The sequence below is a fragment of the Arthrobacter sp. YAF34 genome (assembly GCF_052113245.1).
In the GTDB taxonomy this organism is placed as follows: domain Bacteria; phylum Actinomycetota; class Actinomycetes; order Actinomycetales; family Micrococcaceae; genus Arthrobacter.
Window position 1 is genome coordinate 338,752 of sequence record NZ_JBFRCV010000001.1, and the last position, 55,128, is coordinate 393,879.

Sequence of the window (55,128 nt, forward strand, 5' to 3'; positions counted from 1 at the left end):
CCGTCCATATGGCCGCAATACCGGTGCGGGAATCGGTCATTATGGTTCTCTCTTTCGCAGCTGAAGGGTGCCTGCAAGTCATTCTTCCCGGTTCCTGGCCCGGGACACGACAAGGGCGGCGGGATTGATCCCGCCGCCCTTGTCGTCCGCGCGGCCGTCAGGGGAGCTCAGCGAAACCCGGGCACGCAGCTACGCCCAGTCCAGGGGCTCCGGCCTGGAGTTCTGCCACACGTCATAGAACCGTGCGCGGGCCTCATCGCCGCGCTGCTGCTCCCGGGCATGCAGACGCCCGTAGCTGAACCCATTGCCCCCACCCACGGCGGAATCCGCCGCTAGTTTGAGCAGGGTCTCCCGGATGACGACACTGTCGTGGAAGTCTCCGAGTACTTCCTGGATGGCCTCTGCGGCTCGGGCAAGGGCCGTTGCCTGCTTGCCGAAGACCGGGGACGCCGCCTCGGCGGCATACCGCAACCGCTTGGCGCACTTCCGGACCTCATGCAGCGCGGCGTCCTGCGGCCCCTCTTCGTTGGCGCTGTCCACGGCGCTGTCCACGGAGCGGACCGCTTTCGCGAGTCGTATTTGCTCAGCCGAGACGAGGCGCCCGATCGTCCGTCGCGCTTCCTTCTCGCCCGTGCCGGTGAGTGGAGGGTCCGCGAGGAACGCATCCAGGGAGTCGAGCAGGCGGACGTAGCGGTCGCTGTCCAACGCCTCGAGGCCTGCGGCCCGGGCGGGGCGGTAGATGTCGTTGAGGTGCTGCTCGATGCTTTGCGCGACGGGACCGAGCAACAGCTCGGGTGGTTCGGCGCTGATCATCTCCTTCAACCTCTGCCTGATGATCTCGGTGTCCCGCGCCTGACCCACAGTGCTGGCGAGCCACTGGAGCTCGGACCGGAGGAACTGCGTGGAGGTGACGTCCAGGAGCTTCCGGAAAGTGGCCAGCGCCGACCGTAACCGCCGCGCGGCCACCCGCAGTTGATGCACGGCATCTGGCGCATCAACGCGGACGCCCGGGTCGTGCCTTTTCAGGGCCAGAACCTGTTGAAATATGTACGACAGCACGACGTCGGAGGCCGGCCCGTGCCGCTTCGGCTTGGGCGCCTGCAGGGGATCGCCCGGGTAGTTTGAACCAAGCGCCCTGGCCAGTTTGGAGGGCAGGGAGGCGAGCGGGACTCCGGCGGCGGCGAACTGCGCGTCAGCGTCCTTGAGCAACTTCTTGTGGCCCTCCACGAGCTCAAGTTCCCATTCCCGCCACTGCTGCGGTTCGGCCGGGGTCAAGAGGCTTTGCGCCTCCACGCGGTCGTCGCTGAACTGGGCCAGGACCGCGCCGTCGGCGTCGTACAGGGGAATCGAGCTACGGAGGGTCTTGATGCGTGCGACGGGGTGGAGCGGGTGGCGGCGGGCGTGAACCAGGACCTGCTGACGCAGCCGCTCGGGCACTGCCTCCAGACCGCCTTCAAGCGGCTCCCTTATTTCCTGCCGCTCGACTGCTGTGACCGGAAGTTTCAGATGCCAGCCGGCATCCGGGCCTCCGGTCCGCCGGCGCAGAGTAATGCGCTGAGCGGCCAGCGCCAGCGCGTCCGTATCGAAATACACCGCGTCCAGCTGTTCAGTGACAGGCACCCCGACGTGGTCCACCCCCTGGATCGATGCCAGGCGGGGGAGGTCCTCAGCTTCCGCCGGGCTGTACTTGCGTTCCACCTCGATCGCATCGAAACCGGCCATAGCCCATTCTAGGAACTGCCCGGTTGCTCGGGCCTGTGCCCAAAGCCCCTAATCAGGGCGCCTGGCGCGGTTCGCGGCAGGGGTGCCAGCACGCTGGCTGCCGCTCACGCGGATGTCCTGATCCCCGCGACCCGCACCGTGGCGATCTGGGCCCGTGGATGTGGCGAAGCCCCGGTCAAATAGCGGTTGACCGGAGCTTCGAGACCATTATGGGCAGGCCTTCCTGTGCGTTGGCCGGGAGCAGGCGGCCCCTCCGGAACGCCTCACGGTCTGTGGCGCTACCGGTTGAGCATTTCGTTCATCAGGGGCGCGTTGCGGACGTTGTCGGTCAGGGGCGCCAGCCCCCACAGATCCTCGATCGTGTGCAACAGTGAGTAATGCGAATAGGCGGAATGGGACGTAAAGCCCTTCCTGGCCGCCGGGCCCGCGAACACCGTGGCCACCCTGTTGTCGTCGTCGCTGCCCTCGTCCCAGGTAACCACCAGCAGGGAATTCTGCGTGGTGAAGGCCGGCGATGCAAGGATCCGCGGCACTTCCCTCGCCAGCCAGTTGTCTCCGGTGCTGATCGGACAGTTGTGCGTATCGTGGCACATGTTGGGGCTGATGAACGCGTAATCCGGCAGCGAGGACGTCGACTGCAGGTCCTGGTCCAGCCGGTCGAATGGCACAACATGGTCCGCGCAGGACGTCTTGTCGTCCGTAACGGACGGGTAGTACATGAAGGGGTTGTGCTTCACAGCGTATGCACCGAAGTCCCGCGCAACGCAGGGCGCGGGCATACTCTCGGCGTACATTTTCCACGTTCGTCCGGACTGCGTGATCTCATCGGCGATGGACCGCGCATCCGCGGTGCAGGACCTTGGTTTGCAGTCGCTGGTGATCCCCGCGTTCGTTCCGCTGGTCAGGGCCAGATAGTTCGGCAGGCTCGGGTGCATGATCGCCTGGTAGTTGGCGGCCAGCGAGAATTCCGCCGCCAACTGGTTGAAGTAGCCGGCACTGCTGGCGCCGAGGATCTGCGAGGCCGCCTTATTTTCCAGGACGATGACCACAACATGCGCGACGCCGGTGCTGCCCGGTCCCCCGGGTGCAGGGTGCGGGGCGGGCTGCGCAAAATAAGGTGACGACGGCGGCGCGGTGGCCGTGGGAGGCTGGGCCTCCCCACTTGGCGCCGGTGCGGACTTGACGGGCGCAGATTCAGGGGGCGCTGATTCGGAAGGCGTGGACGGCCCCGGTTGCACCGGGGTGCAACCCACCAGCAACAGGGCCAAGGCCAGGCCGCCGGCCAAAGAGCGTCGGCCGATCCGCTTCATCGGACCATGCTAACGGCCCGTGCTCCGGCCACCAAGGGCGCCCGGAGGAACGGATCTGCCGCGGTCTCAGCCCCGTCTCAGCCCCGGCTCAGTCCCGGCGTCGTCCGGTCTCCCGCGGTCTCCGGCCCGCTCAGGTGCCTTTATGTGCGGTCCCGGTTCAGCGCATGGCTCACGGTACCCAGCAGGGAACGGAACCGCTCATTGTCCGGCAAGTCATCGATCAGCACGGCACCCTCGGGACCGGCAAGCGGGATGCGCCAGTTCGGGTACTCGGTGCTGGTGCCGGGCTGGTTCTGGGTCCTGGTCTCCCCCACGGCGTCCACGAGCGCCACGCCTAGCAGCACTGAAGGGGCCAGCGCCGTGTACGCGTACAGCGCCTCGACCGTGGACCGGACGTCTGTGCCGTCGGTGTCCCCCAGCAGACCGCGCGCACGGACTTGGCCGAGCACGGCCTCCTGCTCAGCCGCCGCCTCGGCGCGTTCCTCCCCCACCGGCCGCCGCAGCAGCCCCAACGATTCGCGCAGCGTGACGTGTTCCCCGGCAAGGTAGCCCGCCGTCGGGGGCAGATCGTGGGTGTTGACGCTGGTCAGGCATTGCTCACGGTAGTGTGCCGGCGGAATGGGGCCGTCGGCGTCGTGTTCGAACCAGAGGATGGACGTGCCGAGTATCCCCCGCTCGGCCAGGTAGTCGCGGACCCAGGGCTCGAACACGCCCAGGTCCTCGCCGATCACGACCGCCCCGGCCCGTTGCGCCTCCAGAGCCAGGATGCCGATGAGGGCCTCGTGGTCGTAATAGACGTACGTGCCGTGTTCCGGCCCGGTGCCCTCGGGGATCCACCAGAGCCGGAACAGGCCCAGGATATGGTCCACCCGGATGCCGCCGGCGTGGCGGAGCACGGTCCTGAGCATGTCGCGGTACGCCGCATAGCCGGATTCGGCCAGCCGACCAGGGTGCCACGGCGGCTGGGACCAGTTCTGGCCCTGCTGGTTGAACATGTCCGGCGGTGCGCCGACGGTAACGCCCCTGGCCAGGACGCCAGCCAGGGTCCAGGCATCAGCGCCGCCGGGTTTCACGCCGACCGCAAGATCATGGACCACACCGATGGCCATCCCCGCATCAAGCGATGAACGCTGGGCCGCCTCGAGCTGGACGTCGCATTGCCACTGGAGCCAGCGGTAGAAGCCGATCCGGGCGGAGAGCTTTGACCGCTGGTCAACGCAGTAGGGCGTCGACGGGGTCGCGGCCGACCCGGTCCATTCGGGGGACGACGGCGGCAGCTGTTCGGCGAGCGCGCACCACAAGGCAAAGTCCTCGAGACCCTGCCCCTGCTCCGCGCAGAAGTCGGCGAACTGGCGGTTCCGGGCCGGGCCGCGGCGGACCGCAAACACGAGTTCCAGGGAGGCCAGCTTCGCCGTGTAGCTGGCGTTGCGGTCCAGCAGGTCCGGTGACCGGTTGGCCCCCCTCACGCCCTCCGCCAGGCGCCTGACCTCGGCCTGGCCGGCGGCGTCCAGGTAACCGAATTCCAGGATCTCCTCAACACGCAGGTAGAGCGGGTTGAAAAAACGCCGCGTGGTGGGGAGGTACGGTGAATCCTCCACGGGCGGCGCCGGTTCGGCGGCATGCAGGGGGTTGACCAGCACAAAGCCGGCCCCCTGCTCCCCCGCGACCTCGGCGAGGTCGGTGAGGTCGGCAAAGTCGCCAATTCCCCACGACCGGGAAGAACGCACGGAGTAGAGCTGGGCCGTCAGCCCCCAGCTCCGCCGTCCCGCGAGCCGCGGCGAAGGGCGCAGCCGGCCGGGTGTCACCACCAGCGGACACTGCGCCAGGGTGCCGTCGGCGTCGGCCATCAGGGTGTGCCAACCGAGGCCGAGGTGGGCAGGGACGGCGAACGTCGCACGGCCCGTGAGAACGCCGTCGACGTCGACCGGCTCGTCCCAGTTCTCGCGCTGCACGGCCTCGTGCCGGCTGCCGTCCTCGGCGTCAACCCAGACGCGGACGCTGCTTCCGTGCGGGACATGGACGTCCACGCCGATGTCCTGCCCCTCCCTCACCACAAGGACCGGGGGAAGGACGCGCCGCCACGGCGCCAGCCGGCGATTCGCCAGGGAGCGCTGCTGTTCCTCGGCCTCGGTGGCCGGGACGCCCAGGGCCGCCAATACGGACCGGAGTGTGCCGGCCGCGACGGAGCGCTGCACTCCGTCCCAGCCCCAGTAACTGGTGCCTACACCGTGGGCCGCGGCAAGTTCGCACAGCAGCGCGTCTGCCGGATCGGGGTTCGCGGGGTAGCCGGGGTTCTCGTGCTGCGTGGGGTCCGCCATGCGCCCACTCTAGACGCTGGACCCGCGCCCCGCGCCCCGCGCCCCCTCCGCGGATCTGGGATTCGCCTACGAGTTCCCCGAGTCCTTAGAGTACAAGCGGCGGCCCCGTTTAGACGCGGCCCCAGCCTCCGCGCTAGCCTTGCACCCTATGGTTGACGTCGAACGGTTCCGGATCCTCCTGCAGGAGGAGCGAGACCGGAAGCTTGCCCTCCTGCCGGCCCTCCGCGGGGACATCACCTCGGTGAACGCCGCCCGCCGGGATCCCAACGTCGACGACGAACACGACCCCGAGGGCGCCACGATCGCCTTCGAACTGTCCCAGGCAACGGCGCTCCTGGAGCAGAGCAGGGCCGGCCTGGCACAAATTGACGCCGCACTCGTCCGGATGGACCACGGCACCTACGGAATCTGCGAAGTGTGCGGCGCCCCCATCCCCGAAGGCCGGCTGGAAGCCAGGCCGGCGACGCCATATTGCCTTCAGCACGCCTCGGGCAGGCCGTGACCATGTTCAGTGTGCCGGCGAAGTTCAGTGTGCCGACGGAACCGAACCTCGCGCAGACCTGGTGGGACCGGATCGTTGCCGGATTCACCCACGCCCCCAGCCCGCACGTGACCAGCACGGAACTGGTGGTGGTCATCCTGCTGGCTGTAGCCGTATCGCTGCCACGCCTCACCTGGCGCTACTTTGGCCTGCTCGCCACCGTGACGCACGAACTCGGCCATGCGTTCGCCGCCCTCACCACCGGCCAGCGGATCGGCGGCATTCGGCTGGGCCTGGACCACTCCGGCACCACCACGACGTACAGCAGGAGCCGCCCCGCCGCCGCCTGGTCCACGTTCTGGGGCTACCCGGTGCCAGCGGTCGTTGGCGCGGTGATGGTGTGGTGCGGTTTCAACGGCTGGGGCCCGGCCGCCATGTCGGTGGGCACCCTGATCCTGCTGGGGTCATTTCTCCTCCTTCGCAACGGCGCCGGCATCCTCATTACCGCCGCCGCAGTCCTGGCCGCCGCTCTCCTGGTGCTGTTTGTGCCGCCGGTGTTCAACGGCCACGTCATGATCGTGCTGGGTCTGGCGCTGCTGGTCGCCGCCGTGCGGGACCTCGGCAAACTGGCCAACGTCCATCTCCGGCACCGCGAGAGGCTCTCGACCTCGGACGCCCATCTGCTTGCCCGGGCCACCTCTGTCCCCGCCGCCGTCTGGATCGTGCTCTTCGCCGCCGTGGTGGCCGGCGCCTGGTGGTTCGCCTGGCAGCCGATGTCACTGGTGTTCACGGCCGTATTCGGACAGTTCACCCCCCGGCCTTAGGCTGGGACCATGAGCCAGACGACCCACACCGATGACCCGGCATTCAGCACCAAAGGCGCCTACGTGACCGGCGGCGAGGAATTTACCCGGGACACCAACTACATTGAGGACCGGATCACCCGGGACGGCACCCCCGGCAGCAACGGCGAACCCGGCTGGCCCGTGCAGCCTGGCCGCTACCGCCTTATCGCGGCGCGCGCCTGCCCGTGGGCCAACCGCACGGTCATCGTCCGGCGGCTGCTCGGTCTCGAGGACGTCATCTCGCTGGGCCAGCCCGGCCCCACCCACGACGCCCGGTCCTGGACCTTCGACCTCGATCCGGACGGCCTGGATCCGGTCCTCGGCATCGAACGCATCCAGGACGCCTACTTCCGCCGCTTCCCCGACTACCCCCGCGGGATCACCGTCCCGGCGATCGTGGATGTCCCCAGCGGGCAGGTGGTGACCAACAACTTCCCCCAGATCACGCTCGACTTCGCCACCGAATGGATCCAGTATCACCGCCCCGGCGCGCCCGAACTGTATCCGGAGCACCTGAGGCCGGAAATCGACGCCGTCAACAAGCGCGTCTTCACGGAGGTGAACAACGGCGTCTACCGGTGCGGCTTCGCCGGTTCCCAGGAAGCCTATGACGCCGCCTACGACCGGCTCTGGACGGCCCTGGACTGGCTGGAGAAGCGCCTCACCGGGCAGCGGTACCTCGTGGGCGACACCATCACGGAGGCCGACGTGCGGCTCTTCACCACGCTGGTCCGCTTCGACGCCGTCTACCACGGGCATTTCAAGTGCAACCGGCAAAAGCTCAGCGAAATGCCGGTGCTGTGGGCCTACGCACGGGACCTCTTCCAGACCCCCGGCTTCGGCGACACAATCGACTTTGTGCAGATCAAGCAGCACTACTACATCGTCCACGAGGACATCAACCCCACCGGAATCGTCCCGCGCGGGCCGGAACTGGGCAGCTGGCTCACCGGCCACGGCCGCGAAGCACTCGGCGGCCGGCCGTTCGGCGACGGCACACCCCCGGGACCGGTCCGGGCCGGCGAAGAGGTTGCCCCGGGACACGGCGCAGCCTGAAGCCGCCGGCGCCGGGGACGCCGCTAGGGTGTTGGACATGAACACGGGGTCCATGGAACACACAGCTCAGCACCTCTCGACCGGCTTTGCCACCCGGGAGTTCACCGAAGTGCGCGAGCTGTTCGACTCCTTCCTTTCCGAGGACCAGGACTACAGCGCGCAATTGTCCGTCTACCACCAGGGAACGAAGGTGGTGGACCTTCGCGGCGGCCCGGGGTTCGCTCCCGGCGACATCACGGGCACGTACTCCTGTTCCAAGGGTGCCGCCGCCATGGTCATCGCCCTGCTCGTCCAGGACAACCTTCTCGACCTGGACCGGACCGTCGCGTCGTACTGGCCGGAGTTCGGCGTCCACGGCAAGGACCTGCTCACCGTCCGGCAGGCGCTGTCCCACCAGGCCGGGCTGCCCGGCGCCGCCGGCGGGTTCGCCCTGGCCGACTTCACCACACCGGAGGCTGCCCGGCGTCTCGCGGCCACCGCGCCACTGTGGCGGCCGGGCACGGCTTTCGGCTATCACGCCTTGACCATCGGGATCCTCATGGAGGAACTCTGCCGCCGCACCGCCGGAATGCCGCTCCAGCGGCTCTACGACGAGCGTATCCGCCGGCCCTGGGGCATCGACTTCTTCCTGGGCCTGCCCGAGGACCAGGAGCCCCGGTACCGCGAGGCGCTCTACGACGCGGACCCGGTGCCGCCGTGGCTGGATCCGCTCAGCCTGGACGGGCTCAGCAGCAACGCGCCGGTCAGCACGATCATGGAGTTGCCCAACCACCGCATTGTCCGTGCCGCGGGAATGAGCAGCGCCGGCGGCGTGGGCTCGGCCGACGGACTGGCCCGGTTGTATGCCGCCGCCACGACCGGGGTGGACGGGGGTCCCGCGTTCCTGAGCCCGGTCACCATCGACCTTATGGCGGCTGAGCAGGTGTGGGGGCTGGACCGGTGCTCCGGATCGGACAACGCCTTTGCCGTGGTGTTCATGAAACCCCAACCCGGACGGAACTTCGGCAGCCACCTCGCCTTCGGGCACGAGGGCGCCAACGCGGCCCTCGGCTTCGCGGATCCCGGCTACGGCCTGGGATTCGGGTACGTGCCGCGCCGCAGCGAAGAAGGCCGGACCAGCGGCCGGGCCCACCGGTTGTCCGCGGCAGCGCGCCAGGCCGCCCACGCCGCGTCCTGACCGGGCAACTGCAGGCTCCCGCGGCACCGCACCGGGTTCGTCCATTTGTAGCAGCAACCACCCGGCCCTAGGGTGAGCCGGGATGGCCAATTCAGAAGAGACAACAGAAAAGCCGCCCTCCTGGCTGCGCATACGGGCCCATAGCGCTGCCAGCGGCGTCGCCGCGGCGCTCGTGTGGCCGCGGCTCCAGCTGGCCGTGAAGGCGGCGCTGGCCGCGGGCATCGCCTTCGCGATCGCCCCCTACATGCCGGGCTCCGCCGCCGACTACCCCTACTACGCCCCGCTCGGCGCCCTGGTGGCCATGTACGAGAACGTCGCCGGTTCCATGCGCCAGGGCCTGCAGGCGCTGGTCGGTCTGGCGATCGGGGTGGGACTGGCGTTCATGCTGTTCAGCCTCGGTCATCCGACTCCGCTGACGGTCGCGGTGGTCATGGGCCTGGGCGTAGTCCTGGCCGGGCTGCCGAAGATCGGCTCGGGCCGGGACTGGATCCCGACGGCGGCCCTCCTGGTGCTGCTGGTCGGCGGCCACAACCCGGACTCGTTCTCGTTCGGGTACCTTTTCCAGATGGCGGTCGGCGTCACGGTGGGCATCGTCGTGAATCTGCTGGTCTTCCCGCCGCTGCACTTCCGGGCCGCTGCCCTGAGCATCGTGGAACTGCGCCAGGCGCTAGCCCAGCAGCTCTGGGACATGGGCAAGGCGCTCAAGGAAAGCTGGCCGCCGGAGCATGTTGACTGGTCCCGCCGCTCCGAATCGCTCGCGGCGCACGCCCGCTCAGTGCGGCTCGCCGTCGAGAAAGCTGACGCCAGCCGCCGGGCCAATCCCCGCCGCCGGCTGCATCCGCGCGACATCAACCTCGACTACCGCAACCTCCGGGACCTCGAGCGGCTCACGTTCCACGTCCAGGACGTCACCCAGGTGCTCTCGGACGTCATCTGGGCCGAGGACACCCCGTTCGTGATCCCGGACGAATACGCGGCACCCCTCGGTGACGCCATGTCCGCCGTCGGCGACGTGCTGCGAGCCACGGAGGAGGACAACCCGGACCGCCAGACCGAGCTGGCGCGCACCGCCGACGCGGCGGTCAACGAGCTCACCGCCAGGCTTGGCTCGGAGCCGCACACCACTGACGCCCCCAGTGCGGTGGAATCCATCCTCTTGAGCCTGCACCGCATGCTGCGGGTGGCGAAGCCCGGCCGGCCGGAAGAGGAACCGGCGGACCCGTCCGAAACCCCCTCCGCAACCTAGGCAGCTGGCAGGCACCCGGAAGGCGCATCCCGCTAAGGGTGACCCCACAGCCGGTGCCGCCGTCAGCCGGTGTGGCAACGGCTAGTCCAGCGCCGCGACCGAACCGCTGAAGTGCCGGCGCCCGGACAACGGGTTCCACGCCACGTAGTCCGAACGCTGCCAGCCGCCGCCCTCGGCCTGGACCGTGCTGATGTCCAGCGCCACCCGGGCGGGAAGGAACACAGGCGCCTCAAAGGCCACCTCCCAGCTGAACGCGTCACCTTTGACGGCACCGACGTCCGCCAGTGCCCGCGACGCGAGGTACATGCCGTGCGCAAGGGACCGTCGCATACCCAGGGCCTTGGCCGTCAGGACGCTCAGGTGGATGGGGTTGAAGTCGCCGGACACGGCGGCGTAGGCGCGCCCGGTGTCCACGCCGAGCTGCCAGAGGGCCGTGGGATCCGGAACCGAGAACGGCGGCGGTGTCACCGGCACCGAGGGCTTGTCGATCCCGGGAAGGAAGACTCCCTTGGCAAGGTAGGTCGAGACCCCCCGCCACCGGACTTCTTCTGTCCCGGCGGCATGGACCTCCGTCACGACATCGAGCTGGGTGCCTGTCCGGTGACCGCGCAGGTTCTCCACGCGGGCCCGGATGTCCAAGGCCTCCGTGAACAGGACAGGCCCGGACTGCACCACCTTGTTCGTCAGGTGGATCATGCCCAACAGGGGCAGCGGGAAATCGTCCCGGTTCATCACGCTCATGGCCAGCGGAAACGCCAGGGCGTGAATGAACCCCGCGGGCAGGATATCGCTCGCGGTCTCGCCGATCAGGTGCTGATACGCCGTCAGGTTGGCGACGTCGGCCCGCACGCCACGGACCTCGTGGGTGTAGGCGGGCAGTTCGGTGCCGCCGTGGGTGCCCAGGACCCGGCGCCGTGCCGCGGCGGCGGCCGCGTTGACGTAGAGCTTGGACAGGGCGGGCATCTCTCCCAGGATGACGGTCTGGAAACCGCTCATGCGCCCACCAGGTTTTGCCCGCAGACGCGCAGCACCTCTCCGGTGATCCCGCCAGCGGCGTCGCTGGCCAGGAACGCGATGGCCTCGGCCACATCCCCCGGCTGGCCGCCCTGTTGCAGGGAATTGAGCCGCCGCGCCACCTCGCGGGTGGCGAAAGGGATCCGGGCCGTCATCTCGGTTTCGATGAACCCCGGAGCCACGGCGTTGATGGAGCCGCCGCGCTCGCCGATGAGAGGGGCCGTGGCGCGGACCATGCCGATCACACCGCCCTTGGAGGCCGCGTAGTTGGTCTGGCCGCGGTTACCCGCGATCCCGCTCGTGGACGCCACGGACACGATCCGCGGCGCGTCGCGGAAGTGCTCCGAGGCCAGGAGGGACGCGTTGATCCGCAGCTGCGCGGCGATGTTGACCGCGATCACCGAGTTCCAGCGGCCCGCATCCATGTTGGCAAGCAGCTTGTCACGGGTAATCCCGGCGTTGTGGATCACGATGTCTAGCCGGCCGTGGCGGGCCACGGCGTGGTCGATCATCCGCTGGCCGGCCTCGGCGTGGCTGATGTCCAGCTGCAGGGCCGTCCCGTGGACCTCGTTGGCCACGGCTGCGAGGTGGTCGCCGGCGGCCGGGATGTCGACCAGGATGAGCGTGGCCCCGTCGCGGTGCAGGGTGCGGGCAATGGCGGCGCCGATGCCGCGGGCGGCCCCGGTCACGACGGCGACCTTGCCCGCCAGCGGCTTCTCCACGTCGTCCGGCAGGTGCCCGGCGCCGGAGGTGACGGTCAGGAACTGCCCGTCCACAAACGCCGATCGGCCGGACAGGAAGAACCTCAACGCCCCCAGTGTCGAGGGACTGGTGGTCCCGGCGCCATCAGCGAGCAGGATGCCGTTCCCGGTGGCGCCGGCGCGCAGTTCCTTCGCCACCGACCGCAGGAGACCATCGACGCCGTGCCGGGCCGCCGCCGTCGCCGGGTCGGCCGCGGACCCTGCCGTGCGGGACACGGTGATGATCCGGCCGTTGGGAGCGAGGTCGCGCAGCGAGGCCGCAACTGTGAGGACCGGGTGTTCCAGGTCCTCGGGGCGGGCGAGTTCGTCCAGCACCAGAATCACGGCGCCGAGCTTTTCCTTAGGGATCGCGTGGCGGCGGACGTCGAGGTTCCAGGCCAGGAGGGTCGCGGCGAGGCTGTCGGCGCCGCTGGTGGAACCCTGGACCAGGACCGGTCCCTCGACGATCGGGCGGCCGGGCTGGTGGCGGCGAAGGACCACGGGCTGCGGGAGCCCGAGCCGCTTGGCGATGTCCCGGCCGGGCCCGTGGCTGACGAAGCGAATGTATTTGTCGTTCATCGGGCTCCCCTTACAGTGCTTCGAGGATGGCGACGACGCCCTGGCCGCCGGCGGCGCAGATAGACACGAGCCCGCGCGCCGGGCGCCCGTTGACCTCGCCCTTGGCGTGCAGCATCTTGGCCAGCGATGCCACGATCCGGCCGCCCGTGGCGGCGAACGGATGCCCCGCGGCCAGCGATGAGCCGTTGACGTTCAATTTGGACCGGTCGATGCTCCCCAGTGCACCGTCCAGGCCCAGCCGGGTGCGGCAGAACTCCTCGTCTTCCCACGCGGCCAGCGTGCTCAGGACCGTGCCGGCAAAGGCCTCGTGGATCTCGAAGAAATCGAAGTCGTCAAGGGTGAGGCTGTGCCGGGCGAGCAGCCGCGGCACGGCGAACGCCGGCGCCATGAGCAGGCCGTCCTTGCCGTGGACAAAGTCGACGGCGGCGGCTTCGCCGTCGACCACCGCGGCGAGCTTCGGGAGGTCATGGGCGTCGGCCCACTCCTCGGACGCGAGCAGTACGGTCGAGGCGCCGTCGGTCAGCGGGGTGGAATTGCCCGCGGTCATGGTCGCCTCGGCACCGAGGTTCTTGCCGAAGACCGGTTTGAGCGTGGCCAGCTTCTCCAAGCTCGTATCGGCCCGCAGGTTGGAGTCCCGGCTCAGGCCCCGGTAAGGGGTCAGGAGATCGTCGAAGAAACCGGCGTCGTACGCGGCGGCAAGATTTCGGTGGCTGTTGAAGGCGAGTTCGTCCTGGGCCTGGCGGGTGATCTTCCACTGCGCGGTGGTCAGGGCCTGGTGCTCACCCATCGAGAGCCCGGTGCGCGGCTCCCCCGTGTTGGGAGCATCGGGGGCAAGATCCTTGGGCCGGAGCCGGCTCAGGACCTGCAGCTTCCGGGACACGGTCTCGGCGCGGTTGAGGTCCAGGAGCACCTCGCGGAGCCCTTCGCTGACGGCGATGGGGGCATCCGACGCCGAGTCGACGCCGCCTGCGATCGCCGACTCGATCTGGCCCAGCTTGATCTTGTTTGCCAGTCCCAGGACCGTTTCCAATCCTGTGGCGCAGGCCTGCTGGAGGTCATACGCCGGCGTCTCGGCGGACAGGGCTGATCCGAGAACGGCTTCCCGGGTGAGGTTGAAGTCGCGGGAGTGCTTGAGGACGGCTCCGGCCGCGACTTCCCCGATCCGCTCGTCCTGCAAGCCGAAGCGTGCGATCAGTCCATCCAGGGCGGCGGTGAGCATGTCCTGGTTGGAGGACTTGGTGTAGGCGCCGCCGGTCCGGGCGAAGGGGATGCGGTTGCCGCCTACAACGACGGCCTTCCGGAGCTGCGCCGCGGTGGCGCCGCCCCCTGTTGCCGTCCCTGGTGAGGTCGCTGCTCCGGTCGACGCGGCGGTCGGTTCCTGGGGTCCGGGTACTGACTGTCCGTTGACGGACATGGGCTGTCTCCTTCGATCAAAGCGGTTACCGATACCCAGCGTACCTGATACGCTGGGTATCGTGAACACTTCCCACGCGACTCCGCCGGACGCCACGGCACCCGGCGGACACACCGCCGTCGACGGCCGCGCCTCCCGCTGGCAGTCCCACCGCGAGGAACGGCGCCGGGAACTTATCAAGTCCGCCCGGAAGGCCGTGCACGCCCTGGGGAGCGACGCGTCGATGGAAGACATCGCCGTCGCGTCGGGAACGTCGAAGTCGGTGTTCTACCGCTATTTCGGTGACAAGGCCGGGCTCCAGCAGGCCGTCGGCGAGGTAGTCCTCAGCCAGATGCAGCGCCGCATCCAGGAGGCCGCCCAGAGCGCCCAGACGCCACGCGAGGGACTCTTTGCCATGGTCTCGGCCTATCTGCAGATGGCCGAGACCAGCCCGAACGTCTACACCTTTGTCACCCGCCACGCCCCCGGTGACGCGGAAGCGTCCGGTCCGTCCATCTCCACCGCAGGAGCACTGAGCCACTTCTTCGCCGCAATTAGCGACATGATTGCCCGGCCCATGCGCAGCCAGCTGGGCGGTGGCGGGAACAAGGAAGCTGTGATCGGCTATTGGCCGAATGCCGCGATTGGCCTGGTGCGCAACGCCGGGGAACAGTGGCTCGCCAGTCCGCCCGGGCCCGCCAAGCCGGACCAGGAGGCCATGGCGCGGCAGATCACGGACTGGCTCTGCTTCGGGATCGCACCGGAACTGGAGACCCCTGCTCCGCCTGCCGCGGGCCAGGGCACGTCCCCGCACTCACCTACCGGTCCCACGACTACGAACTGAATTGTCAGAACCAAAGAAGGAATCGACATGACCGAACTCGCCGACCGCACCGCCGCCAACGCGCCGGGCCGCACAACAACGCCGGCTCCAGCCCCGACCGCCACCGCAGCCGGACGCTCCGGCGCCGGGTCCGGCTCCCTTGAGGCACCCGCCGTCGACGTGGCCGCCCTGGGCGAACAGCTGCTCGGCAAATGGGCCGACATCCGCCGGCACGCCCGCGCGGTATCCGGACAGCCGGAACTGCACAAGGTCGAGGGCCTGACGCACACCGAGCACCGCCGGCGCGCCTTCGGGCAGCTGGAGCACCTAGTCCGCAACAAGGCCGTCCACCGGGCGTTCCCGTCCTCGCTTGGGGGCAACGATGACCACGGCGGCAACATCGCGGGCTTCGAGGAACTGGTCACCGCCGATCCTTCCCTGCAGATCAAGGCCGGCGTCCAGTGGGGCCTCTTCGGCTCGGCCGTGATGCACCTGGGCACGGAGGAACACCACAAGAAGTGGCTGCCGGGCATCATGAGCCTGGCGATCCCCGGCTGCTTCGCCATGACCGAGACCGGGCACGGCTCCGACGTCGCCAGCATCGCCACCACGGCCACGTATGAGCCGGGCACCGGCGAATTCGTGATCCATACCCCGTTCCGGGCCGCGTGGAAGGACTACATCGGCAACGCCGCGGTCGACGGCCTGGGCGCGGTCGTCTTCGCCCAGCTCCTGACCAAGGGCGTCAACCACGGCGTGCATGCCTTCTACGTGGATCTGCGCGACCCCGACACCAAGGAATTCCTGCCCGGGATCGGCGGCGAGGACGACGGCGTCAAGGGCGGCCTTAACGGCATCGACAACGGCCGGCTCCACTTCACGAACGTCCGCATCCCGCGCACCAACCTGCTCAACCGTTACGGCGACGTCGACGCCGAGGGCAACTACACCTCCCCCATCGCCAGCCCGGGGCGCCGCTTTTTCACCATGCTCGGCACCCTCGTCCAGGGCAGGGTCTCGCTCGACGGCGCCGCCGTGGCCGCCGCCAAGCTCGCGCTGAAGACCGCCATCCGGTACGCCACCGAGCGCCGGCAGTTCAATGCCTCCTCGCAGACCGACGAGGAGGTCCTGCTGGACTACCAGCGGCACCAGCGCCGGCTCTTCACCCGGCTCGCAACCACGTACGCGGCCAGCTTTGCGCACGAGCAGCTGCTTGAGAAGTTCGACGACGTCTTTTCCGGCCGGCACGACACGGACGAGGACCGGCAGGACCTCGAGACCCTGGCCGCGGCACTCAAGCCGCTCAGCACCTGGCACGCCCTGGACACGCTGCAGGAATGCCGCGAGGCCTGCGGGGGTGCCGGCTTCCTGATCGAGAACCGCTTCGCCTCCCTCCGCGCCGACCTCGATGTCTATGTGACCTTCGAGGGCGACAACACGGTTCTGCTGCAGCTCGTCGCCAAGCGCCTGCTCGCCGACTACGCGAAGGAGTTCCGCAACGCCAACGTCGGGGTCCTGGCCCGCTACGTCGTGTCCCAGGCGACCGGCACTGCACTGCACCGCAGCGGCCTGCGCCAAGTCGCGCAGTTCATGGCCGATTCCGGCTCCGTGCAGAAGGCGGCGATCGCCATCCGCGACGAGTCAAGCCAGCGCGCCCTCCTGACCAACCGGGTCCAGACCATGGTCGCGCAGGTCGGCGCGGCGCTCAAGGGCGCCAACCGGCTTCCGCAGCAGCAGGGCGCGGCCCTGTTCAACGCACACCAGCATGAGCTCATCGAAGCCGCCCAGGCGCACGCTGAGCTGCTGCAGTGGGAGGCCTTTACCGAAGCCCTCGGCAACGTCACGGACCCCGGCACACACAAGGTCCTGACCTGGCTGCGTGATCTCTTCGGCCTGTCGCTCATCGAGAAGAACCTGGCGTGGTATCTGATGAACGGCCGGCTGTCGATGCAGCGCGGACGCACCGTGGGCGAGTACATCAACCGGCTCCTCGTGAAGATCCGGCCGCACGCCGTCGACCTCGTGGACGCCTTCGGTTACGGACCGGAGCACCTGCGCGCGGAGATCTCCACGGGGGCGGAGAAGGTCCGCCAGGACGAGGCCCGGGCCTATTCCCGGGCACAGCGCGCCAGCGGCGATGCCCCGGTGGACGAGAAGATCCTGCTGGCCCGCAAAGGCCACGGCACCAAGAACCACGGCAGCAAGAACCCGGCCACCAAGAACCGCGGCACCAAGACCCGCGGCACCAAGACCCGCGGCGCATAAACGCACGGCCCCCGAGCCCGGCCGGGCACAGCGACGGCGCCGTCCCTGAACGGGGGCGGCGCCGTCGTCGCGCCTTCTTGGCGGGAGCGGTCAGGAGTCCGTCGGGAGCACGGAGCGGTAGACCTCGAGCGTGGTCTCCGTGATGGATTCCCAGGAGAAATGCTCTTCGGCCCGGCGCCGGCCGGCTTCACCCATGGCGCGCGCCCGGTCGGGATCGGACACCACCTCGGTCAGCGCGGCCGCGAACTCGGTGACAAACTTCTCCGGATCGAGCGGGGTGCCCGTGCCGTCGGTGACCTGCTCCAGGTCCACGAGCAGGCCGGTCACGCCGTGATCGACGACCTCCGGAATGCCGCCGGTGGCGCTGGCCACCACGGCGGCGCCGCAGGCCATCGCCTCGAGGTTCACGATGCCGAGCGGCTCGTAAATGGACGGGCAGGCGAACGCCGTCGCGTGGCTGAGAACCTGGATGAGCTCATTGCGGGGCAGCATCCGCTCCACCACGACCACACCGGTGCGCTTGCTCTGCAACTCCTCGATGAGGCGTGTGGTCTCGGCCGCCAGCTCCGGCGTGTCGGCGGCGCCGAGGCACAGGACCAGCTGGACGTCGGCCGGCAGCTTGGCGGCGGCACGGAGCAGGTACGGCACGCCCTTCTGCCGCGTGTTGCGCCCGACGAACACGACGCTCGGCAGCGACGGGTCGATCCCGAGGGCCCGGACGACGTCGTCGCCCTCGTCCCGGTTCCACAGGCTGACGTCAATGCCGTTGTGGACCACCTTGACCTTGGCCGGGTCAACGTCCGGATAGCTGCGCAGAATGTCCTGGCGCATGCCTTCGGAGACGGCGATGATGGCGGCCGCGGACTCGTAGGCGGTCTTTTCCACCCAGGATGACACCGCGTAGCCGCCACCGAGCTGCTCGGCCTTCCACGGGCGCAGCGGCTCCAGGCTGTGGGCGCTCAGCACATGCGGGATGCCGTGGAGCAGCGCCGCGATGTGTCCGGCCATGTTGGCGTACCAGGTGTGGGAGTGCACCAGATCCGCGCCGGCGATGTCCGGGACGATCCTCAGGTCCACCCCGAGGGTCTGGATGGCGGCATTGGCGGAGCCCAGGTCTTCGGGCACGGAGTAGGACGTGACCGTCGCTCCGTGGTATCCGGGCTCGCGGGGCGCGCCGAAGGCACGCACCTGTAGGTCCACACGCTGGGCCAGCACCCTGCTGAGCTCAGCCACATGGACTCCGGCGCCGCCGTAAATTTCCGGCGGGAATTCTTTGGTCACAATATCTATTCGCACATGCACCAAGGTAGTCGTTACGGTGGAACTGATCTAGTGTGAAGACGTTCGGGCATGCCGGACTGTTTTGGGGAGTAACGAAGGCGTTCAGGAGCGATCACCATGCCGCATCAAAAGAAAGTCTTGGCAATTGTCCTCGCAGGTGGCGAGGGAAACCGGCTCATGCCGTTGACGGCAGACCGGGCCAAGCCGGGCGTGCCCTTTGCCGGAAGCTACCGGCTCATTGACTTTGCCCTTTCGAACCTGGTGAATTCCCGGTATCTGCAAATTGTGGTGCTGACGCAATACAAGTCGCACAGCCTTGACCGGCACATTTCCGAAACGTGGCGCTTGTCCACCCAATTGGGCAACTACGTGGCCTCCGTTCCGGCGCAACAGCGCGTCGGCAAGAGCTGGTTCCTGGGCAGCGCCAACGCCATCTACCAGTCCCTGAACCTCATCCACGACGCCAACCCGGACATCGTCGTCGTGGTCGGCGCGGACCACGTCTACCGCATGGACTTCTCCCAGATGGTGGCCCAGCACGTGGCCAGCGGGGCCAAGGCCACGGTCGCCGCCGTCCGCCAGCCGCTGCACATGGCCGACCAGTTCGGCGTGATTGAAACCGACCCGGACAACCCGGACAAGATTGCCGCCTTCGTCGAAAAGCCGTCCTCCACGCCCGGCCTCGCGGCCGACCCGAGCCAGTTCCTGGCCTCCATGGGCAACTACGTGTTCGACGCCGACGCCTTGGTCGACGCCCTGCACGTGGACGCCGAACGGCTGGACACCAAGCACGACATGGGCGGGGACATCATCCCCTACTTCGTCAACAAGGGTGAGGCCGGCGTGTACGACTTCACCCTCAACGACATTCCGGGATCCACGGAACGGGACCGCACCTACTGGCGCGATGTCGGCACCATCGATTCGTTCTACGACGCCCACATGGACCTCATTTCCCCGGTGCCGGTGTTCAACCTTTACAACTCCGAATGGCCGATCTACACCCGCCAGAGCGTCTCCCCGCCGGCCAAATTCGTCCGCGGCAAATCCAACACGGTGGGCACCGCCCTCGATTCCATCGTCGCCAACGGCGTCGTCGTTTCGGGCGGCATCGTGGAGGGCTCCGTACTCTCCAACGACGTCTACGTCGGCACCTCCAGCCGGGTGCTGGATTCGGTGCTCATGGACAAGGTCAACGTCGGCGAGGGTGCCGTGATCAAACGCGCCATCCTCGACAAGAACGTCAAGGTTCCGGCCGGGGCCGCCATCGGACTCGATGCCGATCTGGACCGTGCCCGCGGGTTCAAGGTGACCGAGTCCGGCATCACTGTCCTGTCCAAGGGCCAGGTTGTGCCGGACCCCAGCGACGCGGAACGGGCGCTCTCCGCCGCTAACCTGCGCCTCGTGCCGCATGCCGTCCGCGCCGCCACCGAAAACTGGCCGGAAATGCGGGACTCTGTGGACAAGGTCGCCGATGCGCAGGCCGCCGCCGTCGGCGTGGACTCCGAAGGCAAACGCTCGACCAAGGCCTACTAAGACGGGCGCCCTGCCGGAGGTCCGGCAGGGCACCCGTTGCCTGTAAAATTGGGACAATGAGCTCTCCCGATCTATCCGCCGATCTTTCCGCTGCCGAGTTGACTGCAGCCGAACCGGCCGCTGACGAGCTGTCCCCGGAGGAAATCCGGGCCTGCCTGAAGGTCCTGAACACCATCCACGCGTACGACGAGGAACACCCGGACTACGTCTCGGTCCGCCGCGCCACGGGGAAGATGTTTAAGGCCGTCAAACGCCACCGCCGGGTCAGCAAGCGCGACGAGATCGCAGAAGCGGACCGCGCCGTCATTGCGCAGACGGCGACGGCGGCACCGGACAGGATTGACGACGAGACGAGGGGCAATAAGCTTGCCCCGTCCGCGACCGGAGAGATCGCCGGCCATCTCCTCAAGTCCCGGCCGTGCTACATCTGCAAGCAGCACTACACCCAGGTGGACGCTTTCTATCACCAGCTGTGCCCGGAGTGCGCGCTGTTCAGCCACAGCAAGCGGGACGCGCACACCGACCTGACCGGCCGCAGGGCCCTGCTGACCGGCGGCCGGGCCAAGATCGGCATGTACATCGCGCTCCGGCTCCTCCGGGACGGCGCTCACACCACCATCACCACCCGGTTCCCTAAGGACGCTGCCCGCCGCTTCGCCGCGATGGAGGACAGCGCCGACTGGCTGCACCGGCTTCGGATCGTGGGCATCGACCTCCGCGACCCGTCCCAGGTGATGGCGCTGACCGATTCCCTCGACGCTGCAGGGCCCCTGGACATCATCATTAACAACGCGGCCCAGACGGTGCGGCGCTCCGGGAACGCCTACAAACCGTTGGTCGACGCCGAGGACGAGCCGCTGCCCGCTGCGCTCGAGGCCGCCAACGGGGGCCCCGAGCTCGTCACCTTCGGCCACGCCCATGACAAGCACCCGCTGGCCCTCGCCAGCACCGTGCTCGAGCATCCCGTACTGGCCGGGGACGCGATCACGTCCCTGGCCCTGTCGACCGGTTCGGCTTCCCTGGAGCGCATCGCCTCGGGCACCGCGATCGATGCCGGCGGCCTGGTCCCGGACCTTGCCACGATCAACAGCTGGACCCAGGTGGTGGACGAAGTGGACCCGCTGGAGATGCTCGAAGTCCAGCTGTGCAACGTGACGGCCCCGTTCCTGTTGGTGAGCCGGTTGCGTGGAGCCATGAAGCGGTCCACGGCGCGCCGGAAGTACATCGTCAATGTCAGCGCCATGGAGGGCCAGTTCTCCCGTGCCTACAAGGGCCCCGGGCACCCGCACACGAACATGGCCAAGGCGGCGCTGAACATGATGACGCGCACCAGCGCCCAGGAGATGCTCGACGCCGACGGCATCCTCATGACCGCCGTGGATACCGGCTGGATCACGGACGAGCGCCCGCATTACACGAAGGTCCGCCTCATGGAGGAAGGCTTCCACGCACCCCTTGACCTGGTGGACGGCGCGGCCCGCGTGTACGACCCGATTGTGATGGGCGAGTCCGGTGAGGACCAGTACGGCGTCTTCCTGAAGGATTACAAGCCCAGCCCCTGGTGACAGGTCCGTCGGAGCGGACCCGGCCCCGCGGCGCTTAGGCTCGCGCTGCGGGCCTTATGGCCCTAATCGCGACGCCGGGCGGTAGGTAGTGTGTCTCTTCATGGACACAACCACGCCCTCGCCGGACTACTCGCTCACCATGGACCAGTGCTGGGTTCTGCTCGATACTGAAACCATTGGGCGGGTCGCGCTGATCGTGGACAGCCATCCGGAGATCTTCCCGGTGAATTTTGTTCTGGAGCGGCGCGCGATTGTTTTCCGCACCTCCGGCGGCACGAAACTGTGGGGTGCCATTACGGCCAAGCCGGTCGCCTTCGAGATCGACGGCTATGACGCGCACGACGAGACGGCGTGGAGCGTCATGGCCCGCGGCGAAGCCGAACTCATCGAACGCCAGGACGAAAAGGACGCCGTGGACGCCCTGCTCCTGGAGCCGTGGCAGCCCGGTGAGAAGGCCTACTACGTGCGGGTGGCCCCCAAAGCACTGACCGGGCGGCGCTTCAAGGTCAACAAGCCCGACCTGTGGACCACACGCCTCTCCGATCCACGCCGTTCCACGTTCGAATAAGGTGCGGCTCCGCCGTCAGGCCTTCTCCGCCGAATGCACCACCAGCACGGGGCAGTGCGCATGCGCCACACAGGCGGAGCTCACTGAGCCCATAAGCAGGCCGCCGAACCCGCCATGGCCGCGCCGGCCCAGGACCAGCATGTCCGCGGACTTGCTCTCCTCGATGAGCACATGGCGGGGATGACCCTGGCTGAGCCGGGTCTCGACATTCCCGGGAGTATCCAGACCAAAGGCCTTCGCCACGGCCTCGGCCAGGATTTCCCCGGCCCGGACGTCGAAGTCATTGATTCCGACGGCGACATAGCCGTCATACACCGGCGGGTAGTCCCAGCACGCCAGCGCGACGACGTGAGCGGACAGCGGCACAGCGAGGGCCTGCGCGTGCCGGAGCGCATCCACCGAAGCGTCCGAGCCGTCAACGCCAACCACGATTGTGCGGACGTCCCTGACTTCGCTCATCGATTTCCCTAACCTCGTAACGGCCGGGCATTGCTCCCGGAATGGCGCCGCTCCCATAATTCCGCCCGCACAGCCGAGCGCCTAGGGCCAAAAGACATGAACGCCCGCGGCCAATTTGGACCCTGCGCACCTCGGAGCGGCGGCCGGTGGGCATTATGACCCTTGTCCGCGGCCCCGCAGTGCACAAGAATGGCAGAGGTTGGGGAACCATTTGACTCAACGAATCAACGGTTTAAGCGACCGGACAGGAGAACCATGATCGCGTGGACCGACGCAGGTCTCACTGCACCCGATGGTACGCCGGCGGTGATCCGCGTCTTCATCCTCGACGACCACGAACTCGTCAGGCGGGGGCTCCAGGAACTCCTCGAAGGCGAGGGCTTCGTCGTGGTCGGCAGCTCCGGAACCGCCGTCGAGGCCACCCGCCGCATCCCGGCCCTGCACCCCGATGTCTGCGTGCTGGATGCCCGTCTGCCGGACGGAACCGGCATCGAGGTCTGCCGCGACGTCCGGTCGGTGGACCCGTCCCTGAACTGCATCATCCTGACGAGTTTCGACGACGATCAAGCCTTGCGCGGCGCCGTCCTGGCCGGCGCGCGGGGGTACGTCCTCAAGGAGATCGGCGGCACGGACCTGATCGGCGCCCTGCGGCGGGCCGCCACCGGGGAGTCCCTCTTCGAGGAAGGCGTCGCCGCCGGTGTCGTCGAGAGCCTGGCCGAGACCGAGGAAGTCGACCCGCGGACCTCATCCCTTACGCCCCAGGAGCGGAAGGTATTGGAGCTGGTCGGCGGCGGACTGACCAACCGGCAGATTGCCGCGGAAATGTTCCTGGCGGAAAAGACCGTCAAGAACTATGTGTCATCGCTGCTGGCCAAGCTCGGCTTCGAACGCCGCACCCAGGCTGCTGTCTTCATCGCCAGCCCGACATACCCAGTGGCCTCCGGCGCGGGCGACGCACCACGGCCGCACAGCGTCAGGTAGCCTCCCGGGACGCGCCTGCGTTGTCATGTTTGCGTTGGCATGTTTGCGCTGGCGTGTCTGCAGACGGCAAGTCCGCTAGGTCATCCCGGCGGGTCTAGAGGGGAACCGACCACTCCAGGCTGGTGCCGGCGTCGGGGGCGCTCGTGATAGTGCACTCGCCGTCGAGCATCCGCGCCCGGTCCTCGAGATTTGTCAGTCCATTGCGTTTTCCGGGATGGGCGAATCCGGAGCCGTTATCGCTGATCACCACGGTCACCCGGCCCTTCACTACGGCAACGGAGACCGAGATCGTGTCCGCGCCGGAGTGCCGGATTGCGTTGCTGAGGCCCTCGGAGACCACCGCAACCACGTTGTCGGCCTTGTCCGGTGTCACGGCGTCCACCGGTCCGGTGATGGTCAGGCGCGGCGCAGTGGGCATGGATTTTGACGAACTTCGCGTGACCCGGCGGATCCGCCCGCTCAGCAGTTCAGTGACGCCGGTGTTGCTCTTCAACGAGTAGATGGTGTCGCGGAGGCTTCGAATCGCCTCGTCGAGTTCGCCCGTGATGGTGCGGATCCGCTCCAGCGCCAGCTCATCCTTGGTGAAGCGGGTGAGGCTCTGCACGCTCAGCCCGGCGGCAAAGAGCCGCTGAATGACGAGGTCGTGCAGGTCCCGGGCGATCCTGTCGCGGTCGGTGAAAACCAGGAGTTCTTCACGTAGCCGGTGCACCCGGGACAGCTCCAGGGCGAGGGCCACGTGGGAGCCGAACACCGCCCCCATCTCGACGTCGGTACGGGCATAGGGCGACGAGTCCTTGTTCCGCGCCAGCAGGAGGAGCCCATGGTGGGCGCCCTGGGTACTCAGCGCCACCGCCAGCAGCGGCCCGGTGATTCCGGCGTCAATCTCACCGACCACCTCGGAAGCGTCGTCAATCAGCACCGGCTCGCCGCCCTCAAGAACTCCTTCCAGGAGCTCGGATTCCAGGCGCAGCGACCTACCAGAAAAAGCCGGACCGCGTTCCCCGGCGACGCCGACCACCACGTGGCCCGGGCCGTCGACGGCGGTCGCCACCAGCAGGGCAAGATTGGAAGCGGACTCCTGGAGCGCACGGCCGGCAATCGGATCCAGGCCCTCCGAAGTGTAGTCGCGGTCCAGGCTCAACATCAGCCCGGAGACGTCCATGCTGGCTTCCAGCCAGCGTGCCCTGCGGCGTGCGTCGTCGTACAGCCGGGCGTTCTCAATGGCGACCCCGGCTGCTGCCGCCAAGGCCACGGCCAGGGCCTCGTCTTCGGCGGTGAAGTCCTCCCCGCCTTCTTTTTCCGTGAGGTAAAGGTTCCCGAAGACCACGTCCCGGACGCGCACCGGGACGCCCAGGAAAGACTTCATGGGCGGGTGGTGCGCTGGAAACCCGAACGACTCCGGGTGCTGGCGAAGATCGTGCAGCCGAAGCGGCCGGGGCGCGGAGATCAGCAGGCCAAGCACACCGTGGCCGGTCGGCAGCGGGCCGATCTGGCGGGCGAGTTCGCCGTCGATGCCGACAGTGATGAAGTGGCTCAGTGCGCGGTCAGGGCCGATGACGCCCATGGCCCCAAAGCGGGCATGTAACAGCCTGCAGGCGGACTCGACCACCCGTTCCAGGACAGCGTCCAGGCTCAGGTCCTCCGCCAGGGCCACGACCGCTTCGAGCAGCCCGGCCATGCGTTCCTTGGACTGGAGGAACTCTTCCGTCCGGGCGGCGACCCCCCTGAGTATTTCTTCCACCCCGGGATCTTGCTCGGACACGGTATGGCCTGAACCATCACCGGTTGAATGCATGATGTTGCCCCCAAATCGCTCCGGCGCACGTCAACGCTGACGGCCTGATGCCACAATACCGCGAACAGCCCGAAAGGTCCCTAGAAATCCCAGTTTATCGGCCTGTGGGACCTTTTGCCCTAGCCTGCGGAAAGCCCGCCAACGTAGGCTCGGCCGCATGAGCACTGACGCGAACCCGGGCGGCAACCAGCCCAAAGACCAGACCCACGCTGTGGAAAATCTCGAACCTCACGAATGCTGGCGGCTCCTGCGCAGCGTCACGGTGGGCAGGCTGGCGGTCTGGGTGGACGACCATCCGGATATCTTCCCCATCAACTACAAAGTTGACCACGGGACACTGGTGTTCCGGACCGCGGAGGGCACCAAACTGCAGGCGGCAACCGGAGACACGCCTGTCGCGGTGGAAGCCGACGGCGTTGACCCGGGCACCGGGATCGCCTGGAGCGTGGTGATCAAGGGCCAGGCGGCGCCGGTGAAGAACCCGGAGGAAGTCATGGATACTGTCGGCTTGCTGCTTTTCCCCTGGCAGGCCGGAAAGAAGGAACACTTTGTCCGGATCACGCCGGACACCGTCACCGGCCGGCGCTTCAAAGTCGTTCCCCCGATGACCTGGTGGACGCCCCTGGACGACGCCACCCGGTCCGGCCTCGAGTAATCGCCCCGGCAACGCTGCGTACGCCGTACGGGGCGGCTAGGCGGGGCGGCGGCTAGGCGAGACGGGTGATCTCCACGCTGACGCTCAGCGCCGATCCCCCGCCCCCGGACAGGATGCCCTTCAGCGGCGGCACGTCCCGGTAGTCCCGGCCCCGGGCCACGGTGACGTGGAAGTCCCCCGCAGGCTTGTGGTTGGTCGGGTCCCAGCTGCGCCATTCGCCGTCCCACCACTCGAGCCACGCGTGGGATTGGCCGGCAACCGCCTCCCCGAGCTCCGCCGTCGAGCGCGGGTGCAGGTAGCCGGACACGTACCGGGCCGGGATGCCGCAGCTGCGCAGGGCGCCGATGGCGAGGTGTGCCAGGTCCTGGCAGACGCCCTGCCGCTGGTCCCAGGCCTGCTCGGCGTTGGTGGTGACGCCCGTGGAGCCCTTCATGTACGTCATTTCGCCGCGCATCCAGGCGAAGACCGCCAGGGCGGCCTCGTGCGGCGACTTGCCCTCGACGACGCCGGGAATGATGCCGAGCACCTCGGAGCCGGGACCGGTCAGCTGGGACTGCGGAATCCAGTCACTGAACTGGTTGAGCGTCTCCGGGGCGGCCAGGGCATCCCATCCGACAAGGTTGGCCTCGGCGGCAATCCTCTCGACCCGGTGCACCTCAACGGTGGTGGTGGAGAGGACCTCAAGGTGATCATGCGGCATCTGCATGTCGAAGGCCGTCACCCGCGTCCCCCAGTAGTCGCGGTAGCTGCTCAGCGCCGCCTGCGAGGGCGAAACCTTCATGGAGGACTCCAGCACCACCTGCTGCGGGTCCGTCAGCGGGGTCATCCGTGCCTCGTTGTAGGACAGCGTGACGCGCTTGTTGTACTTGTACGCCGTCTTGTGGACGATCTTCAGCCGGGTCATGAAACTTCTCCCACCCAGGCCAGTTCGTCTGCCTGATTGAAGTACTTACGGGAAATGGCGTCCGAGGCCTGCGAAACGGCCTTTTGCACGCGTTCCATGTGCTCCGGGAGCTCCGCCATGAGGTCATCGGTGCGGTGGAACTCGAGGAACGTGCGGGCCTGGCCGACAATCCGGCGGGCGTCGTTGATGAACCCCACCCGCTGGGCCGACGGGTCGAGCTTCGCCAGGCACTCATCGGCGTCGCGCAGGGCGTAGACGATCGACCGCGGGAACAGCCGGTCCAGGAGCAGGAATTCCGCCGCGTGCTGGTCGCCGAACGCGGCCCGGCGGGTCCGCAGGAACGATTCGTACGCGCCAGCGCAGCGGAGCATGTTCACCCAGGACATGCCGGCCGAGAGGACGTCGCGCGTGGAGAGCATGCGGGCTGTCATGTCCGCGCGCTCCAGGGAACGGCCCAGGACCAGGAACAGCCAGCTCTCGTCGTGGCTGACAGTGGTGTCGGCCAGGCCGCTGACCATCGCGGTACGCTCCAGGACCCAGTTGCAGAAACGGTAGGTGCCCACGACGTCCTTGCGGTGCTGATTCAGCCCGTAGTACGTCGTGTTGAGGCTTTCCCAGAGCCCGGACGAGACGGTCTCCCGGGCACGGCGGGCGTTTTCCCGGGCTGCGCCGAGCGAGCCGGCAATCGACGTCGCGCTCTGCTTGTCGTACGCAAGCGCGTTCAGCAGCTCGGTGAGGCCGAACTCCTCGCTCTGCGGGCGTGCGCCCATCACGGCCAGCAGTTCCTGCGCTACGCTGCGCTGCTCCGCCATGGGCAGGTGATTGAGCCGCTCGAGGTGCACATCGAGGATCCTCGCCGTGCCGTCCGCCCGTTCCACGTAGCGGCCGATCCAAAACAGTGACTCGGCAATACGGCTAAGCATTCGCGGTTACCTCCTGCGCGTCAGAAATCTGCTGCTGTTGCTGCTCTTTCTGGCTGTCACGCCAGTTGCTCTCCACCGGCCAGACCGACACCCGCTCGCGGACCGCGACGGCAGGCCGCGGGATGACCTCAACCGGGACCTGCGGCGAATCGGCCAGGACCCAGGTGTCCTTGGAGCCGCCGCCCTGGCTGGAGTTGACGATCAGGGAGCCTTCCTTGAGGGCCACCCGGGTGAGGCCTCCGGGGAGGACCCAGACGTCCTCGCCGTCGTTGACCGCGAACGGGCGCAGGTCCACGTGCCGGGGGCCGAACTTGTCGCCGCTGAGCGTGGGGACGGTGGACAGCTGCAGCACCGGCTGCGCTATCCACCCGCGGGGGTCGGCGATGATCCGCTTGCGCAGGGCATCGAGTTCGTCCTTGGACGCGTCCGGGCCGATGACGAGGCCCTTTCCGCCGGAGCCGTCGACGGGCTTGACCACGAGCTCGTCAAGCCGGTCCAGGACGTGCTCCCGGGCTTCCTTTTCCTCCAGGCGGAACGTGTCCACGTTGGCGATCACCGGCTCTTCACTGAGGTAGTACCGGATCAGGTCCGGAACGTAGCTGTAAACGAGCTTGTCGTCGGCGACGCCGTTGCCCACGGCGTTGGCAATGGTGACGCCCCCGGCGCGGGCCGCATTGACCAGGCCAGGGCAGCCGAGCATGGAATCGGCCCGGAACTGCAGGGGGTCCAGGAACTCGTCGTCAATACGTTTGTAGATGACATCCACACGCTGCTCCCCTGCTGTGGTGCGCATGTAGACCCGGTTGCCACGGCAGATGAGGTCGCGGCCCTCGACGAGCTCCACGCCCATGAGGCCGGCCAACAACGTGTGCTCGAAATAGGCGCTGTTGAAGACGCCGGGGGTCAGGACCACCACGGTAGGATCGTCGACGCCGGCGGGCGCGGTTTTGCGCAGCGCGGACAGCAGCCGGCGGGGGTACTCTTCGACCGGGCGGATGAGCTGCTGGCCGAACGCCTCGGGCAGGCCCTTGGCCATGGCCCGGCGGTTCTCCAGGACGTAGCTGACACCGGAGGGCACGCGCACGTTGTCCTCAAGGACCCGGAAGGTGCCCTCGGCGTCCCGGACGACGTCGATCCCGGAAATGTGCACGCGCACGCCGCCGGCAGGCTCAAAACCATGCACCTGGCGGTGGAAGTGCGCGCTTGTGGTGACAAGCTGGCGCGGGATGACACCGTCGGACACCACGGCCATCTTGTCGTAGACGTCGTTGAGGAACGCTTCGAGGGCCCGGACACGCTGGGCCACGCCGCGCTCCAGGACGCTCCATTCGTCAGCCGGGATGACCCGGGGGACGATGTCCAGGGGGAAGGGCCGCTCCTCGCCCGCGAAGTCGAACGTGACGCCGCGGTCCAGGAAGGTCCGCGCCATCGAGTCGGCGCGGGCACTGACATCGGCCAACGAGAGTTCCCGCAGGGCCACGGCGACCTGCCCGTATGATTTCCGGGCCTGCTGGCCGGGGGCAAACATCTCGTCGTAGGCGCCGGTGCGGCCGGCAGCCTCGGAGTAATCCTGGAATAGGTCAGACATGGTGACAAGCCAACCACTTTTTCGTTACGAAATCATTTCGGCGCCATGCGCCGCGACCTGCACTGTGATCGGCGCACCGCCGGGCCGCCGTCGGGGCAGTTCCGCCGGGACGCCGGCCAGGTCCGCGTGCCGGCTGGCCACGCGGCGTGCCGGGCGGCCACAGTTACTGTTTTGCCGCCGCGTACGGCAATGTAGGGGCGTGCCCCCCACCAGATCCGCAGCCGCAGCCGCGCCAGGCCTGCTCACCGCCGCCGCGGCCGTTGCCGCGGCCGTCGCCGTCCATCTGCTCCTCCCCGCTGTGCCGGCGATGACCCTGGCCGTGGTTCTCGGTCTCCTCGCGGCGAACCTTCCGGGCGTGGCGGCCTGGACCGCGGGGCCGGCGCGTCCCGGACTCGACTTCGCCGGCAAGCACCTGATGCGGGCCGGAATCGTGGTGCTGGGCCTGAAGGTCAGCCTCGGCGATGTGCTCGGTCTCGGCTGGGCTGCGCTGCTGCTGATCGCGGCCGTGGTGCTGGCGGCCTTTGCGGGCACCTACGGGATCAGCAGGCTTTTCCGGCTCCCGCCCCGCGTCTCGCTGCTGGTGGCCACCGGATTCGCCATTTGCGGGGCATCCGCGATCGGTGCGATGGCGGCCGTGCGCCGGATCCGGCAGGAGGAGACCGTCCTGCCGGTCGCGCTCGTGACGCTCTGCGGGACGCTGGCGATCGGGGTGTTGCCGCTGCTCGCCCGGCCGCTGCGCCTCGATGCGGAGATCTTCGGGGCGTGGACAGGCGCCTCGGTGCACGACGTCGGTCAGGTGGTCGCCACCGCCCAGACCGCCGGCGCCACCGCACTGGCGGTCGCCGTCGTCGTCAAACTCTCCCGGGTGATCCTGCTGGCGCCGGTGGTCGCCATCGCGGGGTTCCACCACCGTCTGGGCGCCGGAGCCGGGGCTGCCGCCCGGCCGCCGGTGATCCCGCTGTTTGTGATCGGATTCGTGGCCCTGGCCGGCCTCCGCACCACCGGCTGGCTGTCCCCCGCGGTCCTGGACGCGGCCGCCGCCCTCCAGGACGTCCTGCTGGGCATGGCGTTGTTCGGGCTGGGCTCAGCCGTCCGCGTGCGGCAGCTCCTCCACACCGGCGGCCGTGCGCTGCTGGCAGCGCTGGCGTCATGGCTGTTGATCGCCCTGCTGGGCCTCGCCGCGGCTTTCCTGATGTTCCCGGCTGCCTGACTTCCCGCCTTCCTGATGAGCCCGGGGCGTGATCCGGCACACAGGCTGCCGTGATTAGATAGCTTGGTGTCGAATCAGAATCTGAACCGCGACGAGGCCGCGGCCCGTGCCGCCCTCATCACCACGCACAGCTACGACGTCTCCCTTGACGTCCGCCAGGCAGCTGACCCCAGCGTCGCCGGCTATACGAGCCGGAGCGTGATCACGTTCTCGGCCAGCGAAGCCGGAGCGTCCACTTTTGTGGACTTCATCGCGGGCAGCGTGCACAGCGTCTTCCTCAACGGAAAGGGCCTGCCGGTAGCCGACGTCGTGGACGGGTCCCGGATCCGGCTGGAGAACCTGCAGCCGGAGAATCAGGTCACCATTACCGGCACCGCCCTCTACAGCACCTCCGGCGAGGGCATGCACCGCTTCGTGGATCCCGCCGACGGGCAGTGCTACCTCTACACGCAGTACGAACCCGCCGACGCCCGCCGGGTCTTCGCGAACTTCGAGCAGCCCGACCTGAAGGCCGAGTTCACCTTCCACGTCATGGCACCCTCCCACTGGCAGGTGTCCTCCAACGGAGCAGAGGTCCTGCGCACCGAGCTCACGAGCGATCCGGCCACGAGCCGCTGGGACTTCGCCCCCACCAAGGCGATGTCCACATACATCACCACTATCCTCGCCGGGCCCTACTTCAAGGCCCGGGACGCCTGGAGCGGCACGCTGGCCGACGGCACGGTCCTGGACGTGCCGCTGGCGCTCTACTGCCGCGCCTCCATGGCCGCGTCCTTCGATGCCGACGCCCTGTTCCGCCTCACCAAAAACGGGCTGTCCTTCTTCAACGAACTCTTCGACTTCCCCTACCCGTGGGGCAAATACGAGCAGGCCTTCGTGCCCGAGTACAACCTCGGCGCCATGGAAAACCCGGGCCTGGTGACCTTCACGGAAAGCTACGTCTTCACGTCCCGGGCCGCCGATTCGCAGTACCAGGCCCGCGCCAACACCCTCCTGCATGAGATGGCGCACATGTGGTTTGGCGACCTGGTCACCATGAAGTGGTGGGACGACTTGTGGCTCAAGGAATCCTTCGCCGATTACATGGGCACGCTCGGCGTGGACGGGACCACGGACTGGGACACGGCCTGGGTGAACTTCGCCAACAACCGCAAAGCGTGGGCCTACGTCCAGGACCAGCTCCCCACCACGCACCCGATCGTCGCCGACATCCCGGACCTGGAGGCCGCGAAGCAGAACTTCGACGGCATCACCTACGCCAAGGGCGCCTCGGTGCTCAAACAGCTCGTGGCCTACGTCGGCTTCGAGGCGTTCATCACCGGCTCCCGCCAGTACTTCCGGGACCACGCCTACGGCAACACCACGCTCGCCGAGCTGTTGGGGGCCCTGAGCGCCTCCTCCGGCCGCGACCTCGCCGAATGGGCGCGCCAATGGCTCCAGACCTCCGGCATCTCTGCCCTCTCCAGTGAGATCACCCTCACTAGCGAGATAGCAGGGCACGGGGACACGCTCAATTCCGTCACCCTCCTGCAGGACGCCGTTGACCCGGCCACCGGCCGGCAGGAGCCCCGGCCGCACCGGCTGCGGATCGGCCTGTACGACTTTGACGACGCCGGCGCCATGGTTCGCACGGACAGCGTCGAGACAGATCTCAGCGGCGCCCGCACCGAGGTGACCGCCCTGGCCGGAAAACCGCGGCCCGCGTTGCTGCTGGTCAACGATGACGACCTCAGCTACGCCAAGGTCCGGCTGGACCCGCACTCCGAAACCACCGTGCGCAGCTCCCTGGACAAACTCCGCGACCCCATGGCGCGGGCACTGTGCTGGACGGCACTGTGGGACTCGGCCCGCGATGCAGTCACACCGGCCTCCCTCTACGTTGACGCCGTCCAGCGGTTCGGGCCGGCCGAAACCGGAATCGGCGTCCTGCTCAACGTGCTGGGCAACGCCTCGACGGCGGTCGAGCGGTATGTGGCCCGGGGCCAGCGCGACGCCGTGCGCCGCTGCTTCCTCACCGCCGCGGCGGAACAGCTGCGGGCGGCAGCACCCGGGTCCGACCAGCAATTGGCTTGGGCCCGGACCCTGGCGGCCACCAGCCGCTACGACGCCAGCCAGCTGGATCTCCTCCGCGGCATCCTGGACGGCAGCACCGTGATCGGAGGCCTTGCGGTGGATGCCGAGCTGCGCTGGAACTTCTGGCACGCCCTCGCCGCCCACGGCCAGGCCTCCCCGGAGCAGCTGGACCAGGAGCTGGCCGGGGACAACACCGCGGCAGGGAAGTCCGGGCACGCCACGGCCCTCGCTGCCCGGCCGCTGGCGTCGGTCAAGGCTGCGGCCTGGGAGGCCGCGGTCCACGGCACGGGGCTGTCCAACCAGCTCCTGAGCGCCACCATTGCCGGGTTCAACACGGGCGCGGCATCGCTGCTCGCCGAATTCATCGATCCGTATTTCGAATGCCTTGAGCAGGTCTGGGCGGAACGCAGCATCGAGATCGCCGGCCGGATTGTCCGCGGTTTCTACCCCTCGGGACAGGACCTCGACGGCCATGGCGGAACGCCCGAGACCCACGCCGTCCTGGTACGCACCGACAACTGGCTTTCGTCCCATCCGGACGCCCCGCGTGCCCTGCGGCGCATCATCATCGAACAGCGCAGCCATCTGCACCGCTCCCTCACGGCCCAGGCGCTTTCGGCGGAGTGACTCGCGCCATCAACTGCTCCGTAACCGCCCATTTGACGGCTGAAAACGGCAGCTGGGCCCACGCCGGCAGGGTTCCCTGGGCGAGCTTGCGAGACGAGGGGGCCGGTGGGGAGCAATCGATGGGGATGAAGGGCGTTAAGGAACCCGGTGCAGCCACTCTGCGGTGCCGAACTTGGTCCGCACGCGGCGGTTGGCGGCTTCCAGTTCGGCATCGGTGAGTTCGGACGGCGTCGCGGCGTAGCGTTCGGTGAAGACGTCCATCATCGCCGCGACGATCTCGGCGCGGGCCATGCCGGTCTGGCGCCGGAGCGGATCCACACGCTTCTTGGCGCTCCTGGTGCCCTTGTCGGACAGCTTCTCCTGGCCGATCCGCAGCACCTCCACCATTTTGTCGGCGTCGATGTCGTAGCTCATGGTCACGTGGTGCAGCATCCCGCCGTTGGCGAGCCGTTTCTGGGCCGCGCCGCCGATCTTGCCATGCTCCGTCGCGATGTCGTTGAGCGGCACATAGAAGGCGCTGATGCCGACTTTTTCCAGGGCCGCCATCACCCAGGCGTCCAGGAAGCTGTACGAGTCAGCGAAGCTGATGCCGTCCACCAGGGTCTGCGGGAGGTAGAGCGAATACGTGATGCAGTTGCCGGCCTCCATGAACATCGCTCCCCCGCCGCTGATCCGGCGGACCACACTGATCCCGTGCCGGGCGACGCCCGCGGGGTGGAGTTCATTGCGGACTGACTGGAAGCTGCCGATCACCACGGAGGGCTCTTCCCAGTCCCAGAACCGCAGCGTGGGGTTGCGCCGGCCGGCGCCGACTTCCTCGGTCAGGACCTCGTCCAAGGCGACGTTGACGTGGGTGGGCAGAACGGACGGACCGATGATATTCCAGTGATGGTCCGCCCAGCCGGTTGCCTTCGCCAGGGCGCGGCGGACGGTGACCCCTACGGCGTCGGCGGAAAATCCGAACAGCACGGCGTCTTCGGGCAGTGCCGCGGTCACGGCGGCAGCGATATCGGCGGCGCTCGACTCCGCAGGCAGCCCGGTGAGCGCACGGTTGATCGCCGGCAGCGCCTCGTCCGGTTCCAGGAAGAAATCGCCGCTGAGCGAGACGTGGGCCAGCACGCCGTCCACGACGTCGAAATCGGCCACCACCAGTTTGCCGCCGGGGACCTTGTACTCGCCGTGGTGACGGCCGCCGCGGTCGGCGAGGGGAAGGGATGTCATGACATCCATCCTGCCGCATGAAAGCGGGAAACCGGAACGTCGACCGCCCGCAGCCGCCAGAACGCAAAGAAGGCCCGCACCGTTGCCGGTGCGGGCCTTCTACAAGACCTTGGGGAAGAAGATTACTTCTTGCCGCCGAAGCCCTTGAAGCGAGCGTTGAAGCGCTCGACGCGGCCTGCGGAGTCCATGATGCGCTGCTTACCCGTGTAGAACGGGTGGGACTCGGAGGAGATTTCGACGTCGATGACCGGGTAGGTGTTGCCGTCTTCCCACTCGATGGTCTTGGAAGAAGACACGGTGGACTTGGTCAGGAACTTAACGCCGGAAGCCAGGTCGTTGAAAACAACAGCTTCGTACTTCGGGTGAGTATCAGACTTCATAATTGGACCTTTGTTCGCACAACTGGATTTTGCCAGCTGCCAGGTATGAATGGGATGGCCGACGGAAAGCACCGGACGGCCAGCTATCAATCATAGCCGATACCATGCGGGCTGACGAACACCGTCGGCGCACGTCAGCACGTCAGCCAGTGCGGTTTCGGTGCCGCGCCCCACCCCGCGGTTCAGTGGTGCCGCTCAGTCCCGCGGACGGAGCTCCCAGAACGCCACCGCCGATGCCGCGGCGACGTTCAGCGAATCGACTCCGGGGCGCATCGGGATCTTGACGGCGAGGTCGACGGCGGCCAGGGTGCCTTCGCTCATGCCCGCGCCTTCTGTCCCCAGCACCAGGGCCAGCCGTTCCGGCCGGCGGGCCGCGAGCTCGTCGAGGTCGACGGCGTCATCCGTGAGTTCCATGGCCGCCACGGTGAAACCCTGCGCTTGGAGCGCGGCGAGTCCTCCGGGCCAGTCCTCCAGCCGGGCCCACGGAACCTGGAACACCGTGCCCATGCTGACCCGCACGCTGCGGCGGTACAGCGGATCCCCGCAGCGCGGTGAGACCAGGACGGCGTCTACGCCCAGGGCCGCGGCGGAGCGGAAGATGGCCCCCACGTTTGTGTGGTCCACGATGTCCTCCAGCACGGCGACCCGGCGGGCTCCGGCGAGCAGTTCCGGCAGCGGCACCGGGGCGGGCCGGTGCATGGCGGCCATGGCGCCGCGGTGCAGGTGGAAGCCGGTGATTTCCTCAAGCAGCGCCGCGGAGCCGACATAGGCCGGGACCTCCGGGTATTGCGCAAAGACATCGGCCAGGTCCTCGGCCCACTTCTCGGCCAGGAAGAAGGAGCGCGGCCGGTGCCCGGCCGCCAGCGCCCGGCGCAGCACGCGCGAGGACTCCGCGATGTAGAGGCCCTCGGCGGGTTCCCGGACTTTGCGCAGGTGCACATCGGTGAGTTGCGTGTAGTCGGCGACCCGCGGGTCGTCGGCGGATTCGAGGTAGTGAAAAGTCACGGGCGGGTCATTTCAGCGGGTCGTTTCAACTGGTTCATTTCAACTGGTTCCTGGTTCATTTCACCTGGCTCATCTCACCTGATCCATCTCAATGTGGCTATTTGAACAGGTTGGCGGTCATGACGCCCAGCGCCACCAGGCCCAGGGCGAAGATGACGCCGCGCAGGACCACCGGGGAGAGCCGGCGGCCCACCTTGGAGCCGATCACGCCGCCGATCAGGGAACTCACGGCAATCAGGCCCACCACCCGCCAGTCGATCCGGTCGAAGGCGAACAGCAGGTAGGAGCACGCGGCAATAACGTTCACGCCCAGGACCAGGATGTTCTTCATCGCGTTGGCGTTTTGGATGGTTCCGGTCATGAACACGCCCAGGATGCCGACCAGCAGGATGCCCTGGGCCGCGACGAAGTAACCGCCATAGACGCCGGCAAGGTACACCAGCACCACGAGCAGTACACCGTGGCGGCGGTCCCGGATGGCGTGTTCGGGGTTTTCCTCCCGGTTCTTCACCCACCGCTGCAGCCTCGGCTGGAACGCCACCATCAGCAGGGCGAGCACGATCAGGGCGGGCGCGGCGTAGTAGAACACCTTCTCGGGCAGGTGCAGCAGCAGGTAAGCGCCGGTCACTGCGCCCAGCAGCGAGGCAGGCAGGAGCCGGAGCAACTGCTTGCCGCGGCCTGTCAGCTCCCTGCGGTAACCCCAGGCACCGGCGGCATTTCCGGCCACGAGCCCCATGGCGTTGCTGATGGAGGCGGTGACGGGAGGGTAGCCGAGGGCGACCAAGACCGGGAAGGTGACCAGGGTGCCGGAACCGACAACGCTGTTGATGGTTCCCGCCCACAGCCCGGCGAAGAAAATAAAGACGCTATTGAGGAACTCCACGCGCGGACAGCGGCCCCGTCAGCGGCTGGCGGTGGCGCTGTACCGGCCGGCGTTGACGGTGACGTCCAGCGGCAGCCCGAACGTTTCACTGAGGTTTTCAGCCGTGAGGACTTCGGCCAGCGGGCCGGAGGCCACCACACCGCCGTCGCGCAGGAGCATGGCGTGCGTAAAGCCCGGCGGCACCTCCTCGAGGTGATGCGTGACCAGGACGATCGCCGGGGCTGCGTCGTCGCGGGCGAGTTCGCTCAGCCGCTCAACGAGGTCCTCGCGGCCGCCGAGGTCGAGGCCGGCGGCGGGCTCGTCCAGGAGAAGGAGTTCGGGATCGGTCATGAGGGCGCGGGCGATCTGCACGCGCTTGCGCTCACCCTCGGAGAGCGAGGCGAAGGCACGGTTGAGCAGCGGCCCCATCCCCCACTCGTTCAGCAGCCCGAAGGCGCGGCGCTCGTCGTCCCGCTCGTAGCCTTCGCGCCAGCGGCCGGTCACACCGTAGGCGGCCGTGACCACCACGTTGAGGACCTTTTCCTGCTCCGGGATCTGACTCGCCAGCGCGGCCGAGGACAGGCCGATCCGGGGCCGGAGTTCGAAGACGTCCACCGCGCCAAGAACTTCCTCGAGGATTCCGGCCTTGCCGGATGTGGGGTGAATCCGGGCCCCGGCCAGCTGCAGCAGAGTGGTCTTGCCGGCACCGTTAGGGCCCAGGATCACCCAGCGTTCGCCTTCCTTGACCTGCCAGTCGACCTTGTCCAGGAGCGTCTTCGCCCCACGTACCACGCTGACGCCGGCCATTTCAAGAACTTCACTCATAGGAGTAGACACTAGGACAAAACGGCGGGTGACTGATAACCGGCGCCACGGCCTGCCCTGGACCGTCATGCGGCGGCGGCCGGCGCGCAACGGATTCGGGCCGAATAACCCCCGCTCGCTAGGATTGAAGCCATGAGTTTGAACGTGACCGCAGTGAGCTACGGCCTGAAACTGTCCCTGCCCGACATCCAGCGGCTGCGTTCGCTCCTCACGGCCGCGGGGCTGAGCGTCGGCGATGAAACGCGGGGCGGTGACGGCCGCTTCGAGGTGTCCGCGGCCGAGTGTGTACTGGACTCCCCCGCTCCAGGGCCCGGAACGGCCCCCGGGGCCACGTCTCCGACGGTCACGGCGGCCTTGCTGGACGGGCCGCGCCGGGCGCTGGCGGCGTCCGGCATTGACGGCGTGGACACGGCGCTGGTTCCCGCCGCGCTGCGCAGCGCGCCGCGAAAGTTCCTCATCATGGACGTGGACTCCACACTGATCCAGCAGGAAGTGATCGAGCTTCTGGCCGCCTATGCGGGCAAGCGCGAGGAAGTGACGGCCGTGACCGAGGCAGCGATGCGCGGCGAACTGGACTTCGCCCAGAGCCTGCACGCCCGGGTGGCGGTGCTCGCCGGGCTGCCGTCCGACGTCGTTGAGAAGGTCCGCGCCGAAGTCAGGCTGACCGACGGGGCCGCCGATCTCGTGGCGGCGTTTCAGACCGCCGGCCATGCCGTGGCCGTGGTGTCCGGCGGGTTCAACCAGATCCTTCGGCCGATCGCCGAGGACCTGGGGCTGCACTACTGGATCGCGAACGAACTCGAAATCGCCGACGGCGCACTGACCGGGAAGGTGGTCGGCGACGTCGTCGACCGTGCCGCGAAGGAGAAGTACCTGCGCGAGTGGGCCGCGGCCGAGGGCATCCCCATGGAGCACACGATTGCCGTGGGCGACGGAGCCAACGACCTTGACATGCTTGGCGCCGCCGGAATCGGCGTCGCCTTCAATGCGAAGCCGGCCGTGCGGGCGGCCGCGGACGCCGCCGTCAACCTGCCCTATCTCGACGCCGTGCGGTACATCGCCGGCGTCTGAAGCCTGAACCGCGGGAGGCACATTAACCGCCGGATGGCGCTTTAACAACCGGATGGCACGTCGCGGCAATGTTCTTGGCGAACATTGCCGCGACGTGCCATCTCTGCTGGCCGCGGGCCCGAGGGGTTAGTTGGAACCCTTTTCTGCGGCCCTATCGAAGTAGTCTGCCCCGCCGACGTATTCGGTGTGGCCGGTCTCGACGTCGGCCGTGGCCATCTTGGCGACCTCCGCGGCAAACTCCTTGACCGAGTACAGCTTGCCGGCCTCGGCACGGCGGGCCTCGATGGCGCCGGGGTTGGAACGGTCAAGCAGCGTGGCCGTGACGGTGCCCTCGATCATGTCGCCGGAGACCACCACGAGCGAAATTCCCTTGTCCGCCAAGGCGGGCACGAGGTCGCGCAGGGCGTCCTCGCCGGCGCGCTTGCTGCGGGCGACGGGCTCGTATTCGGACATGGTGGCCACCGTGTTGATGAAGTGCGCCTGGTGGCTGGTCACGAAGACCACGCGCGAGCCTTCGGCCATGAGGGGCACCGCGGCGTTGAGCATGTTCACCTGTGCGTCCCGGTTCAGCTTCAGCGCGTAGCCCTCTTCCATGCCCGTCTCCATGCCGCCGGAGGCGTTGAGGACCAGGAGGTCGAGCGAGCCGAAGTTCTCCATGGCGGCACTGGCGAGGGCCTGGACGCCTTCCTGGGTGGTGAGATCCGCCCCGACCGCCACCGCGCGGCCGCCGTCGGCCTCGATCTCTGCGACGACCTTGTTGGCGCGCGGCGCCTTCTGGCGGTAGTTCACCACGACTGCCGCGCCCTCGGCGGCGAGGAACTTGGCGACTTCGGCGCCGATTCCGCGCGACGAACCGGTCACGATCGCAGTCTTGTTTTCCAGCAGTCCCATACAAGCTCCTTTGTTCCAAACGTCCAAACACTGTGGGTCCGCACTCCATCATGCCAGCGGATTGCGGCTTTTCTGTTGTTCAGCGTCCACAAAGAAGCCCCGGCGGCGTAGTTCCCGCGGGCGGCGCGGGCCCCGTCCGCGGGACATGCCCTCCGCCTCCGCCCTGGACTGGACATATGCCCCATATGTCCGACGGCCAGGGCAAGGACTGGACATGTCCCCCCGGCGCCACGCCGGACTCAGCTGCGGTCGATCCGGATCTTCGTGGTGGTTTCCGTTGGAGCCACTACGGGAGCCGGCGCGCGAACTTCCAGGACGCCGTCCTTGTAGGTGGCGGTGATGTCTTGTTCCTTCACGCCGGCAGGCAGCGCAATGCTGCGCATGGACGAGCCGTAACGGAATTCCGAGCGGTAGCCGGTCTTGCTCTTGTGCTCGGACTTTTCTTCACGCTGCACCGCAATGTTCAGCATGCCCTCGCTGACAGAGACGTCGACGTCCCTTTCGGGCTCGATGCCGGGCACTTCCGCCCGGACCACCAGGGTGGTGCCCTCCTGGAACTGTTCGATCTTGATGCTGGGCGCCATAGTCAGGTCGCCGTCCAGGAAGCGGCGGACCGGCTCCAGCATGTCCGAGGGCGTCCACTTGCTGAGATCACTCATGATGTTCCTCCTGCGTCCACGCCCCGGCCACGGCATGGTCAGGGGCTGTGAGCCCATTACACGCTTGCGGCGCACGGGCGCCAAGGGCAAAAAGGCCTAGCGTGGCGGACTTCCGGGCCCGTTTCCGGGCCGCCCCCGCGGACCCGGGCCGGCAGCCGACGACGACGGATGACGCCGTCGTCCGCTCGGTCCCGCGGGGCTGAAGGGTCCGACGTCGTCCGCCCGGCCTGCCGTCCTGCGCTCTGACCCGCGGGGCTGAGGTGGCTGGGGCTAGTGACCCATGCCGAGGCCGCCGTCGACCGGGATGACCGCGCCGGAGATGTAGGACGCCTCGTCGCTGGCGATCCAGCGCACGACGTTGGCGACCTCGGACGCCTCGGCGAAGCGCCCGGCGGGGACCTTGGTCAGGTAGTCCTTCTGCGTGGCTTCGGGCAGTTCCGCCGTCATGTCCGTGTTGATAAAGCCGGGCGCCACCACGTTCGCGGTGATCCCGCGCCCGCCGAGCTCGCGGGTGAGCGACCGCGCGATGCCCACCAGGCCGGCCTTCGAGGCGGAGTAGTTGATCTGGCCCGGCGCGCCGTACAAGCCGGACACCGAGGAAATCAGCACCACGCGGCCCTTGCGGGCCCGGATCATGCCCTTGGACGCGCGCTTGATGACGCGGAAGGCACCCGTGAGGTTCGTGTCGATCACCGACGTGAAGTCGTCCTCGCTCATGCGCATCAGGAGGGTGTCCTTGGTGATGCCGGCGTTGGCGACCAGCACTTCCACCGGGCCGTGGGCGGCTTCGACTTCCGTGAACGCGGCGTCGACCGACGCTTCGTCGGTGACGTCCGCCTTGACACCGAGGATGCCCTCGGGCAGCGGAGATTCGCTGCGGAAGGTGACCGCCACTTTGTCGCCGTTGGCCAGGAAGGACTCGGCGATGGCCAGCCCGATCCCGCGGTTTCCGCCGGTGATCAGAACGCTGCGGCCGGTGGTGGGTGTCTCAGACATAGGGGGCTCCGGGTTTCTGCGGCAGGGACGGCCGCGCTGGGGGGGGCTGGATTTTTCCTGCCTCCGATCTTAGCGTCCGGCGCGCACCCGTTTGGGCGGCTCCGCCGATGGTGAGAGAATCGGAGTAAGCCTTGGGAGCGTGATCTGACAGCCGTGACACTCAAAAACCGACCCGGTGTTCCTGTGCCCGGGAGGCCGGACGCCGAGTCCGGCGACAGCGAGGTGCACAGCATCACGGACGCCGCTGCTGCGCATTCGGATGAGATGCGCCAGCGGATGATCAAGTACGCCATCGCGATGGGCATCCGCATGGTCTGCCTGATCCTGATTTTTGTGGTGGACGGCTGGTTCAAACTCATCCCGGTCCTTGGTGCGGTGTTCCTGCCATGGGTGGCCGTCGTTATCGCCAACGGCAGCGACAAGGCGGAAGTGCACAGTGACTCCCTCCTGGATTACGCGCCGCTCACAGAGCTGGACGCTCCGGCGCCCGCGGGAACGGCCGGGCCGCCCGAGGCGGCCGCAGAGAACGCCGCTGATGACGCCGCGGCGACGTTGCTGCAAGGCGAGCTGATCGATGACGAGAATGACGACGACAACCACGGACGGGCAGCTTCATGAATCTCTTTGACTTGGCCGGGAACGGCGGCGACGCCGCAGCCTCCGGCACCGTCTGCTCGCGGAAGGCCTGCCGCGCCGTGGCGGAATGGCAGCTCCTGTGGAACAACCCCAAAATCCACACCCCTGAACGGCGCAAGATCTGGCTGGCATGCGGTGAGCACCGCGCCTGGCTTGAGGACTACCTGCAGACCCGCGGGTTATGGAAAGAAAGCCTGCCGCTCCAGGAGAGCCCGCACCACGAGACCGCGCCCCTCGACCCGTCAGGCAGGATCGGCTGAATGTACCGTTTCCTCTTCTCCAGTAAGTGGCTGGGGTACTTGTTGCTGGCCGCGATTTTCGCCGCCGGCTGCGTGGGCCTGGGCCGGTGGCAGATGGACCGTCGGGCCGAAACCCTCGCGGAAATCAACCGGGTGGTCTCGAATTACTCGGCCACCCCGGTGCCCTTCGCCCAAGTCCGGGACCAGTTCATCCGCCTCGATACGGAGCGTGAGTGGACGCAGGTGGAACTGAAGGGCAGCTACGACGCCGCCGGTCAACGGATCGTCCGCAACCGCCCCCTGAACGGCCAGCCCGGCTACGAGGTGGTGGTCCCGTTCAAGCTCGATTCCGGCGACACCGTGGTGATTGACCGCGGCTGGCTGCCCATCGGCAACAACACCCCGGGCCGGCCCGACTCCGTGCCGGCACCGCCTCAGGGACCAACAACCGTCGTTGCCCGCCTCAAGCCGGCCGAGCCCGCGCTTCAGCGCGGCGCCCCCGACGGCCAGCTCGCCTCGATCGACCTCTCCGCGTATGCCACCCAGCTCGGCTATCCGCTCCTGACAGGTGCGTACGGGCAGCTCGCCTCCGAATCACCCTCCGTGTCCAACATGCCCTTCCCGTTCCCCAAGCCGTCCACCGATGAGGGCACCCACCTCTCCTACTCCCTGCAGTGGTTCGCCTTCGGCGTGCTGATGTTCGTCGGGTTTGGCTACGCGGCCCGGCAGCAGGCACGCAACGCAGCCATTGATGCGGAGGACGCCGAGGCCGAGGCGGCCGACGGCGTGTTCCTGCACTCGAGCGGCCCGGCGGTGCGCCGTCGTCCTGCTCCCCGCAAGCGCAAGAACGCCACGGCGGAGGAAGAGGAAGACGCCATCTTGGACGCGCAGGGATTCTGACCGATGATCCCGGAGAGCCTTCCCGCACCTGTGGCCAACGTGAAGCGCGTGCTCACAGCCCTGGGCGCCCGGGACACCGTGACGGTGTTCGATTCGACAGTCCCGACGGCGGCCGCCGCAGCCGACGTGCTGGGCTGCGACGTCGCGGCAATCACCAACAGCCTGGTGTTCGACGTTGAGGGCGCGCCGTTGCTTATCCTCGCGAGCGGCTCGGCCAAGGTGGACGTCCGCAAAGTCGCCGCGCAACTGGGGACCGGGAAGATTCGCCGGGCCACCCCCGAGTTCGTCCTGGAACACACCGGCCAGGAAGTTGGCGGCGTAGCACCGGTCGGCCATCCGGAAAGGATCCGGACCCTGTTGGACGAGTCCCTGGCGGCCCACCCCGTGCTGTGGGCCGGGGCAGGCGACCACAACTCGATGTTCTCCATCGGCTACGAGGACCTGCAGCGCATCACGGGCGCCGAAGAGATGCCCGTCCGTTAATCCAACTGACTCGCAGCAGGGGCCGTTTTGAGTGCTCAAAACGGCCCCTGCTGCGAGTTAGTTGGGTGACCTACGCCAGCGTGATGAGGTCCAGGTAGTCTTCGTTCCAGTGGTCCTCGATGCCGTCGGGAAGCAGGACGACGCGCTCCGGGTTGAGCGCCTCAACGGCGCCCTCATCGTGGCTGACCAGCACGACGGCGCCGGTGTAGTTGCTCAGGGCGCCCAGGATTTCGGCGCGGCTGGCCGGGTCCAGGTTGTTGGTGGGCTCGTCCAGGAGCAGCACGTTCGCACTCGAGGCCACGATGGTGGCCAGCGCCAGGCGCGTCTTTTCGCCGCCGGAGAGGACACCGGCGGGTTTGTCGACGTCGTCACCCGAGAACAGGAATGAGCCCAGGATGTTGCGTACTTCCGCATCGTTCATGTCCGGGGCGGACGAGCGCATGTTCTGCAGGACGGTGCGGTCCACGTCGAGCGTCTCGTGCTCCTGGGCGTAGTAGCCCACTTTCAGGCCGTGGCCGGCGACGACTTCGCCGGTATCGGGCCTGTCCACACCGGCGAGCATCCGCAGCAGGGTGGTCTTGCCGGCGCCGTTCAGGCCCAGGATGACCACCTTCGAACCGCGGTCGATCGAGAGATCGACGTCGGTGAAAATTTCCAGCGAGCCGTAGGACTTGCTGAGGCCGTCCGCAGTCAGCGGGGTCTTGCCGCACGGTGACGGATCCGGGAAGCGCAGGGCTGCCACGCGATCGGTCGCGCGGACGGCTTCCAAACCGCCCAGCAGACGTTCGGCGCGCTTGGCCATGTTCTGCGCGGCCACGGCCTTGGTGGCCTTGGCGCGCATCTTGTTGGCCTGGTCGATAAGGACCTGAGCCTTCTTCTCCGCGTTGGCCCGCTCCCGCTTGCGGGCGCGCTCGTCCGTTTCGCGCTGGGTGAGGTAGCGCTTCCAGTCCATGTTGTAGAAGTCGATCCGGGCGCGGTTGGGATCCAGCAGGAAGACCTTGTTCACGGTGGCTTCGAGCAGTTCGGTGTCGTGGCTGATGACAATCAGGCCGCCCTGGTGGTTCTTCAGGAACTCACGGAGCCAGGAGATCGAATCGGCGTCGAGGTGGTTGGTGGGCTCATCGAGGAGCATGGTTTCGGCGTCCGAGTAGAGGATGCGGGCCAGCTCCACGCGGCGTCGCTGGCCGCCGGACAGGGTCTTCAGCGGCTGGTTGAGCAGCCGGTCCGGCAGGGCGAGGTTCGAGCAGATCGCCGCGGCCTCGGCCTCGGCAGCGTAGCCGCCGGCGGCCAGGAATTCCGATTCCAGCCGGTCATAGCGGTTCATCGCTTTCTGCTGGACGGCGGGGTCCTCGCTGGCCATCTCTTCGTGGGCCACGCGGAGTTTGCCGACGGCGATGTCCAGGCCGCGGACGGACAGGATCCGGTCCCGGGCGAGCTGTTCCATGTCCGGGGTGCGCGGATCCTGCGGCAGGTAGCCGATCTCCCCGCTGCGGGTCACCTTCCCCGCGGCAGGCAGGCCTTCGCCCGCGAGTACGCGGGTCAGTGTGGTCTTGCCTGCACCGTTACGGCCGACCAGGCCGATCTTGTCTCCCTTGTCGATCCGGAAGCTCACCTGGTCCATGAGGAGGCGGGCGCCGGCGCGCAGTTCGAGATCCTGGACGGTAATCAATGCAGCTAAGGCCTTTCACAACAGGGAATGCCGCGGCACAACGGGTGGAGTCTTGGCGGGGCCGGGGCAGGGCGGTGCGAGAGCACGGCCTCTACAAGTCTACCGGCACCGCCCCGGCCCCACGACATGGACTCATATGGCAGCAGCCAGTCGTCAGCGGGAGCCCCGGCCTCGGTCATTGGCGGCGCCCTCCAGCATCCGGGGCGGCGCTTAGTAGGGCATCTACAAAAAACTCGACGCGCCGCAACCGTACAGTCGAAATCACTAGTCCGCTTTCCACCGCAGCACTCGACAGGAACACCATGACGCAGACCGACCTTCCCGCCACAGTCCGGGCCCCGCGCCGCCGGAGCCGCTGGAACGCCACCGATCTTGGCCTGATCGCCGTTTTTGCCGCCCTGGTGGCCGGTTCCGCCCTGATCGCCGCCATTCCCGTCGGCGGTCTCGGCGTTCCCATCACGCTTCAGACCCTGGCCGTCATGCTGACGGGTCTGGCTCTCGGCCCGGGGCGGGCCTTCGCCGCCGTCGGCCTCTACCTGCTGCTGGGCTTCGCGGGTCTGCCGATCTTCAGCGGCGGGCGCAGCGGACTGGGCGTCCTCGCGGGCCCCTCCGCCGGCTACATCGTCGGTTTCCTGCTGGCCGCCACCGCGGTGGGCTGGTTGACCGCCGTCGTGCTCCGGCGCACCGCGCACCGCACCGGCAAGCTGCGTGCCGTGCTGCTGTTCGCCGCCGCCATGGCGAGCAGCATCGTCTTCATCCACGGCCTTGGCATCCTGGGCATGATGGTTAACGCCAAGCTGGACTTCTCCAAGGCGTTCCTTGCGGACCTCGTGTTCTACCCCGGCGACATCATCAAGAACGTCCTGGCCGTCAGCTTCGCCCTGGCCCTGCACAAGGCCTTCCCGGATCTGCTGCTCCGCCGCGTCCGGACGGCTGACGCCCGGCCGTGAGCACCATTGAACTGGACCGCGTGACGGTGCGGGTGACGGTCGACGGCCGCCCCGCACCCAAAACGCTGCTCCAGCAGCTCTCGGTGGAACTCCCGGAACGGCGCATCGGGGTCATCGGCGCCAACGGCTCCGGCAAGTCCACCCTCCTCCGGCTCCTCAACGGGCTGGTGGCGCCGAGCGAGGGCACGGTCCGGGTGGACGGCGCCGATACCGTGCGGGCCGTGCGCGAGGTCCGCCGCCGTGTGGGCTTCGTCTTCACGGATCCGCTCTCCCAGCTCGTCATGCCCACCGGACGCGAGGACGTGGAACTGTCCCTGCGCCGCTCCATCCGCAACACCGCGCAACGCCGGTCCCGCGCGGAGTCCGTCCTGGAACGGTTCGGGCTCCTGGCCCTGGCGGACCAAAGCATCTACGAACTCTCCGGTGGCGAACGCCAGCTCCTGGCGCTGGCCGCCGTCCTGGCCGTCGACCCGGAGGTGCTGGTCCTGGACGAGCCGTCCACGCTGCTGGACCTCCGCAACCGCGAACTCCTGCGCCGCACGCTCGCCGGGCTCCGCCAGCAGGTCATCTTGTCCACCCACGACCTCGAACTCGCCCAGGACATGGACCGCGTCCTGGTGGTGGACTCCGGGAGGATCGTGTTCGACGGCGGCCCGGCCGCCGCCGTCGCGCACTACCGTGCCCTGAGCGCCGCCGGTCTGCCTGCACATGGCGGAGGACTGTACGGCGGGGGCGCCGGCGGTCCTCATGCGGGCCGGCCGGAGCGGGCACGGCTGGAGCAGCCGTGAGCGGCCATGGGTTTCTCCTGGCCGCTTACGTGCCGGGCTCGTCCCTGATCCACCGGGCGCCGCTGTGGCTGAAGTTCCTGCTGGTCGTTGGATGCGGCATGACGTCGTTCCTGATCGAAGACTGGGCCGTGTCAGCCGCCATGCTGGCGCTGCTGTGCGGGCTGTTCCTGCTCAGCGGTGCCGGCCCGGCCCGGCTGTTTCGCGCGGTGCGCCCGGTCCTCCCGGTGCTTGTGGCGATCGGTCTCTTCCAGTGGTGGCAGCTGGGCGCACCGACCGCCGCCCGGATCGTGCTCAACGTCCTGGTCTGCGTTGTCGCCGCCTCAATCCTGACCGCCACCACCCCGGTGCAGGCGCTCCTCGACGGCGTGGCATCCCTGGCCCGGCCGTTCCGGCGTCTCGGTGCGGACCCCGAGCGCTTCGCCCTGACGATTGCCATCATGCTCCGCAGCATCCCGTTCGTTGCCGAGGCGTTTTCGCATGTGCGCGACTCCGCGCGGGCCCGCGGGTTCGATCGCAACCCTAGGGCGCTTGTGCTGCCTGTGATCATCACCACGGTCGCCTTCGCCCGGCAGACCGGCGAGGCCCTCGCCGCCCGAGGACTGGGCGAACCCGAGGACGCGGACGACTAGTCACCGCTTGCCGCACCCGCGGTGACGCCCGTCCCGGTGGACATGCCCTCCCCTGGCCGCAGCCGATGGACATATAGCCACCATGTCCTGTTTTCGTGCCCAGGACTGGACATGTCCTCTCCCGGCGGCCCTCGGTGTACGCCTCTTGGATACTCGTCCGCCGGACATGCCCTCCTCTGACCGCAGCCGATGGACATAAAGCCATCATGTGCAGCCCTCGCGCCCAGGACTGGACGTGTCCGGGCTGGGGTCCAGGCCAGGGCACGTCGGGTAGCCGGCGAGGGGCATGTACCATACCGGGGTCCAAGGCAGGGCATGTCCGGTAGCCGGCGAGGGGGCATGTCCCGTCACGGCAGGAGCCACGGGACATATGCCCGCTATGTCCGCCAGCCGCGGCGAAGAATGAGCATGTCCCCCGGGGGTGATGGCCTGTTTATTGGTGGCCTGTTATTGGTGGCCTGTCATTGGTGGTCTGCTAGGCGAGGCGGCGGTAGGCGAAGAGCGCGGCCGTGCCCATGCCGCCTGCGATGCTGATCATTGCCAATGCCAGCTGGTCCTGCTCCCCGGACCTGCGTGCCTGTGCCAGCAGCCGGGTGACCAGGACCGCGCCGGAGGCCCCGTACGCGTGCCCGAGCGCCAGGGCACCCCCGTCGAGGTTCGCGCGCTCCGGATCGATCCCCAGCCGGTCGAAACAGGCCAGCGTCTGCGCCGCGAATGCCTCGTTGAATTCCACCAGGCCCACGTCCGCCGCCGTCAAGCCGTGCGCGCCCAGGAGCCGTTCGGCCGCCGCGGCGGCGCCGATGCCCAGCAGCTGCGGCGCCACCCCGGCCGTGTCCGTTCCCAGCACCAGCAGCCCGTCCGAGGCGCCCAGCTGCCGGGCCCGTTCCACTGATGTGACGACGACGGCGGCGGCCCCGTCCGCGTCGAAGCACGAGTTCCCCGCCGTCACGGTGCCGCCGCTGGCAAACACGGGCGCGAACCGGGCCATCAGGGCAGGTCCGAGGCTGGCCCGCGGACCGTCGTCGGCTTCAACGCAGGTCCCGGACCCTGCAGCGAGCGGGACGAGTTCGGCGTCGAACCGCCCGGCGGCGGCTGCGGCCAGGGCCCGGTGGTGGCTCCGCAGCGCGAACGCGTCCTGCCGTTCGCGGCTGACCTGGTCGTGGACGGCGACGTTCTCCGCGGCGACGCCCATGTCCGGATCGCCGAGGCTGAGGGGGGCGAACTGGGCCCGGCTGTAGTACTCGGCGGTGCCGTCGTCGTTGCGGTGGGCCCGGAGCGGGGCCGTGCTGATGCTCTCCACGCCGCCGGCCAGGTAGACGCCGTTGCCGCCCGCCGCGACCAGCCGCGCGGCCAGGACGATTGCGTCCAGACCCGAGCCGCATTGCCGGTCCACCGTGACGCCGGGTACGGTGACGGGCAGGCCAGCCTCCAGCGCCGCCAGCCGGGCCACGTTCCCGCCGCCGCCCACGGCGTTGCCGATCACGACGTCGGCCACGAACTCCGGGACAAGTCCCGGCCCGGAATCGGCGAGCAGGCTGCGGAGCACCGGGGCCAGGAGCTCGTGGGCGCGCAGCCTCTTCAGGGCGCCATTGGCGCGGCAGAGCGGCGTCCGGCGCGCGGCGATAATGACCGGCTGCCGGTCCGCCGGCAGCAGCCCGGCGACCACTGCCGGGGACGCCGGCACCGGCGCAGCCGACCCCGGGCCGCGGTCCGCCGCCCGCTCAGCCAAGGCGCCGGATCCGGGGGTCGTTCCGGTCCACCCAGTCGAGGAGCAGTTGCCGGCTGATCTTGCCCCGGTCCGTGAGGGGCAGCTCCGCCAGCGCAAAGTACTCGAGCGGGCGCTTGTTGCGTGCCAGGACGTCCTCGATGCCCGACTTCAGGTGGGTGGCGGTGACCGCCCCGTGCGCGGGGACCACGCCGGCCACCACGCGCTGGCCGCGGACATCGTCGGTCCTGCCGGCAGCCACGGCCGCCGCGACGCCCGGGACAGATGCCAGCGCCATTTCGACCTCGTGCGGGTAGACGTTCGTGCCGGCGGTGATGATCATGTCGGAGCGGCGGCCCAGCATGTGCAGGGTCCCGCCCGAGACGTACCCCTGGTCCCCCACGGTGTACCAGCCGTCGAAACACCGCAGGGCCTGTCCGTCATCACCCCACAGGTAACCATTGCTGACCATGCCGCTGCGGACGCAGATGTTGCCGTCGCTGCCGTCCGGGAGTTCGGCCCCGCGGTCATCCAGGATGCGGATGTCGACGCCGGGAAAGGGCTGCCCGATGCCGGTCCCGCCCGGCTCGGCGGCCTCGCCCGGACGCAGCCCGGCGCCCGAGACGAAGCTGAGCTCCGAGGCGCCGTAGTACTCGAAAATGGTGGCGTGGGGGGCCCAGCGCCGGGCCGCCTCCAGCGTGCGCGCATCCAGCTTGGAGCCGGCGCAGACGATGCTGCTGATGCCGGAGGCATCGACCCCGCCGGCCAGCCCGCGCTCACTGAGCAGCCGGAGCATGGTGGGGACCAGGACAAGCCGGGTAATGCCGTCGTGGCTGACGGCGGCGTGCGCGGCGCCGACGTCGAAGTGGTCCAGGGTGTGGAATTCTGCGCCGGCGTACAGGCATTCGGCGAGGGCATAGAGGTTCAGGCTGGCCGCGAGCGGTCCGGGGGCCAGGATCCTGTCGTCCCGGGTCAGTCCGAAGAATTCGATGGAGGCCTCGAACGACTCCTGCCAGGACCGCCGCGAGCGGGTGAACGCCTTGGGGACCGAGGTGGTGCCCGAGGTCAGGCCGATCAGGAAGGAGGCACCGGGCGGTCCGTCAACAAAATCCGTCCCCAGTTCCGTTCCCGGCCCAAGATCCGGCCCTGCCGGCGGCCCCGGCGCCGGGGGGATGCCCGCGATGCGGTCCGTGATCGCGTGCTCCAGCTGCCTGGGCCAGGCCGGATCCAGCACGGCGCACTGGCGCACGCCCGCAACTGCGGCCGCGAATGCCACGGCGAACCGGGTTGAGTTGTGTTCCGACAGGACGGTGATGGCGGGCGCCGCCGGCACCAGTGCCGCCGCCTGGTCACGCAGGCGGCCCCAGCTGAGGCGCTCTCCGGCCACGACGACGGCAGTTTCGTCGGGACGGTCATCCGCCCAGCGCTGGAGTCTGTCGAGAAATGGCATCGCACCAACTTTACCGTCGCCGGACGGCCCGGCCGCCTGTGCGCGATATTGTGACTGCATGAGCTTCAATGACAACGCCCCGCTGGATCCGTCGCAGGTCCAGGACCGCCGAGGGATGGGCCGCGGCCCCATGATCGGCGGCGGGATCGGCGGCGGCATCATCCTGCTGCTCGCGGCCCTGTTCGGCATCAACCCCAGCCTCCTCGAGGGCCTGGCCGGCGCCACCCAGGACCCCCAGTCCCAGAGCCAGGGTTCCGCCCCCGCCTGCAAGACCGGTGCCGACGCCGATGCTCGCCTCGACTGCCGGATCACCGGCACGGTCAACAGCCTGAACGCCTTCTGGCCTGCCTACCTGGCCCAATACAACACCAAATACCCGCGGCCCAAGGCCGTGATCTTCACCAGGGCAACCAACACCGGCTGCGGGGCCGCTACCTCCGACGTCGGACCGTTCTACTGCCCCGTCGACACCACCGCGTACTTCGACCCAGGCTTCTTCCAGGAACTCGTGGACCGGTTCGGCTCCTCCGGCGGCCCGCTGGCCCAGGAATACGTGGTCGCCCACGAATTCGGCCATCACATCCAGAACCTGCTGGGCGACCTCGACCGGGCGCAACAAGACCCCCAGGGCCCGCGTTCCGGGGGCGTCCGGGTAGAGCTGCAGGCGGACTGCTACGCAGGGCTGTGGGCCCACTACGCGACGACGCAGCCGGACCCCAAGACGGGCCAGCCCTATCTGGAGAAGTTCACCAACCAGGACGTACAGGATGCGCTGTCAGCCGCCTCGGCGGTGGGCGACGACCGCATCCAGAAGGCCGCCACGGGCCGCGTGTCGCCTGAGGCGTGGACCCACGGGTCCAGTGCGCAGCGGCAGAAATGGTTTTACCAGGGCTACACCAGCGGAGACCTCAAAAAGTGCGATACCTTCGCGGTGGCAACGCCCTGACGTGCTGCTGATCCTTAACGGCGCGTCGTCCCGGCCCGTGCCGGAGTTTCCACGTAGGTGAGGAATCCGGCGTGGCCAAGGTGCCGGTGTTTGGGGTGCCAGACCGGCCGGTACAGGTGCCCGAACGGGTCCGTTACCCGGACGGTGTCCAGCCGTTCGTTTCCGGCCAGGAGGCGGTCGACGTCGGCCAGTGCATTGCGCCGCGTCGATAGCCCGTCGATTTCCAGGCCCCACAGCCCGAGTTCGGCATCGGTTCCGCGTTCGAGCTGCAGCGTCTCGAAGAGTCCGGCCACGAGGCCGGCCAGCCCGGACGCGTCGGCGCGCTGCAGCCGGTGCCGTTCGGGGTGCACCTCGCGGGCATCGGCCAGCGCCTGCCGAAGCCAGTGGAACTCCACCGGTCCCAGCGGCGGGCCCATCCGCAGGTGGCGGTTCTCGTCCAGCTCCAGCCGGTAGGTCTGGGCGCTGCGGTCAAGGATGCAGGGCGCCTCGCCGACGTATTCAAGATCGGCCAGGAGCGCACCCCGGGAGCCGTAGTAGGAAAACTCGCCGCTGTCCTCGACGACGACGAAGTCCCCGCCGGCGCCGGCCGGCGCGGGCGTCAGTCCGGCCGTGCCGCCGTCATCCGGCCGCGGTGCGGGGGTGGCATCCATGTCCGCTGTGTCTCCCGTCGAAGGGGGGTCCGGCCGGTCGTCAGGGACAGCGGCGGACCTGATGTCTTTATCAGACCACCGCGGCGGCATTAAGGGAACACAACAACGACGCCGGCCCCACCTTTGTCAGGTGGGGCCGGCGTCGTGCAAAGCCCGGGCTGGGCCCGTCCGTGCGTGGGATCTAGATGTTGAAGCCGAGGGCGCGCATCTGGTCGCGGCCGTCTTCGGTGATCCGCTCCGGACCCCACGGCGGCATCCATACCCAGTTGAGCCGCCAGTCGTCCACAATGCCGTCCAGGGCCTTGCCGACCTGCTCCTCGATGACATCGGTGAGCGGGCAGGCGGCCGTGGTGAGCGTCATGTCGATCAGCAGGGCGCCGTCGGCGTCTGAGTACTTCAGACCGTAGAGCAGGCCAAGGTCTACGATGTTGACCCCGAGTTCAGGGTCGATCACATCCTTGAGTGCCTCTTCGACATCCTCGAGGCCCGTGCGGGCCACATTGAGTTCGGTCATCGTGAAGTCCTAACTAGGCCTGGGCTGCCGCGTCTGCGGCAGCGATGGTGGCCGCCCCTGCGCCGGTGGCGTAGCGGTCGTAGCCTTCTTCTTCGAGGCGGTCCGCGAGCTCCGGGCCGCCCTCTTCGACAACCTGGCCGTCAACGAACACGTGCACGAATTCCGGCTTGATGTAGCGCAGGATCCGGGTGTAGTGCGTGATGAGCAGGGTGCCCATGTTGCCTTCGGCGTGGGCGCGGTTGACGCCCTCGGAGACAACCTTCAGTGCATCGACGTCGAGGCCGGAGTCGGTCTCGTCGAGGATGGCGAACTTCGGCTTGAAGAGCTCCAGCTGGAGGATCTCCACGCGCTTCTTCTCGCCGCCGGAGAAGCCTTCGTTAACGTTGCGCTGGGTGAAGTCGGCATCGATGCGCAGCTGGGCCATGGCGGCCTTGACGTCCTTCGTCCACGTCCGCAGCTTCGGTGCCTCTCCGTCGATGGCCGTCTTGGCGGTGCGCAGGAAGTTCGTCATGCTCACGCCGGGAACCTCGACGGGGTACTGCATGGCCAGGAACAGGCCGGCGCGGGCCCGCTCGTCGACGCTCATCGCGAGGACATCTTCGCCGTCGAGCGTGATCGAACCCGAGGTCACGTTGTAGCGCGGGTGCCCGGCGATGGTGGACGCGAGGGTGGACTTGCCGGAGCCGTTCGGGCCCATGATGGCGTGCGTTTCGCCGGTCCTGATGGTCAGGCTGACGCCCTTCAGGATTTCCTTGGTGCCCTGCTCGGTGTCAATGCTGACGTGCAGGTCCTTGATCTCAAGAGTAGACATGTGCCTTGTTCTCCTCTGCACCGTGCCCTCCGGCCCGGTGCGGTTTCTTGTCGATAAGTAGTTGTTGTGCAGGTTGCCGGCTGCGGGCAGCTAGCTGAAGTTCGGGGCCTCGGCGCCGTTCAGGACATTCGTGAAGTCAACATAGACCTCGTCATCCACGACAGTCACGGCAAAGACGGGAACAGGATCATAGGCCGGCAGCTGGAGCGGCTCGCCGCTGCGCAGGTCGAACTGGGAACCGTGGCCCCAGCACTCGATCTTGCATCCTTCCACCTCTCCTTCGGAGAGCGAGATGTCCGCGTGCGAGCAGGTGTCGCCGATGGCGTGGATCTCCCCCATGGAGTCCTTCACGATCGCGACGGGAAAGTCGTCGATCAGGATCCGCAGCGCCTGCTTGAGTTGGATCTCACTGGCGTTGCAGACGAGCTCGCCCTTGGGCTGTTCAGTCATTGCTGTATTCCGTGTTCTCTAGTCCTGCGCACTAGTGGTTCGTTGCCGCGAGTTCGCGCTCGACAGCGTCCGTGAGGCGCTCTTCGATGGCCGGAACCTTGATCTGCTGGATGATCTCGTTCAGGAAGCCGCGGACCACCAGGCGGCGGGCCACCTCTTCCGGGATGCCGCGGGCCATCAGGTAGAACAGGTGCTGGTCGTCAAACCGTCCGGTGGCGCTGGCGTGGCCGGCGCCGGCGATCAGGCCGGTCTCGATCTCCAGGTTTGGCACGGAGTCCGCGCGGGCGCCGTCGGTCAGGACCAGGTTGCGGTTGGCCTCGTAGGTGTCAGTGCCCTCGGCCTCCTTGCGGATCAGGACGTCACCCACCCACACGGCGTGCGCGTTGCGGCCCTGGAGGGCACCCTTGTACAGCACGTTCGACTTGCAGTTGGCCACCGCGTGGTCCACGAACAGGCGCTGCTCGAGGTGCTGGCCGGCGTCGGCGAAGTACAGGCCGCACAGTTCCACTTCCGCGCCGGGGGCGGTGAAGCGTGCCGAGGGCGTGACGCGGACCAGGTCGCCGCCGAGGCTGACAACGATGTGTTTGAACTTGGCGTCGCGGCCGATCTTCGCCTGCTGGGAGGAGGCGTGAACGGCGTCGTCGTTCCATTCCTGGAGCGAGATGACGGTCAACTGCGCGCCGTCCTCAACGAGGATTTCGATGTTTTCCGAGACGACGGCGGTGCCCTGGTGGTCCAGGACGACGACGGACTTGGAGAACTTTTCCGCGATGATCACGATGTGCTGCGCGGACGCCTCGGTGCCCTGGCCGGTGAGGAGGACACTGACCTCGCCGTCCACCTGGACCTCGGACGGGACGGTGATGACGGTGGCCTCGGCGAAGTTCTCCCAGGCGTTGGCGGAGACGCGGTCCTCGGGAATGGCGGCGGAGCCAATCCGGCGGTCCTCACGGCCCACCGTCTCCACCGTCACGCTGTCCGGAGCCGTGACGCTCACGGCCGGCGCAGCACCATTGAGAACCTCGGTGTGCAGGCCGCGGAGGCGCTTGAGCGGGGTGAACCGCCAGTCCTCCTCCATGCCGGTCAGCGGCTTGAAGTCTGCCAGCTTGTAGGACGTGAGGCGTCCGGCGCGTGAGCTGTCCGGAATGCCGACGCCGCCACCGTGGGAGTGGCGCTTGACGGCCTCGCCGGCCAGCGGGGACTTGGACTCCGCGGCGTTCAGCGGTGAGAGGCTTTCGCCTTCCTCGGTGAAACCGTTGATGAA

The 55,128-nt window shown here is 68.1% G+C and carries 52 protein-coding genes (2 of these 52 cut by a window edge); 23 read left to right on the forward strand and 29 right to left on the reverse strand.

What is annotated here, in order from left to right:
• From AB4Y72_RS01625 to malQ, 4 genes are all read right to left on the reverse strand, one after another.
• On the reverse strand, positions 1–40 hold the 5' portion of the coding sequence (locus AB4Y72_RS01625) for an AI-2E family transporter (RefSeq protein ID WP_441424427.1). Its footprint begins 1,058 nt before the window's first position; the window shows 40 of its 1,098 coding nt (coding positions 1–40); its start codon is at positions 38–40; its stop codon lies off the left edge, out of view.
• A 149-nt stretch (positions 41–189) separates the two neighbouring features.
• Positions 190–1,722: a CYTH and CHAD domain-containing protein gene (locus AB4Y72_RS01630; RefSeq protein WP_441424428.1), complete on the reverse strand. Its 1,533-nt coding sequence runs from the start codon at positions 1,720–1,722 to the stop codon at positions 190–192.
• Positions 1,723–2,000: 278 nt separating this feature from the next.
• Positions 2,001–3,032: an alkaline phosphatase family protein gene (locus tag AB4Y72_RS01635; protein WP_441424429.1), complete on the reverse strand. Its 1,032-nt coding sequence runs from the start codon at positions 3,030–3,032 to the stop codon at positions 2,001–2,003.
• Positions 3,033–3,172: 140 nt separating this feature from the next.
• Complete coding sequence (gene malQ / locus AB4Y72_RS01640; protein WP_441424430.1) at positions 3,173–5,350, reverse strand: 4-alpha-glucanotransferase; 2,178 nt, start codon at positions 5,348–5,350, stop codon at positions 3,173–3,175.
• Between the two features lie 148 nt (positions 5,351–5,498).
• Here malQ and AB4Y72_RS01645 point away from each other — a divergent pair, with 148 nt between their 5' ends.
• The 5 genes from AB4Y72_RS01645 to AB4Y72_RS01665 all read left to right on the forward strand — a co-directional run bounded on the left by AB4Y72_RS01645 (position 5,499) and on the right by AB4Y72_RS01665 (position 10,155).
• Entirely contained in the window at positions 5,499–5,852 is a 354-nt protein-coding gene (locus AB4Y72_RS01645; RefSeq protein WP_441424431.1) for a TraR/DksA family transcriptional regulator, read from the forward strand.
• 2 nt (positions 5,853–5,854) lie between these two features.
• The gene (locus AB4Y72_RS01650; RefSeq protein WP_441424432.1) at positions 5,855–6,655 is read left to right on the forward strand and encodes a M50 family metallopeptidase; all 801 of its coding nucleotides are present in this window, start codon (positions 5,855–5,857) and stop codon (positions 6,653–6,655) included.
• A gap of 9 nt (positions 6,656–6,664) precedes the next feature.
• The gene (locus AB4Y72_RS01655) at positions 6,665–7,732 is read left to right on the forward strand and encodes a glutathione S-transferase family protein (protein WP_441424433.1); all 1,068 of its coding nucleotides are present in this window, start codon (positions 6,665–6,667) and stop codon (positions 7,730–7,732) included.
• 52 nt (positions 7,733–7,784) lie between these two features.
• Positions 7,785–8,909, forward strand: coding sequence for a serine hydrolase domain-containing protein (locus AB4Y72_RS01660; protein ID WP_441424434.1), 1,125 nt, complete (start codon positions 7,785–7,787; stop codon positions 8,907–8,909).
• An 82-nt stretch (positions 8,910–8,991) separates the two neighbouring features.
• Positions 8,992–10,155: an FUSC family protein gene (locus AB4Y72_RS01665; protein ID WP_441424435.1), complete on the forward strand. Its 1,164-nt coding sequence runs from the start codon at positions 8,992–8,994 to the stop codon at positions 10,153–10,155.
• A gap of 81 nt (positions 10,156–10,236) precedes the next feature.
• Here AB4Y72_RS01665 and AB4Y72_RS01670 read toward each other — a convergent pair whose 3' ends face one another.
• The 3 genes from AB4Y72_RS01670 to AB4Y72_RS01680 are packed head-to-tail and all read right to left on the reverse strand — an operon-like array spanning position 10,237 to position 13,902.
• Positions 10,237–11,151, reverse strand: coding sequence for a MaoC family dehydratase (locus AB4Y72_RS01670; RefSeq protein WP_441424436.1), 915 nt, complete (start codon positions 11,149–11,151; stop codon positions 10,237–10,239).
• Complete coding sequence (locus AB4Y72_RS01675; RefSeq protein WP_441424437.1) at positions 11,148–12,488, reverse strand: 3-oxoacyl-ACP reductase; 1,341 nt, start codon at positions 12,486–12,488, stop codon at positions 11,148–11,150. The genes AB4Y72_RS01670 and AB4Y72_RS01675 overlap by 4 nt, the downstream gene beginning before the upstream one ends.
• Before the next feature lie 10 nt (positions 12,489–12,498).
• A complete protein-coding gene (locus tag AB4Y72_RS01680; protein WP_441424438.1) occupies positions 12,499–13,902 on the reverse strand; it encodes an acetyl-CoA C-acetyltransferase in 1,404 nt (467 codons plus the stop codon).
• A gap of 61 nt (positions 13,903–13,963) precedes the next feature.
• On the opposite strand from AB4Y72_RS01680, the gene AB4Y72_RS01685 reads away from it, so the two are divergent.
• Both AB4Y72_RS01685 and AB4Y72_RS01690 read left to right on the forward strand, forming a co-directional pair.
• Positions 13,964–14,725, forward strand: a complete 762-nt coding sequence (locus AB4Y72_RS01685; protein WP_441424439.1) for a TetR family transcriptional regulator — start codon at positions 13,964–13,966, stop codon at positions 14,723–14,725.
• A gap of 27 nt (positions 14,726–14,752) precedes the next feature.
• A complete protein-coding gene (locus AB4Y72_RS01690; RefSeq protein ID WP_441424440.1) occupies positions 14,753–16,969 on the forward strand; it encodes an acyl-CoA dehydrogenase family protein in 2,217 nt (738 codons plus the stop codon).
• 90 nt (positions 16,970–17,059) lie between these two features.
• Here the strand turns inward: AB4Y72_RS01690 and glgA are convergent, their stop codons facing one another.
• A complete protein-coding gene (glgA, locus tag AB4Y72_RS01695; RefSeq protein WP_441424441.1) occupies positions 17,060–18,265 on the reverse strand; it encodes a glycogen synthase in 1,206 nt (401 codons plus the stop codon).
• 102 nt (positions 18,266–18,367) lie between these two features.
• On the opposite strand from glgA, the gene glgC reads away from it, so the two are divergent.
• The 3 genes from glgC to AB4Y72_RS01710 all read left to right on the forward strand — a co-directional run bounded on the left by glgC (position 18,368) and on the right by AB4Y72_RS01710 (position 21,919).
• On the forward strand, positions 18,368–19,786 hold the full coding sequence (gene glgC / locus AB4Y72_RS01700) for a glucose-1-phosphate adenylyltransferase (protein WP_441424442.1): 1,419 nt from the start codon (positions 18,368–18,370) through the stop codon (positions 19,784–19,786).
• Between the two features lie 56 nt (positions 19,787–19,842).
• Complete coding sequence (locus AB4Y72_RS01705; RefSeq protein WP_441424443.1) at positions 19,843–21,351, forward strand: SDR family NAD(P)-dependent oxidoreductase; 1,509 nt, start codon at positions 19,843–19,845, stop codon at positions 21,349–21,351.
• Between the two features lie 100 nt (positions 21,352–21,451).
• Entirely contained in the window at positions 21,452–21,919 is a 468-nt protein-coding gene (locus AB4Y72_RS01710; protein ID WP_441424444.1) for a pyridoxamine 5'-phosphate oxidase family protein, read from the forward strand.
• Positions 21,920–21,934: 15 nt separating this feature from the next.
• On the opposite strand, the gene AB4Y72_RS01715 is transcribed toward AB4Y72_RS01710, so the two are convergent.
• Complete coding sequence (locus tag AB4Y72_RS01715) at positions 21,935–22,378, reverse strand: universal stress protein (RefSeq protein WP_441424445.1); 444 nt, start codon at positions 22,376–22,378, stop codon at positions 21,935–21,937.
• 255 nt (positions 22,379–22,633) lie between these two features.
• On the opposite strand from AB4Y72_RS01715, the gene AB4Y72_RS01720 reads away from it, so the two are divergent.
• Complete coding sequence (locus AB4Y72_RS01720) at positions 22,634–23,359, forward strand: response regulator (protein ID WP_441424446.1); 726 nt, start codon at positions 22,634–22,636, stop codon at positions 23,357–23,359.
• A 94-nt stretch (positions 23,360–23,453) separates the two neighbouring features.
• Here the strand turns inward: AB4Y72_RS01720 and AB4Y72_RS01725 are convergent, their stop codons facing one another.
• On the reverse strand, positions 23,454–25,154 hold the full coding sequence (locus AB4Y72_RS01725; protein WP_441424447.1) for a GAF domain-containing protein: 1,701 nt from the start codon (positions 25,152–25,154) through the stop codon (positions 23,454–23,456).
• A 157-nt stretch (positions 25,155–25,311) separates the two neighbouring features.
• On the opposite strand from AB4Y72_RS01725, the gene AB4Y72_RS01730 reads away from it, so the two are divergent.
• A complete protein-coding gene (locus AB4Y72_RS01730) occupies positions 25,312–25,809 on the forward strand; it encodes a pyridoxamine 5'-phosphate oxidase family protein (protein ID WP_441424448.1) in 498 nt (165 codons plus the stop codon).
• A 52-nt stretch (positions 25,810–25,861) separates the two neighbouring features.
• Here the strand turns inward: AB4Y72_RS01730 and AB4Y72_RS01735 are convergent, their stop codons facing one another.
• From AB4Y72_RS01735 to AB4Y72_RS01745, 3 genes are read right to left on the reverse strand one after another with little or no spacing between them, the layout of a single operon-like run.
• Positions 25,862–26,713, reverse strand: a complete 852-nt coding sequence (locus AB4Y72_RS01735) for a transglutaminase family protein (protein WP_441424449.1) — start codon at positions 26,711–26,713, stop codon at positions 25,862–25,864.
• Positions 26,710–27,636: an alpha-E domain-containing protein gene (locus tag AB4Y72_RS01740; RefSeq protein WP_441424450.1), complete on the reverse strand. Its 927-nt coding sequence runs from the start codon at positions 27,634–27,636 to the stop codon at positions 26,710–26,712. The genes AB4Y72_RS01735 and AB4Y72_RS01740 overlap by 4 nt, the downstream gene beginning before the upstream one ends.
• On the reverse strand, positions 27,629–29,224 hold the full coding sequence (locus AB4Y72_RS01745; RefSeq protein WP_441424451.1) for a circularly permuted type 2 ATP-grasp protein: 1,596 nt from the start codon (positions 29,222–29,224) through the stop codon (positions 27,629–27,631). Before AB4Y72_RS01745 ends, AB4Y72_RS01740 begins: the two co-directional genes overlap by 8 nt.
• 199 nt (positions 29,225–29,423) lie before the next feature.
• Between AB4Y72_RS01745 and AB4Y72_RS01750 the strand changes: the two genes are divergently transcribed.
• Together AB4Y72_RS01750 and pepN are read left to right on the forward strand one after the other, a co-directional pair.
• On the forward strand, positions 29,424–30,434 hold the full coding sequence (locus tag AB4Y72_RS01750; protein ID WP_441424452.1) for a YeiH family protein: 1,011 nt from the start codon (positions 29,424–29,426) through the stop codon (positions 30,432–30,434).
• A gap of 66 nt (positions 30,435–30,500) precedes the next feature.
• The gene (pepN, locus tag AB4Y72_RS01755; RefSeq protein WP_441424453.1) at positions 30,501–33,134 is read left to right on the forward strand and encodes an aminopeptidase N; all 2,634 of its coding nucleotides are present in this window, start codon (positions 30,501–30,503) and stop codon (positions 33,132–33,134) included.
• 135 nt (positions 33,135–33,269) lie between these two features.
• Here pepN and AB4Y72_RS01760 read toward each other — a convergent pair whose 3' ends face one another.
• The 5 genes from AB4Y72_RS01760 to AB4Y72_RS01780 all read right to left on the reverse strand — a co-directional run bounded on the left by AB4Y72_RS01760 (position 33,270) and on the right by AB4Y72_RS01780 (position 37,427).
• Complete coding sequence (locus tag AB4Y72_RS01760; RefSeq protein ID WP_441424454.1) at positions 33,270–34,355, reverse strand: lipoate--protein ligase family protein; 1,086 nt, start codon at positions 34,353–34,355, stop codon at positions 33,270–33,272.
• 122 nt (positions 34,356–34,477) lie between these two features.
• Complete coding sequence (locus AB4Y72_RS01765; protein ID WP_090956047.1) at positions 34,478–34,735, reverse strand: type B 50S ribosomal protein L31; 258 nt, start codon at positions 34,733–34,735, stop codon at positions 34,478–34,480.
• A 195-nt stretch (positions 34,736–34,930) separates the two neighbouring features.
• On the reverse strand, positions 34,931–35,740 hold the full coding sequence (locus tag AB4Y72_RS01770; RefSeq protein ID WP_441424455.1) for a TrmH family RNA methyltransferase: 810 nt from the start codon (positions 35,738–35,740) through the stop codon (positions 34,931–34,933).
• 97 nt (positions 35,741–35,837) lie between these two features.
• Entirely contained in the window at positions 35,838–36,623 is a 786-nt protein-coding gene (locus tag AB4Y72_RS01775) for a sulfite exporter TauE/SafE family protein (protein WP_441424456.1), read from the reverse strand.
• A gap of 18 nt (positions 36,624–36,641) precedes the next feature.
• Positions 36,642–37,427, reverse strand: a complete 786-nt coding sequence (locus tag AB4Y72_RS01780; protein WP_441424457.1) for an ABC transporter ATP-binding protein — start codon at positions 37,425–37,427, stop codon at positions 36,642–36,644.
• A gap of 132 nt (positions 37,428–37,559) precedes the next feature.
• On the opposite strand from AB4Y72_RS01780, the gene serB reads away from it, so the two are divergent.
• Positions 37,560–38,498, forward strand: coding sequence for a phosphoserine phosphatase SerB (serB, locus tag AB4Y72_RS01785; protein WP_441424458.1), 939 nt, complete (start codon positions 37,560–37,562; stop codon positions 38,496–38,498).
• Between the two features lie 126 nt (positions 38,499–38,624).
• Here serB and AB4Y72_RS01790 read toward each other — a convergent pair whose 3' ends face one another.
• The 3 genes from AB4Y72_RS01790 to AB4Y72_RS01800 form a co-directional block, all read right to left on the reverse strand.
• Positions 38,625–39,389 (reverse strand): SDR family oxidoreductase, encoded by a 765-nt coding sequence (locus AB4Y72_RS01790; protein ID WP_441424459.1) that lies wholly within the window; start codon positions 39,387–39,389, stop codon positions 38,625–38,627.
• Between the two features lie 239 nt (positions 39,390–39,628).
• On the reverse strand, positions 39,629–40,048 hold the full coding sequence (locus AB4Y72_RS01795; protein ID WP_441424460.1) for an Hsp20/alpha crystallin family protein: 420 nt from the start codon (positions 40,046–40,048) through the stop codon (positions 39,629–39,631).
• 270 nt (positions 40,049–40,318) lie between these two features.
• Entirely contained in the window at positions 40,319–41,044 is a 726-nt protein-coding gene (locus tag AB4Y72_RS01800; protein WP_441424461.1) for a beta-ketoacyl-ACP reductase, read from the reverse strand.
• A 153-nt stretch (positions 41,045–41,197) separates the two neighbouring features.
• Between AB4Y72_RS01800 and AB4Y72_RS01805 the strand changes: the two genes are divergently transcribed.
• Genes AB4Y72_RS01805 through AB4Y72_RS01820 form a run of 4 tightly spaced genes read left to right on the forward strand, consistent with a single transcriptional unit; the run spans position 41,198 to position 43,302 of the window.
• Positions 41,198–41,662 (forward strand): DUF3099 domain-containing protein, encoded by a 465-nt coding sequence (locus AB4Y72_RS01805; protein ID WP_441424462.1) that lies wholly within the window; start codon positions 41,198–41,200, stop codon positions 41,660–41,662.
• On the forward strand, positions 41,659–41,940 hold the full coding sequence (locus tag AB4Y72_RS01810) for a hypothetical protein (RefSeq protein WP_441424463.1): 282 nt from the start codon (positions 41,659–41,661) through the stop codon (positions 41,938–41,940). The genes AB4Y72_RS01805 and AB4Y72_RS01810 overlap by 4 nt, the downstream gene beginning before the upstream one ends.
• Entirely contained in the window at positions 41,941–42,819 is an 879-nt protein-coding gene (locus AB4Y72_RS01815) for an SURF1 family cytochrome oxidase biogenesis protein (protein ID WP_441424464.1), read from the forward strand.
• 3 nt (positions 42,820–42,822) lie between these two features.
• A complete protein-coding gene (locus AB4Y72_RS01820) occupies positions 42,823–43,302 on the forward strand; it encodes a YbaK/EbsC family protein (RefSeq protein ID WP_441424465.1) in 480 nt (159 codons plus the stop codon).
• 70 nt (positions 43,303–43,372) lie between these two features.
• On the opposite strand, the gene AB4Y72_RS01825 is transcribed toward AB4Y72_RS01820, so the two are convergent.
• Positions 43,373–44,971 carry an ABC-F family ATP-binding cassette domain-containing protein gene (locus tag AB4Y72_RS01825; protein WP_441424466.1) on the reverse strand — a complete coding sequence of 533 codons (1,599 nt, stop codon included), beginning with the start codon at positions 44,969–44,971 and terminating at the stop codon, positions 43,373–43,375.
• Between the two features lie 302 nt (positions 44,972–45,273).
• On the opposite strand from AB4Y72_RS01825, the gene AB4Y72_RS01830 reads away from it, so the two are divergent.
• The 3 genes from AB4Y72_RS01830 to AB4Y72_RS01840 are packed head-to-tail and all read left to right on the forward strand — an operon-like array spanning position 45,274 to position 47,338.
• A complete protein-coding gene (locus AB4Y72_RS01830; RefSeq protein ID WP_441424467.1) occupies positions 45,274–45,921 on the forward strand; it encodes a biotin transporter BioY in 648 nt (215 codons plus the stop codon).
• Complete coding sequence (locus AB4Y72_RS01835) at positions 45,918–46,709, forward strand: energy-coupling factor ABC transporter ATP-binding protein (RefSeq protein ID WP_441424468.1); 792 nt, start codon at positions 45,918–45,920, stop codon at positions 46,707–46,709. The genes AB4Y72_RS01830 and AB4Y72_RS01835 overlap by 4 nt, the downstream gene beginning before the upstream one ends.
• Complete coding sequence (locus AB4Y72_RS01840; protein ID WP_441424469.1) at positions 46,706–47,338, forward strand: energy-coupling factor transporter transmembrane component T family protein; 633 nt, start codon at positions 46,706–46,708, stop codon at positions 47,336–47,338. Before AB4Y72_RS01835 ends, AB4Y72_RS01840 begins: the two co-directional genes overlap by 4 nt.
• Positions 47,339–47,813: 475 nt before the next feature.
• Here the strand turns inward: AB4Y72_RS01840 and AB4Y72_RS01845 are convergent, their stop codons facing one another.
• Both AB4Y72_RS01845 and AB4Y72_RS01850 read right to left on the reverse strand, forming a co-directional pair.
• Positions 47,814–49,004, reverse strand: a complete 1,191-nt coding sequence (locus AB4Y72_RS01845) for a thiolase family protein (protein ID WP_441424578.1) — start codon at positions 49,002–49,004, stop codon at positions 47,814–47,816.
• 55 nt (positions 49,005–49,059) lie between these two features.
• Positions 49,060–50,493 carry an AMP-binding protein gene (locus tag AB4Y72_RS01850; protein ID WP_441424470.1) on the reverse strand — a complete coding sequence of 478 codons (1,434 nt, stop codon included), beginning with the start codon at positions 50,491–50,493 and terminating at the stop codon, positions 49,060–49,062.
• A gap of 58 nt (positions 50,494–50,551) precedes the next feature.
• Between AB4Y72_RS01850 and ypfJ the strand changes: the two genes are divergently transcribed.
• Positions 50,552–51,439, forward strand: a complete 888-nt coding sequence (gene ypfJ / locus AB4Y72_RS01855; RefSeq protein WP_441424471.1) for a KPN_02809 family neutral zinc metallopeptidase — start codon at positions 50,552–50,554, stop codon at positions 51,437–51,439.
• A 14-nt stretch (positions 51,440–51,453) separates the two neighbouring features.
• Here the strand turns inward: ypfJ and AB4Y72_RS01860 are convergent, their stop codons facing one another.
• From AB4Y72_RS01860 to sufD, 5 genes are all read right to left on the reverse strand, one after another.
• On the reverse strand, positions 51,454–52,089 hold the full coding sequence (locus AB4Y72_RS01860; protein WP_441424472.1) for a hypothetical protein: 636 nt from the start codon (positions 52,087–52,089) through the stop codon (positions 51,454–51,456).
• Between the two features lie 181 nt (positions 52,090–52,270).
• The gene (locus AB4Y72_RS01865) at positions 52,271–52,603 is read right to left on the reverse strand and encodes a metal-sulfur cluster assembly factor (protein ID WP_441424473.1); all 333 of its coding nucleotides are present in this window, start codon (positions 52,601–52,603) and stop codon (positions 52,271–52,273) included.
• 13 nt (positions 52,604–52,616) lie between these two features.
• On the reverse strand, positions 52,617–53,414 hold the full coding sequence (sufC, locus tag AB4Y72_RS01870; RefSeq protein ID WP_120950422.1) for a Fe-S cluster assembly ATPase SufC: 798 nt from the start codon (positions 53,412–53,414) through the stop codon (positions 52,617–52,619).
• A 90-nt stretch (positions 53,415–53,504) separates the two neighbouring features.
• Positions 53,505–53,864, reverse strand: coding sequence for a non-heme iron oxygenase ferredoxin subunit (locus AB4Y72_RS01875; protein WP_441424474.1), 360 nt, complete (start codon positions 53,862–53,864; stop codon positions 53,505–53,507).
• A 31-nt stretch (positions 53,865–53,895) separates the two neighbouring features.
• Positions 53,896–55,128, reverse strand: the 3' portion of a protein-coding gene (gene sufD / locus AB4Y72_RS01880; RefSeq protein WP_441424475.1) for a Fe-S cluster assembly protein SufD. Its footprint extends 54 nt past the window's final position; 1,233 of the gene's 1,287 nt are visible here — the last part of the coding sequence; its start codon lies beyond the right edge, outside the window — the gene reads right to left on this strand; it ends in the stop codon at positions 53,896–53,898.

What these genes read in the sequence shown, in the direction of transcription:
- AB4Y72_RS01630 (WP_441424428.1), bottom strand. Translation starts at nt 1,722, where the DNA reads ATGGCCGGTTTCGATGCGATCGAGGTGGAACGCAAGTACAGCCCGGCG.
- AB4Y72_RS01635 (WP_441424429.1), bottom strand. Translation starts at nt 3,032, where the DNA reads ATGAAGCGGATCGGCCGACGCTCTTTGGCCGGCGGCCTGGCCTTGGCC.
- malQ (WP_441424430.1), bottom strand. Translation starts at nt 5,350, where the DNA reads ATGGCGGACCCCACGCAGCACGAGAACCCCGGCTACCCCGCGAACCCC.
- AB4Y72_RS01645 (WP_441424431.1), top strand. Translation starts at nt 5,499, where the DNA reads ATGGTTGACGTCGAACGGTTCCGGATCCTCCTGCAGGAGGAGCGAGAC.
- AB4Y72_RS01650 (WP_441424432.1), top strand. Translation starts at nt 5,855, where the DNA reads ATGTTCAGTGTGCCGGCGAAGTTCAGTGTGCCGACGGAACCGAACCTC.
- AB4Y72_RS01655 (WP_441424433.1), top strand. Translation starts at nt 6,665, where the DNA reads ATGAGCCAGACGACCCACACCGATGACCCGGCATTCAGCACCAAAGGC.
- AB4Y72_RS01660 (WP_441424434.1), top strand. Translation starts at nt 7,785, where the DNA reads ATGGAACACACAGCTCAGCACCTCTCGACCGGCTTTGCCACCCGGGAG.
- AB4Y72_RS01665 (WP_441424435.1), top strand. Translation starts at nt 8,992, where the DNA reads ATGGCCAATTCAGAAGAGACAACAGAAAAGCCGCCCTCCTGGCTGCGC.
- AB4Y72_RS01670 (WP_441424436.1), bottom strand. Translation starts at nt 11,151, where the DNA reads ATGAGCGGTTTCCAGACCGTCATCCTGGGAGAGATGCCCGCCCTGTCC.
- AB4Y72_RS01675 (WP_441424437.1), bottom strand. Translation starts at nt 12,488, where the DNA reads ATGAACGACAAATACATTCGCTTCGTCAGCCACGGGCCCGGCCGGGAC.
- AB4Y72_RS01680 (WP_441424438.1), bottom strand. Translation starts at nt 13,902, where the DNA reads ATGTCCGTCAACGGACAGTCAGTACCCGGACCCCAGGAACCGACCGCC.
- AB4Y72_RS01690 (WP_441424440.1), top strand. Translation starts at nt 14,753, where the DNA reads ATGACCGAACTCGCCGACCGCACCGCCGCCAACGCGCCGGGCCGCACA.
- glgC (WP_441424442.1), top strand. Translation starts at nt 18,368, where the DNA reads ATGCCGCATCAAAAGAAAGTCTTGGCAATTGTCCTCGCAGGTGGCGAG.
- AB4Y72_RS01705 (WP_441424443.1), top strand. Translation starts at nt 19,843, where the DNA reads ATGAGCTCTCCCGATCTATCCGCCGATCTTTCCGCTGCCGAGTTGACT.
- AB4Y72_RS01710 (WP_441424444.1), top strand. Translation starts at nt 21,452, where the DNA reads ATGGACACAACCACGCCCTCGCCGGACTACTCGCTCACCATGGACCAG.
- AB4Y72_RS01715 (WP_441424445.1), bottom strand. Translation starts at nt 22,378, where the DNA reads ATGAGCGAAGTCAGGGACGTCCGCACAATCGTGGTTGGCGTTGACGGC.
- AB4Y72_RS01720 (WP_441424446.1), top strand. Translation starts at nt 22,634, where the DNA reads ATGATCGCGTGGACCGACGCAGGTCTCACTGCACCCGATGGTACGCCG.
- AB4Y72_RS01725 (WP_441424447.1), bottom strand. Translation starts at nt 25,154, where the DNA reads ATGCATTCAACCGGTGATGGTTCAGGCCATACCGTGTCCGAGCAAGAT.
- AB4Y72_RS01730 (WP_441424448.1), top strand. Translation starts at nt 25,312, where the DNA reads ATGAGCACTGACGCGAACCCGGGCGGCAACCAGCCCAAAGACCAGACC.
- AB4Y72_RS01735 (WP_441424449.1), bottom strand. Translation starts at nt 26,713, where the DNA reads ATGACCCGGCTGAAGATCGTCCACAAGACGGCGTACAAGTACAACAAG.
- AB4Y72_RS01740 (WP_441424450.1), bottom strand. Translation starts at nt 27,636, where the DNA reads ATGCTTAGCCGTATTGCCGAGTCACTGTTTTGGATCGGCCGCTACGTG.
- AB4Y72_RS01745 (WP_441424451.1), bottom strand. Translation starts at nt 29,224, where the DNA reads ATGTCTGACCTATTCCAGGATTACTCCGAGGCTGCCGGCCGCACCGGC.
- AB4Y72_RS01760 (WP_441424454.1), bottom strand. Translation starts at nt 34,355, where the DNA reads ATGACATCCCTTCCCCTCGCCGACCGCGGCGGCCGTCACCACGGCGAG.
- AB4Y72_RS01765 (WP_090956047.1), bottom strand. Translation starts at nt 34,735, where the DNA reads ATGAAGTCTGATACTCACCCGAAGTACGAAGCTGTTGTTTTCAACGAC.
- AB4Y72_RS01780 (WP_441424457.1), bottom strand. Translation starts at nt 37,427, where the DNA reads ATGAGTGAAGTTCTTGAAATGGCCGGCGTCAGCGTGGTACGTGGGGCG.
- serB (WP_441424458.1), top strand. Translation starts at nt 37,560, where the DNA reads ATGAGTTTGAACGTGACCGCAGTGAGCTACGGCCTGAAACTGTCCCTG.
- AB4Y72_RS01790 (WP_441424459.1), bottom strand. Translation starts at nt 39,389, where the DNA reads ATGGGACTGCTGGAAAACAAGACTGCGATCGTGACCGGTTCGTCGCGC.
- AB4Y72_RS01795 (WP_441424460.1), bottom strand. Translation starts at nt 40,048, where the DNA reads ATGAGTGATCTCAGCAAGTGGACGCCCTCGGACATGCTGGAGCCGGTC.
- AB4Y72_RS01800 (WP_441424461.1), bottom strand. Translation starts at nt 41,044, where the DNA reads ATGTCTGAGACACCCACCACCGGCCGCAGCGTTCTGATCACCGGCGGA.
- AB4Y72_RS01810 (WP_441424463.1), top strand. Translation starts at nt 41,659, where the DNA reads ATGAATCTCTTTGACTTGGCCGGGAACGGCGGCGACGCCGCAGCCTCC.
- AB4Y72_RS01815 (WP_441424464.1), top strand. Translation starts at nt 41,941, where the DNA reads ATGTACCGTTTCCTCTTCTCCAGTAAGTGGCTGGGGTACTTGTTGCTG.
- AB4Y72_RS01820 (WP_441424465.1), top strand. Translation starts at nt 42,823, where the DNA reads ATGATCCCGGAGAGCCTTCCCGCACCTGTGGCCAACGTGAAGCGCGTG.
- AB4Y72_RS01830 (WP_441424467.1), top strand. Translation starts at nt 45,274, where the DNA reads ATGACGCAGACCGACCTTCCCGCCACAGTCCGGGCCCCGCGCCGCCGG.
- AB4Y72_RS01850 (WP_441424470.1), bottom strand. Translation starts at nt 50,493, where the DNA reads ATGCCATTTCTCGACAGACTCCAGCGCTGGGCGGATGACCGTCCCGAC.
- ypfJ (WP_441424471.1), top strand. Translation starts at nt 50,552, where the DNA reads ATGAGCTTCAATGACAACGCCCCGCTGGATCCGTCGCAGGTCCAGGAC.
- AB4Y72_RS01860 (WP_441424472.1), bottom strand. Translation starts at nt 52,089, where the DNA reads ATGGATGCCACCCCCGCACCGCGGCCGGATGACGGCGGCACGGCCGGA.
- AB4Y72_RS01865 (WP_441424473.1), bottom strand. Translation starts at nt 52,603, where the DNA reads ATGACCGAACTCAATGTGGCCCGCACGGGCCTCGAGGATGTCGAAGAG.
- sufC (WP_120950422.1), bottom strand. Translation starts at nt 53,414, where the DNA reads ATGTCTACTCTTGAGATCAAGGACCTGCACGTCAGCATTGACACCGAG.
- AB4Y72_RS01875 (WP_441424474.1), bottom strand. Translation starts at nt 53,864, where the DNA reads ATGACTGAACAGCCCAAGGGCGAGCTCGTCTGCAACGCCAGTGAGATC.